This window comes from Lentzea sp. NPDC006480, assembly GCF_040611995.1.
Classification (GTDB): domain Bacteria; phylum Actinomycetota; class Actinomycetes; order Mycobacteriales; family Pseudonocardiaceae; genus Lentzea.
Window position 1 is genome coordinate 55977 of the sequence record NZ_JBEXPJ010000009.1, and the last position, 51672, is coordinate 107648.

The following is a 51672-nucleotide window of genomic DNA, read 5'->3' on the forward strand; positions in this document are numbered from 1 at the left end:
CACCCGTTCCCGCGACAACCGGTACGACGGCCCGGAAGCACTCATCGCCGCGACGACCTCGCCCCGATGCCCGCGCACCGGCACGGCCACCGCGTGCAGCCCCAGTTCCAGCTCCTCGAAGCACGCCGCGTACCCCTGCGCCACGACCACGTCCAGTTCGGACAGGAGCTGCGAAGGGTCCACCACGGTGTTCTCGGTGTACGAGTCGAGCGGCAACGAGACGAGCCGCTTGCGCTCGGCCGGGTCGAGGTGGGCGAGCAGGATCTTGCCGGACGACGTGGCGTGCAGGGGCGTGCGCTGGCCGATCCAGTTGACCGCCGACACGGCCGCGGAGCCGCGGGCCTGGGTGATGTTGATGGCGACTCCGGCGTCGTGCACGGCGATGTTCACCGTCTCGCCGAACGAGTCCGCGAGTGTCTGGCACACGGGCTGCCCGAGCTTCGTGAGGTCCATGCGGCCGGTCGCCGCACCGGCCAACCGGACCACCCCGAAACCGATGGCGTACTTGCCTCTTTCCCCGAGCTGCTCGACCAGGCCACGCGCCTCCAGCACGGAGACGAGTCTGGACACCGTGGACTTGTGCACGCCCAGCTCACCTGCGATTTCGGTGATACCGGCCTCGCCCTGAGCCAGTAGTTCCAGCACGCTGATGGCTCGATCGACGGACTGCACCTGAGCTGCCGAGTCGGAGTTGCTCATCGCGCAACAGTAACCGGCAGGCAAAACAACCTGCTGGCCTCTTGACGGCGCGTCGTTCGAGCCGCACATTGTGTTGCGTCATTCGGAACGCGTGCCGCGTAACGCAACGGAGGCCCGACGATGATCCGCGCCTGCGCTCTCATGGACCTGCCCCCAGGAGAGGCGGTGCGCATCGTCGGTCCTCATGCCCCGATCGCGGTGTTCAACGCCGACGGGGTGCTGTACGCAGTCGACGACACCTGCACCCACCAGGACGCCTCCCTCAGCGAGGGATGGCTGGAGGGCTGCTTCGTCGAATGCCCACTGCATGCGGCGTCCTTCGACCTTCGCACGGGCGAGCCCACGTGTCTGCCCGCCAAAAGACCGGTGAAGACCTATCCCGTCTTTGTGGAGGATGGAGTGGTCTATGTCGATGCCGAGGTGAACAAGGACGTGGCGTGAGGACGATCGCGATCATCGGCGCTTCGCTCGCCGGTTTGAGGTCGGCGCAGGCACTGCGCCAGCAGGGGTTCGACGGACGGCTCGTCATCGTGGGCGACGAGATCCATCTCCCCTACGACCGGCCTCCTCTCTCGAAGGACTTCCTCCTCGGCAAGGTCGAGGCGGTGCCGCTCGCCGATCAGGAGGACCTCGACGCCCTCGACGCCGACTGGCGGCTGGGCGTCCGCGCCACCCGACTGCTCTCCCCCCAGGAGGTCGCGCTCAGCGACGGCACCACGGTCGAGGCCGACGGGTTCGTCATCGCGACCGGCGGCATTCCGCGGGCGCTCCCCAACACACACGTCCTGCGCACGCTCGACGACGCCATCAAGCTCCGCGACGCCATCAACAACGCCCAGCACGTCGGCGTCATCGGCGCGGGCTTCATCGGCGCGGAGATCGCGTCGAGTGCGCGCGCTCTGGGCAAGAACGTCACGGTCGTCGAGGCGCTGCCAGCGCCCCTCATGCGTGTACTGGGCGCCGAGATGGGCAGTGCATGTGGACAGCTGCATGACGACCACGGATCAACGTTGATCACCGGAATCAATGTTGATTCAGTCAACATTGACGGCCAGATCAACCTCGCGGATGGACGCAAGGTTGACGCCGACGTCGTCATCGCGGGCATCGGCACGCGGCCGGCGACGGACTGGCTCGCCGGCGGACCCGTCAAGGTCGACAACGGCGTCGTGTGCGACGCGGGCGGCGTCACGAACCTGAAGAACGTCGTGGCCGTCGGCGACGTCGCGAACTGCGCGGGCCATCGCGCCGAGCACTGGACGTCCGCGACCGAACAGGCGCAAATCGCCACCCGCAACTTGCTCGCGGGCGAGACGGTCGCGACGCACACCAACGGCGGTTACGTCTGGTCCGATCAGTACGGCGTGCGGATCCAGTTCATCGGACGGGCGACGAACGACGTTCGCGTCGAAGATGGGTCCATCGAGGACCGGAAGTTCGTCGCGACCTATCGAGACGCTGAGAACCCAGAAGATGTTGTCGGCATCGTGGCAATGAGCAACGCTCGACTTTTCACCCGACTGCGCAGGAATTTGAAGTAGAGACGGTCGTCACGGTTTATCCGACACCGGCGACCGGCTATACCCCAGTGTCCTACGTGGACATACGAACAGGGAGGCGTGTCGCCGGTGCGGCAGATCATCAACCCCTTCGACCGGAGTGTTCTCACCGAGATCGAAGACCAAACCCGCGAACAGGCGATCTCGGCGATCGCGAAGGCCAGAACCGCCTTCGACCACGGCGACTGGCAGCACGCGAGCCCCGAACACCGCGCCGCCGTGCTGAACCGGGTCGCGGACCTGCTGGAGCGCGACAAGGAGGACATCGCCCGCACCGAGACGCTCGACACCGGCAAAACGCTGGTCGAGAGCCGCATCGACGTGGACGACGTCGTCTCCGTGTTCCGCTACTACGGCGGCCTCGCCGGTCTGTTGCACCCGAAGATCGTCCAGGGCGCCCCGGCGGACGTGATCAGCCGCGTCGACTACGAACCCGTCGGCGTCTGCGGCCTGATCGCCCCCTGGAACTACCCGCTGCTGCAGATGTCCTGGAAGATCGCCCCGGCGCTGCTCGCGGGCAACACGCTGGTGGCCAAGCCGAGCGAGATCACGCCGCTCACCACCATCAAGCTGTTCGAGCTGCTGCAGGAAGCCGGCCTGCCCGACGGTGTCGCGAACCTCGTCCTCGGCACCGGCCCCGAAGTCGGCGCACCGCTGAGCGAACACCCCGACGTCGACCTCGTCTCGTTCACCGGCAGCCTCGCCACCGGCCAGCGGATCATGGCCAGCGCCGCCAAGACGGTGAAGAAGGTCGCGCTCGAGCTCGGCGGCAAGAACCCGAACATCGTCTTCGCGGACGCGGACATCGACACCGCCGTCGACTACGCGCTCACCGCCGCGTTCTTCCACGCCGGCCAGGTCTGCTCGTCCGGCACGAGGCTCATCGTGCACAGCAGCATCTACGACGACTTCGTCACCGAGGTGGCGCGCAGGGCCGACAAAATCAAGCTGGGCAACGGTTTCGACGAGGACACCGAGTCCGGGCCGCTCGTCAGCGCCGAGCACCGCGCCAAGGTCGAGAGCTACGTCGAGATCGCCGAGCAGGAGGGCGCGACCCTCAAAGCAGGCGGCAAGCGCCCGGACGAACCCGAGCTGCGTAACGGTTTCTTCTTCCGCCCCACGGTCTACGCGGACTGCACGCGCGACATGAAGCTGGTGCGGGACGAGACGTTCGGCCCGATCATCACCGCCGAGCGCTTCGAGACCGAGCAGGAGGCCACGTTCCTCGGCAACGACACCGAGTACGGCCTCGCGGGCGGTGTCTGGACCCAGGACCTCGACAAGGCCCAGCGCGTGGCCAAGAAGCTCCGCCACGGCACGGTCTGGATCAACGAGTTCGGCCCGTACCTGCCGCAGGCCGAGTGGGGTGGCTTCAAGCGGTCCGGCGTCGGGCGTGAGCTCGGCACCGCGGGCCTGCACGAGTACACCGAGCCCAAGCACGTCTACCAGAACCTCAAGCCGCAAGCACAGAACTGGTTCGCGCGAAAGGACGACAAGTGACCGCATATGACTACGTGATCGTCGGCGGCGGAACGGCGGGCTGTGTGCTCGCCGCGAGACTCACCGAAGACGAGAACGTCACGGTCGCGGTCATCGAGGGCGGTCCGTCCGACGTCGGCGACGAGAAGATCCTCAACCTGCGCAACTGGATCAACCTGCTCGAGACCGAGTACGACTACGACTACCCCACGGTCGAGCAGCCGCGCGGCAACTCGCACATTCGCCACAGCCGCGCCAAGGTGCTGGGCGGATGTTCCAGCCACAACACGCTGATCTGCTTCAACCCGCTGCCCCAGGACTTCGACGACTGGGGCCACGGCTGGACGTGGGACGCGCTCGGCCCGTACTACGACAAGGTCGCGCTCAACATCATCCCGGTCGAGGAGAAGGACCGGAACCCGATCGCCAAGGACTTCGTCACCGCCGCGCAAGAGGCCGTGAACGTCCCGGAGGTCAACGACTTCAACGCCAAGCCGTTCGAGGACGGCGTCGGCTTCTTCTCCATCGCCTACCACCCGGAGAAGAACAACCAGCGCTCGTCGGCGTCCACGGCGTACCTGCACCCGATCCTCGACAGCCGCAAGAACCTGACCCTGCTGCTCAACACCTGGGCCGGCAAGATCGAGTTCGACGGCAACCGCGCGATCGGCGTGCACACCGACAAGGGCTTCATCGAGGCGAACAAAGAGGTTCTGCTCTGCGCGGGCGCGATCGACACGCCCCGCCTGCTCAACCTCTCCGGTGTCGGCGACGCGGAACACCTGAGCGACATCGGCATCGAGGTCAAGCACGACCTGCCCGGCGTCGGCGAGAACCTGCTCGACCACCCCGAGTCGGTGATCGTCTGGGAGACCACGAAACCGCTGCCGGAGAACTCGGTGATGGACTCCGACGCGGGCCTGTTCATCCGCCGCGACGAGTCCGACCCGCGCCCGGACCTGATGTTCCACTTCTACCAGATTCCGTTCACCACCAACACGGAACGCCTCGGCTACCCGAAGGTGGAGCACGGGGTCTGCATGACGCCGAACATCCCGAGGCCGCACAGCAAGGGCAGGCTGTGGCTGAAGTCGAACGACCCGGCCGAGAAGCCCGCGCTGGATTTCGGGTACTTCACCAACCCCGACGGCTACGACGAGCAGACCCTGGTCGACGGCTTCAAGATCGCCCGCAAGATCGCCGAGCAGGAACCGCTGAAGTCGTGGCTCAAGCGGGAGATCGCGCCCGGCCCGGACGTCACCAGCGACGAGGCTCTGTCCGAGTACGGCCGCAAAGCCGCCCACACCGTCTACCACCCGGCCGGCACGTGCGCGATCGGGTCCGTTGTGGACGGTGACCTCAAGGTCATCGGACTCGAAGGCCTGCGCGTCGTCGACGCATCCGTGTTCCCCACCATGCCGACCGTCAACCCGATGGTCACGGTTCTCATGATTGGAGAACGAGCCGCAGATCTGATCAAGGGGGCGGCCGGATGACAGCCACACTGCCAACAGCCGAAGACAGGCTCAAGGACCTCGGCTACACGTCCGAGTTCAAGCGGGACATGAGCCCCTGGGCGAACTTCTCGCTCGGCTTCACCTACCTCTCCCCCGTCGTCAGCACGTACACGTTGTTCGGCACGGCCCTGATGCTCGGCGGCCCGCCGATGATCTGGAGCTTCGTCGTCGCGGGCGTCGGTCAGTTCCTGGTCGCGCTCGTGTTCGGCGAGCTGGTCGCGCAGTTCCCGGTCGCGGGCGGTGTCTATCCCTGGGCACGCCGCCTGTGGGGCAAGCGCTGGGCGTGGATGACCGGCTGGGTCTACATGATCGCCCTGCTGGTCACCATCGCGTCGGTCAGCTACGGCGCGGGCCCTTATCTGGCAACACTTCTCGGCTACACCGCCACGACGGGCAACACCGTGCTGTGCGCGGTCGCGATCATCGCGGTCTCCACGCTGATCAACTACGCGGGCACGAAAGTGCTGTCCTGGGCAGCGATCTTCGGGTTCGCCGCGGAGATCATCGGTGCGCTCGCGGTCGGCATCTGGTTGCTCGTCAACCACCGGCTCCACGGTCTGGGCGTCATCTTCGACAGCTTCGGCGCCGGCGGTGGAGGCAGCTACCTGCCCGCGTTCTTCGCGGCGGGCATCATCGGCCTCTACCAGTACTACGGCTTCGAGGCCTGCGGTGACACCGCGGAGGAGGTCAAGGACCCCGGCCGCGTCATCCCGAAGGCCATGCGCCGCACCATCTACATCGGCGGCGCGGCGGCGACGTTCGCGTGCCTGTCGCTGCTGCTCGCGGTGCCGGACTTCGGCAAGGTCATCGACGGCACCGACGCCGACCCGGTCACGAACGTCCTGACCACCGCGTTCGGCCCGGTCGGCTACAAGATCGTGATCGGTGTCGTGCTGATCTCGTTCCTGTCCTGCACGATGTCCCTGCAGGCGGCGGCGTCCCGGCTGACCTACTCCTACGCCCGCGACAAGATGCTGTTCGGGCACAAGGCACTCGCGAAGTTCAACCAGAAGCGGCACATCCCGCCGTACGCGCTCGCGCTGGCCGGCATCATCCCGGCGGTCATCGTGTTCGCGTCGATGCTGTCCACGAACGCGCTGGACAAGATCGTGTCGTTCGCGACGCTCGGCATCTACCTGGGCTTCCAGATGGTCGTGTTCGCGGCACTCCGGGCCCGGCTCAAGGGCTGGACGCCGTCGGGCGAGTTCACGCTCGGCCGCTGGGGCCTGATCATCAACGTGCTGGCGCTCGCGTACGGCGTCGCGGCGATGGTCAACATGGTCTGGCCGCGCACCCCGGACGCGCCCTGGTACGACAACTACGTCGTGATCCTCAGCGGCGCGCTCGTGGTCGGCATCGGACTGGTCTACATGGCCATCGCCAAACCGTTCGGCAACTCGGACGCGCCGGCGGGCGACGCGCTAACCCTGCAGGCGAAGTAGCCGCAAGGCGAGCTGCACCTCCAGCACGCGGTCCGGCGACTGCCAGTCGCCGAGCAACGACGAGACCCGGTCGAGCCGTTGCGTGACCGTGTTGACGTGGAGGTGCAGCTCGGCCTTGGCACGACTCAGGTTCGCGCCGCACCGGAAGTAGACCTCCAGCGTGTGCACCAACTCGGTGCCGCGCTCGGCGTCGTAGTCGAGCACCGGCCCGAGCACCGACCGCACGTATCCCGAGACATCTGCCCGGTCGCCCAGCAGCACGCCGACGAACCCCAGGTCGTCCAACGTCGCGGCATCCTTGTCCCGCCCCAGCTGCCGCAACGCCTTCAGACACCGGCGGGCCTCCTCATAGGCCGCCGCGATCGCCACCGGCCCGGTGACCGGCCCGCACGCCCCGACCGTCGCGTCCAGCGCCTTCGCGACCTCACGAGCGACATCGGTGGAAGTAGAAGGCAACGCCAGCACGACCTCACGGCCACGAGCACCGGCCAGTCCTCTGCAGACCGACGCGTAGTGCGTCGCGCCGGAGAGATTCCCGTCCGCCACCAGCACCACGTGCGGCTCGGTCAGCTCAACCCCGACCCGCCGAGCACGGGCCAGCAGCCCGGCCGGATCCCGCCCGTCCAGGATGTCGGTGATCAGCTCGCCGCGGACCTTGTTCTCCGCCTCGGCAACGGTTCTCCGCAACAGCAACAACAACGCCGTCACGGCAGCCGACCGTTCGAACACCCGCCGGTCCGCATCCGACAGATCGGGTCGCCCCGACAACGCGATCCCGCCCAGCAGCTCCGACCCGGCCAGCACCGCGCACACCCACACGCCGTCGAGCAGCACAGCCCGTCCGTTGGCCCGCACGGCCAGCGTGGGCACGGAATCCAGCACCTCAACAGGCCCGCCGAGCAACTCCCCCACGGCCGCCGCCACCTCGGCCGACGACCCACCACGCAGAACCAGGTCCGTCAGCCGATCGTGTGCTTCCTCAGCACGTTTCATGGCCTCGTTGTGCGACTGGATCGTGGCGAACAACGACGCCGTGTCGATCGCGATGGCCGCGTGATCAGCCAGCGACTGCAACAAAGCCACTTCCTCCGCCGGGAACTCGCGCGAGGTCCGATCAGCCGCGTACAACACACCGATGACCTTCGAGTCGAGCTTCAGCGGCACGCCCAGGATCGCCACCAGACCCTCGTCGTGCACGGCCGAGTCGATCGGGTTGGTGTGGTTGAACCGCGCGTCTCGGAAGTAGTCGGAAGTCGCGTACGGCCGGGCGGTCTGCGCCACCAGTCCGCCCAGGCCTTCGCCGAGCCCCAGCCGCACCTTCTGGAAGAGCGGCGAGAACGACCCGTCCGTCACCCTCATGTAGGTGCCGGCCGGGTCGTTCATCGACAGGTAGGACACGTCGGTGCCGAGCAGCGTCCTGGCCCGCCTCACGATCGAGCGGAGAACCGCGTCCGGGTCGCGCATGCCCGCGAGCTCGGACGCGGTCTCGAACAACGCCGCCAGTTCGGCCTCACGCCGTCGTGTCACACCCCAACCCTGTCACGTTCCTCCAGATCCGCACCACGGGTCTCCCGCGCCAGGGCGATCGCCGCCACCGTGATCACGCACGTGATCACCACGTACAGCGCGATCGGGAACGACGACTTGTACTCCTTCAGCAACGCCGTCGCGATGAGCGGCGCCAAAGCACCGGCCGCGATCGACGCCAGCTGGTAGCCGACCGACGCACCGGAGTACCGCACCCGCGTCCCGAACAGCTCCGAGAAGAACGCCGCCTGCGGCCCGTACATGGCGCCGTGCAGCACCAGGCCGACCGTCGTCGCCACCGTGATCAGCACCGGGTCCTTGGTGTCGAGCAACGCGAAGAACGCGAAGATCCACGCTCCCATGCCGACCGCGCCGATCAGGTAGATCGACCGCCGCCCGAACTTGTCCGACAGGTGACCCCACACCGGAATCGTCACCAGGTGCACGGCCGACGCGATCAGCACCGCGTTGAGGCCCACCGACTTCGACAACCCGAGCCCGGTCACCACGTACACCAGGATGAACGCCGTGATCACGTAGTACGACACGTTCTCCGCGAACCGCGCGCCCATCGCGATGAGCACCTCGCGCCAGTTGTGCTTCAGCAGCTCCAGCGCCGGTGCCTTCTCCGGCTTCGACGCCTTCTGCTGTGCCAGTTTTTCTTGGGCGGCGAGGAAGACCGGCGACTCCGAGACCGTCAGCCGAATCCACAGCCCGATCACCACGAGCACACCCGACAGCAGGAACGGAATCCGCCAGCCCCACGCGAGGAAGTCCGCGTCCGACTGCACCGCCGCCAGCACCGCGAGCACGGCCGTCGCCAACAGGTTCCCGCACGGCACACCGGCTTGCGGCCACGACGCCCAGAACCCGCGCCGAGCCGGATCACCGTGCTCCGACACGATCAGCACGGCCCCGCCCCACTCGCCGCCCAACGCAAAGCCCTGCACCAGCCGCAGAAGCGTCAGCAGCACCGGTGCCAGCACACCCACCGACGCGTACGTCGGCAGCACGCCCATGAGCATCGTCGCGCCGCCCATCAGCAGCAGCGACAACACGAGCAACTTCTTGCGCCCCAACCGGTCGCCGAAGTGCCCGAACACCAGCCCGCCCAACGGCCGCGCGAGGAAGCCGATCGCGTACGTCGTGAAAGCCAACAACGTGCCGTTCAACGGATCCGCGGTCGGGAAGAACAGCTTGTTGAACACCAGCGCGGCGGCAGACCCGTACAGAAAGAAGTCGTACCACTCGACAGTTGTTCCGATGAGCGAAGCGCCTACTACCTTTTTGATCATCGACAACTCCTCATTGAGCGGTCCAGCCGCCGTCGACGGCCAACGACGTGCCTGTGACAAAGCTGTTCTCGCACAACCACAGCACGGCGTCCGCGACCTCGGAAGGTTCGATCAGCCGCTTCACCGCACTGCGCTGCAAGAAGATCTGGGACGAGACCTCGTCCTCGGGAATGCCGTGCACACGAGCCTGGTCCGCGATCTGCTTCTCCACCAGCGGAGTCCGCACATACCCCGGCGCCACGCAGTTCGACGTGACACCGTGCGGAGCGCCTTCGAGAGCAGCGACCTTGGAGAACCCCTCAAGACCGTGCTTCGCGGCGACGTAAGCGGATTTGAAGGCGGAGGCGCGCAGCCCGTGCACGCTGGAGATGTGCACCAACCGGCCCCAGCCGCGCGAGTACATGTGCGGCAACACGTGCCGGGTCAACCGGAACGCGGCTCCGAGCATCAGTTCGAGCATCGAGGAGAACCGCGTGACCGGGAACTCGTGAATCGGTGCGACGTGCTGGACACCTGCGTTGTTGACCAGCACGTCGACCTCGGCGGGCAACGCGTCCACCGGCGAGGTCAGGTCGAGAACGTGCCCGACCCCGCCGATCTCGGACGCGATGTCCCGCACGTTCGGGTCGAGGTCGACCAGATGAACCTTGGCGCCCGCGGCGGACAGGGCGTGGGCGCAGGCCAGGCCGATGCCGCTCGCGGCTCCGGTGACCAGCGCGGTGTGACCCGTGACACTCGACATGACCGGAAACGGTAGGCGTCACAGGGCGTGATCAACATGTGGCGGGCCCACATAGTGCCTGGTCACAACGTGGCTTTAGCCAACATTTAGCGTCTCAACTGCATATGTGGCATGAAGAACGGGTACAGGGGCGTAAGCTCCCGTCACCTGAACGGGGGAAGATCAGCAAGAGGGGGCACCACCATGTCAGCGACGCCGATTTACGACGACCTCCTGCGCGAGCTCGAAGAGATCGCACAGGAGGCCGGGTTGACCAGCTCGGAGCCCACTTCCGAGCCCGTCAAGTCCTAGTTACTTCGGTGGTGCGATCAGCTCGGCGGGCACCGGCTGGTCCTTGCTGATCAGGTCGAAGAGCTGCGAAGCCTTCTCCTTGTTCCACTGCACGACCGACTGGCCACCGATGTTCGGGGTGCCGCTGATCGGCACGGTGCCGGAGGTCGCGTCACTGATGTTCAGCGCGACACCGGCCAGGTTCCACACGTGGTCGTCCTCGTTGACCGACACCGAGCCGGACGCCGCGTTCATCAGCGGCACCATGCGGAACGGGTTCACGAGCGTGGCCGGGCTCTTGACCTTCTCGAACAACGCGGACAGGAACTTCCGCTGGTTCTGCACGCGCTGCAGGTCGGAGGTCGCGAACGTGTAGCGGGTCCGCACGAACCCGAGCGCCTTCGGACCGTCGAGCTCCTGGCAGCCCGCGGGCAGGTCGATGCCGGCCATCGGGTCCTTGATCGGCTCGTCGAGGCAGATGTCGACGCCACCCACCGCGTCGACGATGTTCGAGAACCCGCCGAAGCCGATCTCCATGTAGTGGTCGATCCGCACGCCGGTGGCACCCTCGACGGTCTTCACGAGCAGCTGCGGCCCGCCGATCGCGAAGGAAGCGTTGATCTTGTTGCGGCCGTTGCCCTCGATCGCCACGTAGGAGTCGCGCGGGAGCGAGAGCAGTACCGGCTTGGCGGCGCTGTTGTCCGGCAGGTGCAGCATCATGATGGAGTCGGTGCGGCTGCCTGCCGCGTCACCGGTGGCGAGCTTGTCCTTCTCCTCCTGCGTCAGCCCGTCGCGTGCGTCGGAACCGACGAGCAGCCACGTGGTGCCCGGCGTCTCCGCGGGACGACCCTCGTAGTCGGGCAGCGCGTCGATCCGCTTCAACGTCGAGTCGACGTAGAAACCGAATCCGACCACACCCACCACCAGGACGAGCAACAGCACCAGAATGACGCGTCCGGGACGCCTCTTCTTCTTCATCGGCCGCTGCGGCGGCATGGGACGCCGCGGCTGCTGGTAGCCGTGGTGATACCCAGCGCTCATGTGTCGCCAACCCCGATCGCTTTAGATTCGCTTTGCAACTACAGGACGCGGTGCGCCCGTTCAGGTTGCGACGAACCTACCGGGGTGGCAGCACCAGCGCTTCGAAAAGCCGCGTGACCTCGGCCGACGGGTCTTCGGTGAATCCGGTGTGCGCTGGTGAGGTCTGCACGATGGTGCTGCGCGGAGCGGTGAGCCAGCGGAAGCGTTGCCCAACCGTTGTCCTGCTCACCGGGCCGGCGTCGGGTGTGCCGTCGCAGGAGTTCGTGAGGTGCTTGAGACTGTTCTCCAGCGTTTCGACGTCCAGCCGCGGGTCGAGCGCCCGCAGCCGGTCACCGTCCACATAGGTCTTCGCGCACAGGAAGTCCAGTTCGCGGCAGTAGACGATCACGCCGACGTTCATGAACTCGCCACGCTCCTGCCGCGGCACCGCCCGCAGCAGCGCGTACTCAAACACGTGCGGCACGGGCGGCCTCCAGCTCGTCGGCCCAGCCGCGGTGCGCGAGGCGGTAGGTGAAGAAGTCCTTGTACCGCTGGCGAAGTTCCGCCGGATCGCCTTCGAGCCACTCGTCCGGAATCAGTGCGAGCACCTCGTCGAGCAGCTCGGGCGTGATCTTCGCGGCCATCTCGGCGTCCACATCGGACACGGAGCCCGCGTTCGGCAGCATCGCGTGGTCGGACGCGTCCCACTTGTACGCCTTGGTGGCGGGACGGTCCTCGCTCCAGGAGTAGTGGAAGTACAGCGCGGCGCCGTGGTCGATCAGCCACGGTTCGCGGTGCCACAGCAGCATGTTCGGGTTGCGCCAGCTGCGGTCGACGTTGAGCACGAGAGCATCGAACCAGAGCAGCTTCGTCGCGAGCTCCTCGCCCGGATCCCGCACGACCGGGTTGAAGTCGAACGAGCCCGGCAGGTAGTCGAGGCCGAGGTTGAGGCCGCCACTGGCCCGCAGCAGCTCCTGGACCTCCTGGTCCGGTTCCGCGCGCGCCAGCTCCGGGTCGAGGTGCACCAGCACGATCTCGGGTATGCGGAAGCCCAGCCGCCGCGCCAGCTCGCCGACGATGATCTCGGCGACCAGCACCTTCACGCCCTGCCCGGCGCCGCGGAACTTCACCACGTACATACCCAGGTCGTCGGCCTCGACCAGCCCCGGCATCGACCCGCCCTCGCGGAACGGCGTCACATACCGGGTGGCCGTGACCTCCCTCAACGAATTCACGCAGGCATGATCACACGAAGGCGTTGGCGAAGCCGAGCAGAATTCCGCCCCAGCCGCCCTCACCGCTGACGCCGGACTCGACCCGTTCCGGCTTGGTGAAGTGCCGCTCGAAGTTGCGATGCACCAGCTCAACGCGCGTGCCGTCGCCTTCAGCGGTGAAGGTGATCTCCACTTCGGACGCCCGCGCGGGGTCCGGGTCGTAATCCCAGTCACCGTCGAGGTGCCAGGCCAGCAGCAACCGCGCCGGCGGTTCCCACGCCAACACCTCACCCCACTCGCACTCGGCGCCGTCCGTGCCGACCTCGTACCAGCGGCCGCCCTGTTTCGGCTCGACGACGACGTCCTTCAGCTCCGCCTGGCCGATGTGGTGCGCGGCCGGCCACCAGGTCACGAACTTCTCCGTGAACACCTTGAACGCGTGGTCGGCGCCCGCGTTCACGAGCACCGATCTCCGGACCTCTGTCATGTCTCCTCCACCACCGCAGCGAAGTTCGCGAGTGCCTGACCCCAGACGTCGTCGAGGTAGTCGCGCATCGCGGCCACCCCGACGTGGTCGACTGAATACCGCCGACGAGTTCCCTCGGCTTCGACGCGGACCAGCCGTGCCTCCTTGAGCACCTTGAGGTGCTGGGACACGGCCGGCCGCGACACGGGCAGCTCGGCGGCGATCTCCCCCACCGCCCGCGGTCTCGCCACGAGCAGCGTGAAGATCTCGCGGCGGGTCGGGTCGCCGAGCGCCGCGAACGCCGTTTGGTAAGTCTCCACGAACGGTAAGCTACGACTTACGCAGTCAGCCTGTCAACGCCTCGAAGTACGCGGCTTGACCTGCCTTGTCCGGGTGGTAGGAGTCGTCGGTCGGATTGACCAGCGCGTTGATCCAGGGCTCGTCCGCGCAGACGCCGTGGTCCGCAAACGCTTCCCTGACGTCGACATAGCGCGCACCAGCTCGTTGCGCGGCCGCTGCGGTCACGTCGGACAGCTCGTCGGCGGCGTCGTTGAGCGCCTGCCGCTTCCGCGCGGACAGGGTGCGGCAGCCGTCGTTCGGCGTGAACAGCCGCGGATAGCCGAGCACGACCAGTTGCGCGCTCGGTGCGGCTTCCTTGATCGCGGCATAGGTGGTGTCGAGCCGCGCGGGCAACTGGTCACGGGCGAAAGCTCGGGCCTTCTCGACCCGTTTCTCGCACGAGCTGTTGCCGTTGAGCGTGCAGGTGGTCATCACGTCGACGAACCCGAGGTCGTTGCCGCCGATGGTGATCGTCACGAACGACGTGCCCGGAGACAGAGCCTTGAACTGCGACTTCAACGACTTCGTGGTCGCTCCACTGCACGCCACGAACTTGAACGACGGGAAGTCCTTGCCCTGCAACGCCGGATAAGCGTTCGAACTCCGGCGGCACGAACCGTCCACATAAGAACCAGCGCCCGCACCGGACGCGTAGGAGTCGCCGAGTGCGACGTACTCCGGTGCGAACGGCGCGGGCGCCATCAGAGCTACTGCCAGTACTCCAGCCATGAGACCCATAAGGCCCGGAGTACCACTGTGGATGATCGACCAGAAGAGCGTTAACCCAGACGTGTGGGCAGCACGCAGACCGGGATCGGGGTCTGCAGCGCCGTGCCGGACGGGGTCAGCTTGCCGCTCGCCCGGTCCACCGCGAACGACGTCACGTTGTTCGAGTTCTGGTTGGCCGCGAACAGGAACCCGCCCGACGGGTCGAGGGTGATGTGCCGCGGGTACTTGCCGCCGACCGGCGTGTGCCCGACCAGCGCCAGCTCCGCCCCGTTGACCGAGAAGTGCGCCACGCTGTCGTGCCCGCGGTTCGACAGGTACACGTGCTTGCCGTCGCCCGACACCAGCACCTCGGCCGGGTAGTTCCGCACACCCGAAGCAGGCGCGGTCTTCAGCGACTGGCCTGGCGTGAGCTTCCCGTCGGCGTACGAACAGACCACGATCGTCGAGTCCAGCTCGTTCGCCACGTAGGCCGTCTTGCCGTTGGGGTGGAACGCGATGTGCCGCGGTCCGGCGCCCGGCTTGAACTTCGCCGTCGACACGAGCTTGAGCTGGCCGTTGACGAACGAGTAGACGAACACCGAGTCCGCGCCCAGGTCGACCGCCGCCGCGTACTTGCCGGCCGGGTCGAACACGATGTGATGCGCGTGCGGGCCCTCCTGGCGTTCCGGGTCCGGCCCGGACCCCTTGTGCTGCACCTTCTGCGTGCGCGCACCGAGGCTGCCGTCGCCCTTCACCGGGAACACGCTGAGCGAACCCGACGAGTAGTCCGCGGTGATCACGAACTTCCCGGACGGGTCGAGCGTCAGGTGGCACGGGTCCGCGCCGCCGGTCGCCTGCTTGTTGAGCACCTTGAGCGACCGCGCGTCGATCGCGGTGACCTCGCCCTTGGTGTTCTCGTTGACCGCGTAGAGAAAGCGGCCGTCCCGCGACTCGATCACGAACGACGGGTTGACCACACCGCTGATCACGCCGGTGGTCTTCAGCTGGCCGGTCGCCGTGTCGTAGGTGCCGATGCCGATGCCCTTGGCGCCACCGCTCCACGTCGTGTAGGCGCCGAAGAACACTCTCCGGGCAGCGGCCGCCTCAGCGGTTCCTCCGGTCATCAGCAGCCCAACTCCCACACCCATGGCTCCGAGAAAACGTCGCCGGTCCACACCCACGTCCGCACCTCCGGATACTCTCGTCGGCGGCGCAGCCCACAGTGGCCTAGACCATCACGGCTAGGCAAGAGGTGCAACGAAGATTGCATCTAGCGCAACGGGTCGTTGTTCACCAGCCGGGCCTTCTCGGCCTCGATGTCGTAGGCGGGCGGCGGGAACTTCGGGTCCATCTCGCGCATGGTCTCCAGGAGCAACTGGGACACCGCCCAGTTGCGATACCACTTGCGGTCACTGGGAATCGCGTACCAGGGCGTCTCGTGGCAGTTCTTCAACGCCTGCGTGTACGCGTCCTGGTACTTGGACCACTTCGAGCGCACGTCGATGTCCGCGGGGTTGTACTTCCAGTGCTTGCGCGGGTCGTCCAAACGGGCAAGCAGCCGTTCCTTCTGGACCTCCGGCGAGATGTGCAGGAAGCACTTGACCACCGTGGTGCCACCGTCCGCGAGCCCCTGCTCGAACGCGTTGATCTCCCGGTAGCGGCTTTTGATCTCCGCGGCCGTGAGCAGACGCTCGACCTTGGGCACGAGCACGTCCTCGTAGTGGGAGCGGTCGAACGCCCCGATGCGCCCCTTCTCGGGCAGCACCTTCCTGATCCGGGTGAGGAAGTGCTGGCGGCGTTCGGCGGGAGTCGGTTTCTTGAACGACGCGATGCGCACGCCCTGCGGGTTCACCAGGCCGACGACGTGGCTGATCACACCGCCCTTGCCCGAGGTGTCCATCCCTTGCAGCACGAGCAGCACCGCGCGAGAGTTCTCCGCGTACAGAGCTTCCTGCAGGTCGTCCAGCTCGGCCCCGGTGGCGGCGAGGTCCTCGGCCGCTTCCTTCTTGTTCTTGGGACCGATCGGACGCCCGGCCGGGTCGAGGGTGGAGAGATCCACCTCATCGAGTCGCAGAGCTTCACGAACCGACTTCTTCGCCATCGACCGAGCGTAGCGATGAACCGTTGTTTCCGCCCGTCGCGCAAAGATCACCCACTGTTCGGTGAATCTATGCAACGTTTGACGGTTCTCCGCAACACTTCGCGGATGAAATCGCTTGTTCCGGCCCCTAGCCTTGGAGGATGACCGCCATCGCTGAGCACAACACCACCACCAGCGCTGACTACATCACCCTCGACGAGGAATGGAGCACGCACAACTACCACCCGCTGCCGGTGGTCCTGTCGCATGGCGAGGGAGCGTGGGTCACCGACGTCGAAGGCCGCCGCTACCTGGACTTCCTGTCCGGCTACTCGTCGCTGAACTTCGGTCACCGCCACCCCGCCCTGGTGGCCGCCACGATCGAGCAGCTCGGCCGCGTGACGCTGACCAGCCGCGCGTTCCACCACGACCAGTTCGGCCTGTTCTGCCGTGAGCTCGCCGAGCTGACCGGCACCGAGATGGTGCTCGCGATGAACTCCGGCGCCGAGGCCGTGGAGTCCGCGATCAAGGTCGCGCGCAAGTGGGCCTACCAGGTCAAGCGGGTGCCCGAGGGCACCGCCGAGATCATCGTGGCCGGCTCCAACTTCCACGGCCGCACCACGACCATCGTGTCGTTCTCGACCGACGAGACAGCGCGCAACGACTTCGGCCCCTTCACACCGGGCTTCAAGGTCGTCAAGTACGGCAACCTCGACGAGATCGAGTCCGCGATCACGCCCCGCACCGCCGCGGTTCTGATCGAGCCGATCCAGGGTGAGGCCGGCGTCGTCGTGCCGCCCGCCGGGTACCTGCCGGGCATCCGCCGCCTGTGCGACGAGCACAACGTGCTGATGATCGCCGACGAGATCCAGTCCGGTCTCGGCCGCACCGGCGACCTGTTCGCTCTCGATCACGAGGGTGTGCGGGCGGATTTGTACACGCTCGGCAAGGCTTTGGGCGGCGGCATCCTGCCGGTGTCCGCGGTGGTCGGTTCTCGCGCGGTGCTGGGCGTGCTGAAGCCCGGCGAGCACGGCTCCACGTTCGGCGGCAACCCGCTGGCCTGCGCCGTCGGCCGCGCCGTCGTCCGACTGCTCGAAACCGGCGAGTACCAGGAGCGCTCGCGTGAGCTGGGCGCCTACCTGCACTCCTCGCTGGGTGCGCTGGTGGGTTCCGGCATCGCCGAGGTGCGCGGGCGTGGCCTGTGGGCCGGTGTCGAGATCTCCCCCGGCGGCCCGGTCGGTCGCGCGGCCTCCGAGGCACTCGCGGCCCGCGGCGTCCTGTGCAAGGAGACCCAGGCCACCACCCTCCGCGTAGCCCCGCCTCTGGTCATCACCCGTGACGAGATCGACATGGGCGTAGCCGCCATCGCCGAGGTGGTTCGCCCCGCTTTGGGCTGATTTGGTGCTCCATGAACGGCTCTTTCCTGGACCTGAGGTCCAGGAAAGAGCCGTTCATGGTTTTCGCTGGGGCATGATTACTCGTATGGGTGAACGGGTTCGGGCTGAGGCTGCTGCGGCGTTGGGCACGTGGACTGAGCCGGAAGAGGTGTACGCGGCCGGGCGTGCGCTGAGGTCCTCTGTGGACTTCAAGGCGCATCGGGCGGTGTCGTTGGCTGCGTCGAGGCCTTCTGTGCTGGAGTTCATGAACGCCAGCAACGAAGGACGCCTGGAGCACCTGATCCCGTTGCGGATCGGCCGGATGCTCGCCAACCCGTTCGCGTTCTTCCGCGGTGCCGCCGGACTGCAGGCAGGCGATCTCGCCACTGGCTGCGCGACCGGTCTTCACGCTCAGTTGTGCGGTGATGCACACGCAGCGAACTTCGGCCTCTACGGCACGCCCGAGGGCCAGATCGTCATGGACATCAACGACTTCGACGAGACGCAGCCCGGCCCGTGGGAGTGGGACCTCAAGCGCCTCGTCGCGTCTCTGGTGCTGGCCGGGCGCACCGGTGGCGTGTCGGACAAGGGTTGCCGCGACGCCGCCGAGGACGCCGTGCGCGCGTACCGAGGTGCGATAAAGCACCTCGCGGAGCAGCCGTTCATGGACTCGTGGACCGCGCTGGGCGACGAGTCGGTGCTGTCGAAGGTGAAGGCCGACGACCTGATCAACGACTTCTCCAAGGCCGCCGAGAAGTCCCGCAAGAACACCAGCGCCCGGTTCGCCGCGAAGTGGACCGCCCACGACGGCGAGAAGTGGCGCTTCATCACGAACCCGCCGACCTTCACCGATGTGTCTGCCGAGACTGAGCGTGCCGTGATCGGCGCGCTTCCGTCCTACGTGGACACTCTGCGCGAGTCGCGCCGCAACCTGATCATGCGCTACGGCGTGTCGGACGTGGCGTTCCGCGTCGTCGGCACCGGCAGCGTCGGCCTGCGCAACTACCTCATCCTCTTGCACGGCAACGGAACCGAGGCCTTGGTGTTGCAGGCCAAGGAGGCTCGTGCATCAGCGCTGGAGCCGTTCCTGGACGTCGAACCCGCCAAGCACGAGGGCAAGCGGATCGTGCACGGCGCGCGGCTCGTGCAGGCCGAGACGGACATCCTGCTGGGCTGGACCACGATCGAGGGCCGCCCGTTCATCGTGCGGCAGTTCCGCAACCGCAAGGGCGAGATCGACGCGACCACGTTGAAGCGCGACGACCTCGACGACTACGGCCGTTTCGCGGGCGCTCTGCTGGCTCGCGCGCACACGCGCTCCCTCGACCCGCGGCTGCTCGCCGGGTACTTCCAGAACGGCGGCGGCGAGGACCTCGACGAGGCCTTCGCCAAGTACGCGTTCGACTACGCCGACCAGACCGAGGCCGACCACGCCGCTCTCGTCGACCTCGTCAAGAACGGCAAGCTGCCGGCCGTCGTCGAGGACCGCTGACGCGCCTTCGGGCTTCCGCCGGAAAGTTCACCTAGCCTGGCGGTATGAAGATCCGCCGCGCCGCCACCCCCGACGACGTGTTCGCCGCCGCGCACCTGTTCGACGCGCCGCCGCTGCCGGACGCGACGTCGCGGTTCCTGGCGCAGGATCACAGCCACCTGCTGATCGCCTACCTCGGCGACCAGCCGGCCGGGTTCGTGTCCGGAGTGGAGACCACCCACCCGGACAAGGGCACCGAGATGTTCCTCTACGAGCTGGGCGTGGACGACGCGTTCCTGCGCCGAGGCATCGGCACCGCGCTGGTGGAGGCGTTGAAAGCCCTTGCCGCGGAACGGGGTTGCTACGCGATGTGGACCGGCACCGCCGCGGACGACGCGGCGGCCCAGGCCACCTACAAGAAGGCGGGCGGGTCGATCGACGACGGCGCCTTCGTCAGCTGGGAGCTTTGACCTGCTCGACGAGTGCCTGCCAGGCGTCGATCAAGAAGGTCAAGGCGGCGCAGTCCAACCGCGCAAAGAGCTTCTCGGCCCTCTTGACCGCGGCGCCGTCCTGGGCGAAGACACGGGCCAGGTCGTTCTCGGTGTAGACCACTGGCAGCGCCTTCTCGAACTTGTACAGCGTGTTCTCGGGCTCCTCGATCGCTCGCGGCCAGCACTTCGTGGGCATAGCTCCTGGTCTGGAGCAGACCAGGAGGCGTCAGCTTGTCGTAGGTTGTGATCTTCGAAGCGGTCGTCTCGGTCATGGCGAGCGTGCGGAGGTTGTCCGGCACCTGGGCGACAGGTCCCGGCTGTACGCGGTGGAGGTGAACGCAGTCATAACCTTCGACGCTATTGCTGGGAATCCTCCAAGCCTGCGCTCGTTCGGGTGAAAACTACGTCCAGACCGGTTCGTCCACTTCGGACACTCTGCCGTCCGCGCGGAAGTGCAGGAACCGGTCGAACGACTTCGCGAACCACCTGTCGTGCGTGACCGCGACGACCGTGCCTTCGAAGTCGTTCAACGCGTTCTGCAACGCCTCCGCCGACGCCAGGTCGAGGTTGTCCGTCGGCTCGTCGAGCAACAGCAGCGTCGCCCCGGACAGCTCCAGCAACAGGATCTGGAACCGGGCCTGCTGCCCTCCCGAGAGGTTCTCGAACCGCTGGTCACCGGCCTTGTCGAGCCCGTAGCGGCTCAACACCGACATCGCGGCGCCACGGTCCTTGCCTGACCGTTGCCCCTCGCCGTGCCAGAGGATGTCCACGAGAGAGCGGCCGAGCCACTCGGGGTGCTCGTGCGTCTGTGCGAACAGTCCGGGCACCACGCGCGCGCCGAGCTTCCACGCACCCGACGTGCGGACTTGATCTCCGCCCAGCAGGCGCAGGAAGTGGCTCTTGCCCGAGCCGTTCGAGCCGAGCACGGCCACCCGGTCGCCGAAGAAGATCTCCTGCGAGAACGGCTTCATCAGCCCGGTCAGCTCCAGCTCTTCGCACGTGATCGCACGAACGCCCGTGCGGCCGCCCTTGAGCCGAGGGTTGACCGTCTCGTCCTGAGGGATCTCCGGCGGCGGCCCCGCCTCCTCGAACCGTTCGAGGCGCCCACACATGACGCGGTACTTGGGCGCCATCGACTCGTAGTACTTCGCCTGCTGCTGCAACGTCCGCACGAGCTCTTTCAGCCGCTCGTGCTCTTCGTTCCAACGGCGGTGGTCTTCGCGCAGCTTCTCGATGCGCTTGTGCCGCGCGGCGTGCCACGTGCCGAACGAGCCAGGATGGGTCCACGCCGAGTGCGCTTCGACCGTGACGACGTGCGTGGCGGCGTTGGCGAGCAGTTCGCGGTCGTGCGAAACCACGAACACGGCCTTGTCGGTGGCCCGGAGACGATCTTCCAGCCAGCGCTTGCCGGGGACGTCCAGGTAGTTGTCGGGCTCGTCGAGCAGCAGCACCTGCTCGTGGCCGCGCAACAACGTTTCCAGAACCAAGCGTTTCTGTTCGCCGCCTGACAGCGTGCGGACCTCGCGGAACCGTGCGCGGTCATAGGGCAGACCCAGCGCAGCAACGGTGACGGTGTCCCAGAGGACCTCGATGTCGTAACCGCCCGCCTCGCCGTAGGTGGTCAACGCGTTGGCATAGCGCATCTGGGCGGCTTCGTCGTCGGTGTCCATCAACGCGAGCTCGGCCTCGTCAAGCTCATGAGCGGCGTTCTGGAGCGCTTGAGGTGCGACGGAGAGCAGCAGGTCGCGGACGAGCGACTCGTCCCGCACCGAGCCGATGAACTGCGGCATCACCGCGAGGCCGCCCTGCACGTGCACGCTGCCCTGCCTGGGCGTGAGCTCGCCGGAGAGGATGCGCTGCAGCGTCGTCTTGCCCACGCCGTTGGCACCGACCAGCGCGACGACCGTGCCGCCGCTCACCTTGAACGAGACGTCGCGGAACAGCTCCCTGCCATCAGGCAAGGCGTACGCGAGCCCGTTCGCTTCCAGATAACCCACGCCGCAGATGGTCGGGCTTGCCCGGTTCCGGACGCCAGCGAGTTTCCGCTACCGGAGGCGCAGCGGGTACTTGCGCAGCACCAGTGCGACGGCCGTGACCAGCAGACACTGGAACGCGGGACCGAACGCGCCGATCACCGTCAGCAGCACCGTGAGGCCACCGAAGACGAGCAGCAGGGAGTAGAACAGCCACGGTCGCACCTTGCGGTTCATGGTGCGAGCGAGTCTCGGTTCTTCGGCCAGCAACCGCTGCTCGATCTCCTCGAGCGAGCGGCGTTCAGCTTCACTCAGCATCGGTGCCTCCGGAAGGCGTCGGGACGTCAAAGTTCCCGCTCGTCACCCAGTGGATACTCGAACGCCGCCTTAGTCAAACTCGGACTTGGTCATACCCGCCGCATTTCCGGCGGAGAGCAAGATCAGCGGCTCAGCGCGACCAGGCGGGAGACCGCGCGGAGGTACTTCTTGCGATAGCCGCCGCGCAGCATCTCGTCGGTGAACAGCTCCGACAGCGGCTGTCCCGACACCGCGACGGGGATGTCGCGGTCGTAGAGCCGGTCGCCGAACGCCACGAGGCGCAGCCCGACGTTCTGGTCGGGCGCCGGCTTGACGTCCTTGAGGTGCACGGCCGTGACGCCGTCCAGCAGCCTGCCGTACTTGGAGGGGTGGATGCGGGCGAGCGCCTTGCACAGGTCGTCGAAGTCGTCGATGGTCGAGCCCTCGGTGTTGGAGGCTCTGACAACCAGTTCATCGTCTTGCATCGGCGCGGGGGCGTCCGGCAGGCCGCGGTGGCGGTAGTCGGGGCCGTCGACGCGCACGACGTCGAACTTCGACGACATCGACTGGATCTCGCGCAGGAAGTCCGCGGCGGCGAACCGGCCCTCGCCGAGCTTGTCGGGCAGCGTGTTCGAGGTGGCGGCGATGAACACGCCGTGCGCGGTCAGCTCCTTGATCAGGCGCGTGACGAGCATGGTGTCGCCGGGGTCGTCGAGCTCGAACTCGTCGATCGCGAGGAGCTTGTGCGCGCTGAGTCGCTTGACCGCCTCCGGGAAGGTCAGCACGCCGACGAGGTTGGTCAGCTCGACGAACGTCCCGTACGCCTTGGGGCCCGGGACGGCGTGCCAGAGGCTTGCGAGCAGGTGGGTCTTGCCGACGCCGAAGCCGCCGTCGAGGTACAGCCCCAGCTTGCCTTCTTCCTCGGGCTTGCCGAACAGCGACCACTTCTTGCGCTTCGTCAGGCTCACGCGGGCGGCGAACAGGCGCCCGGCCTCGACCGCGGCGGCCTGGCTGGGCTCGTCCGGGTTGGGGACGTAGCTGTCGAAGCTGACCTTGCCGAACCTCGGCGGCGGCACCAGGTTCTCGATCAGTTCGTCGGCCCCGATCTGGGGATCCCGGTCGGACAAGCGCATGCCCGCACCTTATCGGCGTGATGGGATGGGAACGTGCAGATGTTGTGGCCCTCACCGGGCGTTGAGATGACCGACACAGCCCTCGAGTCCCTGTACGGCTATCCGGCGGACCGGACGTGGGTGATCGCGAACTTCGTGTCCAGCGTGGACGGTGCGGTGTCGGTCGACGGACGCTCCGCGGGCCTCGGTTCACCGGCCGACAAGCAGATCTTCACGCTCGGCCGCACGCTGGCCGACGTCGTGATGGTCGGCGCCGGCACCGTGCTGATCGAGGGTTACCGCGCTTCGGCGAAGCTGCCGATCGCCGTGGTGACCGCCCGCGGCACGCTGACCGCGGATCTGCCGTTGTTCAGCGACCCCGCCGTCCGCCCGATCGTGATCACCTGCGCGTCCGCGCAGCTGCCTGACCTGCCCGCCGACGTGATCGTGGCCGGGGAGACCGAGGTCGATCTTGCGCTGGCGGTGGCCGAACTGGCCTCGCGGGGCCTGCACAAGATCAACCTCGAAGGCGGCCCGCGGCTGTTCGGGTCGATGATCGCCGCCGGCCTGGTCGACGCCGTGAACCTGACCATGTCACCACTGCTCACGGTCGGCGACTCGTCTCGGATCGCCCACGGCCCCGTGATCCCGCCCGTGGACCTGGAGCTGGCGTCCGTGCTGCGGGCGGACGACGTGCTGTTGCTGCGGTATCAGCGGCGCAATTCCAGCTGAAGAGGCAGGATGTGCGCGTGGACCTACCGCTGACGCCGCCTCTGCAGCCCATGCTCGCCACCGCGGTCGACGGGATACCGGATAACGCCGACCTGGTGTTCGAGCCGAAGTGGGACGGCTTCCGCTGCGTGGTGTTCCGCTCCGGCGACGAGGTCCTCCTGCAGTCCCGCAGCGGCAAACCGCTCAACCGCTACTTCCCCGAGGTCGTCGCCTCGATGCTCGACGTGATGCCCTCGAAGGCGGTCGTCGACGGCGAGCTCGTGGTGGCGAAGAACGACGAGCTCGACTTCGACGCCTTGTCCGAGCGCATCCACCCGGCCGCCTCACGCGTGGCGATGCTGTCCGAGTCGACGCCGGCCACGTTCGTCGCGTTCGACCTGCTCGCGTTGGGCTCCGAAGTGCTGCTGGAACAGCCGACCACCGCGCGCAGGGCCGCTTTGCTGGAGCTGCCCGGCCTGAACATCACGCCCGCCACGACCTCGGTCGAGACCGCGCGCCAGTGGTTCACGCTCTTCGAAGGCGCGGGCCTGGACGGCGTGATGGGCAAGCCCGCCGACGGCCCGTACACGCCGGGCAAGCGCTCGATGATCAAGGTCAAGCACGCCCGCACCGCCGACGTGGTCCTGGCGGGCCTGCGCTGGCACAAGGACACCGAGCCCGGCACCGCCGTCGGCTCGCTGCTCCTCGGCGTCTACGACTCGAACGACCTGCTGCACCACATCGGCGTCTGCGGCTCCTTCAAGGCAGCCGAACGCCGCTCCCTGGCCACCGAGCTGGCCCCGTTGATCACGGAGTCCGACGACCACCCGTGGGCGAATCCTCAGCCAGGCCAACGGATCCCGGGCGAGATCAACCGGTGGCGCGGCAAGCAGGCGGAGTACGTGGCGCTGCGCCCCGAACGCGTCGTGGAGATCCACTACACCCAGACCGAGGGCGAACACCCCGTGCGCCTGCGGCACAACGGCCAGTTCGCCCGGTGGCGCCCGGACCGCGAGCCGCTGTCGTGCCGCTACGACCAGCTGGAGATCCCGGCCCGCTACGACGTCGCCTCAGTTCTGAAGGGCGAACTGCGCGCCCGCTAGCGTCCTGCGCCAGAAATCGGCCATCCCAGTTGTGTTCCGAGCGAAAGGCACGTTCGGACGGACTAGCGGGACCAGGTGCCGTAGAGCGGCTCCGGGCAGGTCACGGCGGGCAGACGGTGCCGTTCGACGGCACCTTCGCGTCGACCAGGTAGTCGCGCACCGCGGTCGTCGCACAGCCGGAGAGCGTCAACGCCCCGTGCCCACTCCCCTGCCACCCGATCAACGCCGATCCCGGCAACCGCTGCGCCGTGTGCTCGGTGCCCGGCGCGGGCGTGGAGACGTCGTTGGCCGTGCTGAGGACGACGATCGGCGGCGCGCTCTTCAGGGCGTCGACCTTCTCGGTCTTGGGCGGCGGGAACGGGTTGCAGTACAGCAGCTGGCGGGCGAACAGGGTGCCGAACAGCTTGTACTTGCCCTGCCAGTCGGCGCCCAGTGCCTTCACGCGGTCCGGCGGGATCCGGGTCGAGGTGTCGTTGCAGCCGATCACCAGGCCCGCGTCGAGGCGGGGCGGGTTCTCGTCGAGGTCGTTCACGACCGGGTCGAGCAGGGTGAACAGGCCGCTGCCGTCGCCCGCGCGCGCCTTCACGATCGCGTCGGCCAGCTGCGGCCAGCGCGGGCGTTCGGCCAGGCCGGCCAGGATCGCGTTCAGCGCCGAGCCGGGCGTGAGGTCGACGTACTCGCCGCGCACGCGTCCGGTGCGCAGCTGGGTGACGAGTGCCTGGACGTCCTCGCGCGGGTTCGCCAGCGCGCAGCCGCGGGTCTTGCAGTCGGTGGCGAACGCGTCGAGCGTCGCCTCGGCCGCGACGGCACGGGACTCCAGGACGCCGACCTGGTCGAGCGTCGGGTCCGGGGCGCCGTCGAGCACCATGCGGCCGATGCGGGCCGGGTAGCGCTGGGCGTAGGTGGTGAGGACGCGCGAGCCCTCGCCGAGGCCGACGGCGTTGAGGCGGTCGGTGCCGAGGTAGTCGCGGAGGCGTTCGAGGTCGGCGGCCGCGCGCCACGAGTCGAACGCGGTCAGCCTGCCTTCGAGGTCGAGCACGCATTCCTGGGCGGCCTCACCGGCGGCGACGACGAGGTTCGACTGCTCGGTCTCGGCGGGGTCGTACTCGACGAGCTGCGCGCGCGTTGCCGGCGGCACGCACGACATGCCGTCCGAACGGCCCGTGCCGCGCCGGTCCATGCCGATGATCGTGTACGTGCTGAGGATGTCCTTCGGCAACGACGCCGCGAGCCGCGCGGCCTTCAACGTGCCGGGTTCGCCGCCGGGGTCGTTGACCACGACCAGCGCGCTCTTGCCGGTGCCGACGCGCATCAACGCGATGCCGAGCGTGCCGCGGCCGGGACGTCCTGGCGGGTCGAGCACCACCGTCATGCGCGAGCACTCGTAGGTCTGGTCGCCCTGGGGTGCGTCGGCGCCGAGGCGGTCCTTCATCTGCTCGTTGCACGACGACCAGCCCAGCGAGTCCTTCTTGTACTCACCGAGCGGCGGCACGGGCTGCGGCCCCGCGAGCGTGCTCTGGTCGACCGGCTGGTTCTCCTCGCCCTTGACCGCGATCACCGGCCGGCTCGAGTAACCCGCGCTGCACGCCGTCAGCACGCTCACTGCCAGTAGGGCCAAGGCAGCGCGACGCACAGATGTCCTCCGTTATCTCAGCTAGACGACGTTGAGCCTCGCACGCTGCAGGTGAGAAAACGGTGAGTCAGATCGGTGTGTGGAATTTCGCGTGCTCCGGCTCAGGACCGTGGGTGAGGATGGGACTCATGGCTCACGCGGATCGGCTCCCCGTCGCCCGGCTGATGGGCGGCATCCCGCCGACCGCGCTGGTGCTGCTCGGCATCGTGAGCGTCCAGGTCGGTGCGGCCGTCGCGAAGCAGCTCTTCACGGTCGCGGGCGCGGCGGGGACGGTGACGCTGCGCCTGGTCGTCGCCGCACTCGTGCTGGTCGTGATCTGGCGGCCGTCCCTGCGCCTCGACCGCCGGACCCTGGCCGTGGTGGTCACTTATGGCGTCGTGCTCGCGGGGATGAACCTCTGCTTCTACGCCGCGCTCGCCCGCATCCCGCTCGGCGCCGCGGTGACGATCGAGTTCCTCGGTCCGCTGGCGGTGTCCGTGTTCGGGTCACGGCGGTGGCTCGACGGGCTGTGGGTGTTGCTCGCGGGCACCGGTGTGGTGCTGCTGACGCGCGTGCAGGGCGGGCTGGCGTTGTCGGGCGTGCTGTTCGCGCTGGCCGCGGGTGCTCTGTGGGCCGCGTACATCCTGGTGACGGCCAGGCTCGGCAGCCAGACCTCCGACGGCAAGGGCCTCGCTCTGGCGATGGTGGTGGGCGCGGTGATCGCGCTGCCGTTCGGCATCACTTCCGCCGGCACCGCGATGCTCGACCCCGTGGTGCTCGCCGCCGGGTTCGCGGTGGCGTTGATGTCGTCGGTGATTCCGTACTCGCTGGAGCTGGAAGCGTTGCGGCGCATGCCTCCGCGCGTGTTCGGGATCCTGATGTCGATGGAGCCGGCGGTCGCCGCGCTGGCCGGATTGGTGCTGCTCGGCGAGGAACTCAAGCCCGCGCAATGGGTTGCGGTGTGCTGCGTCGTGATCGCCTCGGTGGGCGCTACCCGGTCAGCGCGGCCGGACGGCTAGGGGCTCTCCGACCACCTGCCGCCGGGAAACCTGTCGTACCACCACGGATCCGGGCGCTCAGCGGGGACGTCGATGTTGTTCCAGAAGGGGTTCCAGGCGTGCGGATTGGGCAAGGTGCGCCGCTCGAACTCGATGTCGAGGCGCCGCACCACCCGTCCGAGCTCGGCCCTCGCGCGCACAGGTAGACGTTTCAGCACCTGCTCGAGTACGTCGCGTGCGTGCACCACGTCGACGAAGACGTAGTAGTCGCCGATTTCCTGCTCGACGCGGAGGATCGCGAGCGACGTGGCGGAGGAAAGCCCGCGGATGGGCTCCGGAAAGCATTGGGACCGCTCGGGTCTCGCGTTCGGGTGTGCGCCGCGCAGGGCGCCGGGCCGGTTACGCGGCATCGGCCTTTCGGGTCGTCATGATCGCAGTTCATGCGACGTGGGGAGCCTCCCGCGGCCAGAACGCGGAAAGCTCCCCAGGCGAATCTTCGTGTCAGCAGCTGGAACAGCAGCCGCAGCCGGGACCCGTGCACCCGGAACAGCACCCACACGTACCCATCAGGGCCTCCCCGTCCTCCAAGCCGGACCTGCGCGGGACCTCCGCGCATCCCACGGTCCGCCCCGGCACCAGCCCTGGGAAGCCCTCTCACCCGAACGCGTGCGGACAACCACCGAGGCGTCGCAGCGCGTGATTTCGCTACGCGCCCAGGTCGTCCAAGGCCTTCTGCGCTGCCTCCAGTTCGGCGCGCAACTGCTCCACGCGGGCGAGTTGCTGAGCACGCGCCGCGTTCAGCACGCCCTCGACGATCTCGGCCACCTCGGGCGTCAGCAGCTTCGCCGCCTGGGACACGGAAGCCGGTGAGACCGGGGTCGGGCGGATCGCCTTGCGGGAGCCCTGCATCACCTCCACGGTCCACTCGCCCTCGCCGGCGGACACGAGCGTCACCGTGACCTCGGGGGTGGAGCCCTTCGAGGCGGGCTTGCGCGCGGGCTTCGCGGGAGGGGGCGGAGCTTCCACCACGGGAGCGGGTTTCGGCTTGGGGGCCGCGGGTTTCACCGGCGCCTCCGGAACGTAGGGATGGAGGATCTCAGTCTCTCGCGGCGGCTCCGGCGGCGCAGGGGCCGGGGCCTTCTTGCGCGGCGGCGGTTTCTCCAGGGTCAGCTCGGCAGGGCCGAACGACATCTCGTCCTTCGACCCGGTCGGGCGAACCTGGATGAAATCGCCTTCCTCCGGTTCGGTGAAGGCGAGGAGCTTCGCCGACCTCCCCGGCTCCATGCCCACCGCGGCCGCCGTGAACCACACCAGCGGCTGGGTGCCTCCGTCCAGCTGCGAGCGCAGGCTGTCGACGTCCTCCGCCGACAGCCCGCTCTTCTTCGCCATCGCGCTGCCTCCCGCCCGTTCGAACACCTGTGCCCCAGCATGCCCTACACCCCTGACAATTCTGAGCACCGGGTCCGTTGGCAAGATCAGCTCTACGGGTTTCCGTCCGTCCCGCAGATGTAGCCGGCGTTGATGCAGTTGGCCACGCGCCGTTGGAGTTCCGCGGGATCCCACGCGTTCATGAAGTCCCCGTGGAACGTGTAACCGGGCGCGCTGGTCACGTTCACACCATTGAGCGTTCCTCCCAGCGACAACCCGGTCCCGTTGACCGGATAGGTGATCAGGAACTCCAGCCGCGGCACCACCACCGGGTGCGACGCCGGACAGACGAGCCCGACCGCGAACGCCATGTGGTCGCGGTGGTTCGCCGAGTCGAGGTCCCGCCCGTTCCAGCAGGTCGGGAAGTCCAGATATGTCTCGACTTTGGTGCCGGCCGGGCAGTTCAGGAAGTCCCGGCCCGACGGCGACTGCGTGGTGCACGACCACCGCGCCGCCGGGTTCTGGTCCGGTGACGTGGCCTTCGAGTTGCCCACCACGTACCGCAGGCCCTGCGGGTACGCGACGGCCTTCTGCCGGTCGTGAATGCCCTGGTAGTAGATCGTGACGCTGTCGGGCGCCACCGCCTGCCCGTTCTTGTACAGCGTCGGCACCCAGTACGCCGACTTGTCCGCGGTCGGGTTGCAGTTCGTCGTCCCGGCCCTGAGCGACGTCAGCGTCGACTGCGCGTTCGTCGTCCGGTTGCCGAAGAACTCGTGCATGTGTGAGACACCGGGCTGGTTCTGGAACACGATCGGGTCATCTTGCCTGCGATGACTGGACCCGCAGTTGGCCCGGAATTCCGACCCCGGAATCGCCTGCTGCTCGACCATCGCCCGCGCCTGCTCAGCGCTGTAGACGTAAGCGTGCCCGGCATGGGACACACCTGGCTGGGCCAGTACAAGCCCCGCCGCTACGAGCGACATCGCCACCGCCGCGACGCCGATCGCTCCTCGAATCCGCACGTGCATGAACTCTCCTCTCGCACCACAGTGTGTGAGAGCGCTCTCATGACAGGTACGGTAAACCTGATTGCCTGTGCGTGTCCACGTGAGGGTTGCTCAGGCTTCTTCGGCCTCTTCACCGCGCAGCCGGTACTCACATCCGTACTCGACCGCGTACTCCAGGTCGTAGATGTGCACGATCTTGGGGCCGCCGTGCAGGTGCACGTACGTCACGGTCTGCTTCGGGTCCTCCGGCGTGGAGGGCAACGAGTCGACCCGGCCGTCGAGAGGACCGCCGACGTACCGCACGACATAGGGCTGGGACATGGCGACCTCCTCTCGCGTTCCTCTCAGTCTACGAGGTCGGCAGCTGCATCCGTGCCCAATACAGCCGGTTGGCTCACTGCTCCGGCCACAGGCTCACAACGGTGAAGGATCGGCACCAACAAATGGCTGTCAGTCCTGCTTGCGGGCGCGCGAGGGCTGGACGCGCATCGGCTCGCCCGGCATCTTCGGATAGTCCGGCGGGTACGGCATCTCACCGCGCGGGTCTGCGGCGTACCACTCCAGCAGCGTCTCGATGCCGAACGCCTCGGAGTCGAGCCCCGCGTGCAGGTTGCCGCGCTCCTCCAGGAACTTCGGCACGGTCAGCACGTCGAAGTCATCAGGGTCCACAGAGGACAGTTCGTCCCACGTGCAGGGAGTCGAGACGGTGGCGCGCGGAGTCCCGCGCACCGACCAGGCCGAGGCGATCGTGCGGTCTCGGGCCGCCTGGTTGAAGTCGATGAAGACGCGCTCACCGCGTTCTTCCTTCCACCACGCCGAAGTCGCCAGCGACGGCGCCCGCTTCTCCACCTCGCGCGCCAGAGCGATCACGGCATGGCGGACGTCGATGAAATCCCACGCGGGACGGATCCGCACGGCCACGTGGATGCCGCGACCACCGGAGGTCTTCGGGTAGCCGGTCAACCCGGCGTCAGCCAGCACCTCGCGCAACACCGAAGCCACCCGAGCGGCATCGGAGAAGTCCGTGCCGGGCTGCGGGTCCAGGTCGATGCGCAGCTCGTCGGGGTGATCGACATCAGATCGACGCACCGGCCACGGGTGGAAGTCGAAGGTGCCCAGGTTCGCGGCCCACACGATCACGGCCTCGGAGGTCGGGCAGATCTCGTCGGCCGGCCGGCCGGACGGGAACTTGACCTGCACCGTCTCCACGTAGTCAGGTGCCCCTTTGGGCAGGCGCTTCTGGTAGAACGCCTCGCCCTCCACGCCGTCGACGTAGCGCTTCAGGACGACAGGGCGATCGCGCAGCACGGTCAGCAGATACGGCGCCACCGTGCGGTAGTACTCGACCACCTGGCCCTTGGTGATGCCGCGCGCGGGGAAGTACGGCTTGTCCGGGTTGGACACGCGCACCAGCTGGTCACCGACCTGAAGCTCGATCGCCTTGGAAGCCACGCCGAAACACTAAAGGCCCCGGACGAACGCCGCGAGCGCCAACTCGAAGCTGTCGCGGTCCAGTTCGCGCGCGACGCCCGGCAGCAGGTGGGCGCGGTCCAGGTGCGGGTAGCGGTCCGAGTAGTCGGCGGGGTCGGCCGAGAAACCGCTGGAGAACGAGCTCAAAGCGGAGCCGAACACGATGTACATCAGACCGGCGGCGATCATCGTGGCCTCGCGCCGCGACCAGCCGGCGGAGACCAGGGCGCCGTGCAGCAGGTCCAGGCGTTGCAACGACTCGTCGCGGCCGGCGGGACCGTAGGCCAGGAACGGGACGATGTTCGGGTGCGACGACAAAGCCGCACGGTACGAGCGCGCGCACTGCACCAAGCCGATGCGCCAGTCCACCGCGAAGCCCGAGACGTCGACCGACGACAGGATCGACGAGGCGATGTCGTTCAGCAGCTGGTCCTTCGTACGGACGTGCCCGTACAGCGAGGCCGCCTGAACGCCCAGCTCAGCGGCCAGCTTGCGCATCGAGAGGCCGTCCAGGCCGTCGCGGTCGATGATGGCCAGGGCTGTCGACCGGATGCGATCTGGGCTCAACAGAGGGGTGCTCGGCCGGGGCATGTGGGTTAACCTAACACTGTTCGGTTTCTCAGGAGGACCCGTGGACTTGACGCTTTCGGACGAACACCGGCAGCTGAAAGAGCTGGCGCGGCGCTTCACTGACGAGCGCATCGTCCCCAACGCCACGCGCTGGGACCGCGAGGAGGCCATCGACTCCGACCTGGTCGAGCAGCTCGGCGAGGTCGGGTTCCTCGGGCTCGGCATCGACGAGCAGTACGGCGGCTCAGGCGGCGACAACCTGGCTTACTGCCTGATGCTCGAAGAGGTCGCACGCGGAGACTCCGCGGTGAGAGGCATCATCTCGGTGTCACTCGGCCTGGTCACCAAGTCGATCGCCAAACACGGCACCGAGGAGCAGAAGCAACGCTGGCTGCCCGGTCTGACGCAAGGCACGCAGATCGGCTGCTTCGCCCTCACCGAGCCCGGCACCGGATCAGACGCCGGCAGCCTCGCCACCAAGGCCACGAAGACGGCCAACGGCTGGACCATCAACGGCCGCAAGGTCTTCATCACCAACGGCACATGGGCGGACGTCGCCCTGGTCTTCGCCCGAACCGGCGGACCAGGCCCGAAAGGCATCAGCGCGTTCCTCGTCCCCACTGACGCCAAAGGCTTCACCGCCACCGAGATCAAGGGCAAGCTCGGCATGCGCGGCCAGGCCACCGCCGAGATCACCCTCGAAGACGTCGAAGTCGACCACGACGCCCTGCTCAGTGAAGAAGGCTTCAAACTCGCGATGCAGGCACTCGACAAGGGCCGCATGTCGGTGGCCGCGGGCTGTGTCGGAGCAGCGAGAGGCGCCTTCGAGGCAGCGCTGAACTACTCCAGGGAACGTGAACAGTTCGGCAAGCCCATCGCGGGCTTCCAGCTGGTCCAGGAACTGATCGCCGACATGGCCGTGGAAACCGACGCCGCGAGGCTCCTGACCTGGCGCGTAGCCGACCTGGCCGACCGCGGCCAGCCGTTCAGCACCGAGGCCAGCATGGCGAAGCTCTACGCCAGCGAGGCCGCGGTGAAGGTCGCCAACAACGCCATTCAGGTCTTCGGCGGCTACGGCTACATCGACGAGTACCCCGTGGGCAAGTACCTGCGAGACGCCCGCGTCACCACCCTCTACGAGGGCACCAGCCAGATCCAGAAACTGCTCATCGGCCGCGCGCTGACCGGCATCAGTGCCTTTTTCTAGGGCGTTCCTTCAAGGAGAGAACAATGGACTTCACGCTCGACGACGAGCAGAAGGAGATCCGCGACTGGGTGCGGACCTTCGTGCGCAAGGAGATCATCCCGCTGGAGCCGGAGGTGCTGCGGCGCGAACGCGCCGGCCAGCCGGGCCTGCCGAAGGAAGAGCTGAAAGCCCTGCAGGACAAGGCGAAGCAGGCCGGGTTCTTCGGTGTGCTGACGCCGCAGGAGTACGGCGGCATGGGCCTCGGCGGCATGATGACCGCGCTCATCGAGGCCGAGCTCGGCAGGTCGTTCGTGCCGTTCCGGTTCGGCGGCTACGCGGACAACATCCTGTTCCACGGCAACGAGGAGCAGAAGCAGCGCTATCTGCTGCCGACGATCTCCGGCGAGCGCGTGTCGTGCTTCGCGATCACCGAGCCCGGCGCCGGCAGTGACGCCAAGGCCATCCGCACGACCGCCGTCAAAGACGGCAACGAGTGGGTGATCAACGGCGAGAAGACGTTCATCACGCAGGGCAACGAGGCCGACTTCGTGATGGTCTTCGCCATCACCGACAAGGAGAAGGGCGCGGACGGCGGCGTCACGTGCTTCCTCGTCGACCGCGACATGGGCTGGAAGTCCGAGCCCATTCCGACCATGGGCCAGTGGGGTCCGGCGGCGCTGGTGTTCGACAACGTGCGGGTGCCGGAGGAGAACATCCTCGGCGAGCTCGGCAAGGGCTTCAACCTCGCCATGCAGTGGATCGGCCAGGGCCGCTACCTGCTGCCCGCCCGCGCGCTCGGCTCCGTCGAACGCCTGGTGGAAATGGCCATCGAGCAGGCCAAGAACCGCGTCACGTTCGGCCAGCCCATCGCCGAGTACCAGGCGATCCAGTGGATGATCGCGGACTCGGCGGTGGAGATCGAAGCGTTGCGCTGGCTCGTGCTGCACGCCGCGTGGCTCGTCGACCAGAAGCAGGACTCGCGGCAGGCGCAGTCCATCGCGAAGCTCTACGGCGGCATCAAGGCCAACGAGATCGTCGACCGCGTCCTGCAGATCCACGGCGGCATGGGCTACACGCGTGAGCTGCCGATCGAGCGCTGGTACCGCGAGCTGCGGCTGCTGCGGATCTACGAGGGCACCGACGAGATCCAGCGTCGCACGATCGCCCGCAACCTCCTCAAGGGCCACGCGAACGTCCGGGGCACGCTCGGTTAGTTCTATCTTGGGCAAGTGCTCAACCACGCGATCCTCGGCGTCGTCGAACGACAGGTCCGCACCTGGTCGCGAGACGACGCCGAGGTGTACGCGGCGGCGACGGGCGGCTACTCCCCCGCGTTCGCCATCCCGTTGCTGCAGCACGGCGGCCCGCAGCTCGGGCTGACCGGCGCCGACATGACCCAGGTCCTGCACGCCGAGCAGTCGCTGTGGCTGCGCAGAACGCTGCCGGAAAGCGGTTCCGCGGTCGTCACCAAGACCGTCACCGACATCTACGACAAGGGCTCGGGAGCGCTGGTCGTCAGCACCTGGGAGTCGGAGTACGCGAGCACCCGCTCCTCGTGCTTCCTCAAGGGCGAAGGCGGTTTCGGCGGCGAACGCGGCGAGACCGGGAAGTTCACCGTCCCGGACACCGAGCCCGAGGTCAGCTTCTTCCACACGAAACCCGACCAGGCGCTCAGGTACTGCGAGACCGGCGACGTCAACCCGATGCACCACGACGCGGAGTTCGCCCAACGCGCGGGCTTCCCACGCCCCATCCTGCACGGCCTGTGCACGCTCGGAATCACCGTGCGCGGCAAGGACTTCACCGAACTGCACGCCCGCTTCACCGCCCCGGTGCTCCCGGGAGACGAGCTCAGGATCGAGCACTGGCCGACCGGCGAGTTCCGCACCTCGGCGGGCGGTGAACAAGTAGTCATCGGATGGGTTCGGTTTTCCGAAGTGGACAGCCGCCGAAATTCCGGACGATCGGGCCATGAGTAGTGCCCTGGCGACCGTGGACTCCGGAATCGAACCGGTGCGCGTTGCGGTGGAGTCCCGAGACCTGATCAGCGCGGCCGGTGTGACCCATCTGCTGAAGACATCACCGCGGGTGCGGGTGGTGCAGGAACGTTCGGACGCGCACGTCTTGCTCGCGGTCGTGAACGAGCTGTGCGCACAGCAGGCGGCCCGGCTGCGGGCCATCGGCTCGCCGCGGATCGTGGTGATCGCCGCACGGGTGCACGACCTCACACCCTCGATCGCCGCTCAGGCCGGGCTCGCGAACCCCTTGCGGCGCGCGGACGTCAACGCCGAACGCCTGATCAAGCTGCTCGTCGCCGGACAGGCCGTGCAGGAGCGGTCGACGGTGCTGAACGACCGCGATCTGCAGCTGCTGCGGCTGCTGGCCGACGGCGCGACGATCGCCGAGGTCGCGGCGCGGCTGTTCTGCTCGGAGCGGACCGTGAAGTACGCGCTGCACCAGCTCCTCGAACGGTTCGGGCTGCGCAACCGCGTGCACGCCGTCGCCTGGGCCATCCGCTCCAACCTGCTCTAAGCCGCGCGGGAAGCGTGGTACTGGTCCCACGTGATCGTGCCCAGCAGCACGTCGTGCACGTCGTGCTCGGGTGCGGCGGGCCCGATCGGCTCGTTGTTGGCAGACATGGTGTGGCTCCCGTCGTTTCGTTGCTGTTGTTGGCAAAGAACGACGGGATCACCGCACCCGGTTCATCTCCGTTTGGGTGACAACGAATCTCAAATGGGGTCTCAAATGGGACCGAAGACGGAAGACAACTGCACCCGCCTGCTGATTCCGGCCTTGCGGTAGACGCGGGTCAGATGCAGCTCGACCGCTCGCTGGGTGACGTTGAACCGGGTGGCGATCTCCCGGTTCGTCTCACCTTCCAGCGCCAGCTCGACGATGCGCGACTCGTGCGGTGTGAGCTTTCCCCACGCGCCACAACGCACCAGTGTCGGTCGTTCGACCAACGCCGCCCGTGCTTCTTCGGCCAGCTCAACGACTCCGGCCCGTTCGGCATCAGCCAGAGCGGCCCGCGGCGAGCCCAGCGCGAGGTGCAGCCGCGCGCGCTGGTGCAGCAACATCATGCACACCCACGCCGGCGACAACGTGCCGGTGTAACCGAGACGCACCAACATCTCCCGAGCCTCGCCAAGCCGTCCGCAGTCCACACAGGACGAAACGAACGCCGCCGCCGCCAGCGCCACGCACCCTCGTGCGGGCGAGGTGCGCCCGGCCAGCGAGTGCATGAGCCGGAACACCTCGGCGTGCCGGCCGCTCGCCCCGTGCGCCCACATCTCCAACGCGACCAGCCAGTCGTTCTCCGCGCCGACGAGCCGGTCCCGCAGCGGGAGATCCAGCAGCGCACGAGACGACCCGCCGCGCAGAAGTCCAAGCCCCGCAAGGACGAGCGACGGCATCGCGTGCTCAGGAAGATCGTCGAGCACCTGCTCGGCACCCTCGCCCGACCAGAACGCGCGCAACGCCGGTGAGTCGGCTGTCCGCGGCCCGCTCAACGGACTCATCGCCATCGCGACGGCCCGGTACGACTCCGGTGGCCCTTCATCTCCAGCAGGCACACCGAGAACGTCCTCGTCGCACTGCCAGTCGAGCACCACGGCGGCGAGCCAGTCCAAGGCGCCATCGGGGTTTCCCTCGGCCGACAGCCGCTGCCAGCACCGCGCCAGCTCGTCCGCGTGCGGGGCGATCCCGCACCGCAGGTGGAGATCCGCCAGCGCGATCGCCACCTGTGCGGCGACCTGCCCGCTCATCGGCTCGCGCAACGCCGCCCGCAGGCACCGCACCGCCTGCTCGGGCCGTCCCGCTGCCCGGTGCAGCCGCGCGGCCGTTCGCAACGCGGGCGCCACCCAATGCGCCCCAACGGGTTCCGCGCACGCCACGACGTGCTCAGCCATCGCGGTCACCGGGTCGCAGCGCCGGTGCATCGCCTCCGCGGCCGCGCGATGCAGGCGTTCGCGCAGGTCCGGTGCCATCTCCTGGCAGATCGCCTGACTCAACGCCGGCGAGACGATCCGCACCGGCTCACCAAGAGCGAGCCGGGCGTCGGCAAGACGTTCGAACGCGGCCAGTGTCGCGCAGGAGTCCATCCCGGCGACCTCGCGCAGCAGGTCCAGCGGCGCACTCCCCAGCACCGCCAGGGCACGGGCCACCGTCACGGCATCGGCGTCCAGCACCTGCCAGTACCGCCGCACGGCCTGCAACAGGCGCGGCGACCGCAAGCCGCGCAACGAACCCGCGGACACCTCGCCGGGCTCCAGGAGATCGAGAACATCGTTCAGCACGCCCGGCGCTCCACCGCAGTGGTCCAGGCACAACGAGATCAGCTCGGGCGAGGCCTCGGCGTCGAACCGGCGCCGGATCATCTCGGCCACCACGTCGGCGCCGACAGGTCGCAACGGCACCCGCACGGCACCCGCGACGAGATCAACCAGGCCCGGCGGCGGCGCCACGGGGTCGAAGTCGCCGGCGAGCACCACGACGCCCCGGAACCGCGCCAGCCGCTCGGTCTCCTCGGCCGACAGCCGCTCGGCGTCGTCCACCAGCAGCAACGTGTCGCCCCCGGACAACGCCCGCAACCCGCGCACCGGCCGCATCCCGGTGCGCACCGCGATCGAGGAGGCGACGCATAACAAGGCGCTCTTGCCCATTCCCGCCGCCCCGTGGACGACACACGACCGCCCACCACCCAGCGCGGCTGTCAAGGCGGCGATCTCCCGCTCCCGCCCCACCAGCACGCCACCGGCCCGGCGCACGACGGCCTCGACGAGTCCGGGGCGCAGCGGGGTGACCATGCCGTCCAGCAAAACGCGAGAGGGCTCGCAGAACCATGCAGAACGACCGGCAGAAAGTTCCGCATCTCTGCCCGTTCGCACAGCCGAAACGCCTGGCAGGCCACTGCCGGGGCGATCCGATTGGTAATGGCAACGGCCCACCTTGAACCAATTCGGCACCCATTACGTGACAACTGCTGAACACAGGCGAACACCTCAGGGAGTCCCGATGCGGGTCGCGTCACGCACCGTCTTCGACTTCGTCCGGCCGAACGGCACCACCGCTCCGGTCGAGACGGAACTGCTCTACCAGTCGGAGGACCCGTACGCGGTGACGATGAGGTTCCACGCCGGCGGCGCGGTCGCGACCTGGATCATGGGCAGGGACCTGCTGATCGAGGGCATGACCAAGCCGGCCGGTCTCGGTGACGTCCGGCTGCGGCCGCACGCCAGCCGCACGCTGGTGCTAGAGCTGATCTCCGACCGGCACGTCACGGTGTTCCGGCTGCCCACCGGCACGCTGCGGAAGTTCCTCGACGCCAGCTACCGGCTGGTGCCGCCCGGTGCCGAGAACTTCGACGCGGACGCGTTCCTCGACACGGTCCTACGCTGAGAGCTTGAGCGCCGCGGCCAGGTCCTGCTGCAACCTGGCCATGCCAGGCGACTCGTGACCGTCGGACTCCGCGAGCGCGCGCACCCGATGCCGGGTAGCCGAATCGTGGTCGTTCATCCGCTCGCAGACGTCCGCGAGCGCGATCAGGACGGACACCTTGGACTCCGGGTCGGCGATCCCCTCGGCGGCAGCGGTCAGCTGCTCACGAGCCTCGGCGAGGCGTCCGGCGTTGCGCAGCGCGAGACCGCGGGTGTGCAGGACAAGAGCACGCACGCCGGTCACCGAAGGCTCCACGAGCGCTTCGGCCTGGTCCGCCACCGCGAGCGCCTCTTCGTGCTCCCCCGCCGCGGTGAGGCTGTCCGCGAGGCGCAGCATCAGTTGGGCCGCGTTCTCGTCGGACACACCGCCCTTGGCCCGTTCCTCGGCCACGCACGCGCGGTGCGTGGCGACGGCGTCAGCGTGCCGGCCGAGCCGGGTCAGCAGCACTCCCGCGAACGACAGCGAGATCACCACCCCCAGCGGCGACCCGGCCTCGCGGAACAGCTCGGCGGCGCGGCGAGAATGGGTCACGCCCGTCTCGTGGTCACCCGTGCGGGTCTCGATCGCCGCGCGGTAGTAGTGCGCCCAGGCGGTTTCGAGCACCGAACCGCACTCCTGCGCGACGCGCAGGGCTCGCTCGTGCGTCGCGGTGGCCAGCGGAATGTTGTGTACACGAGCTGCATACACCCAGCACACGAAGTTGAGCTGTTGAGCTTCCTGCTCCTGTATACCGAGTGCATGCGCGGCGTCGACGCCCGCTGTGTACACCTCCAGCCACAGCTCGCCTGGGCCCCGATGGTCGGAGTACCAGTGCATCGAGCGAGCCAGCGCGAGCACCTTCTCGTGTGCCCCGTCGGCGATCGCCTCGCGAAAGGCGCCACGCCAGTTCGCCAGTTCCGCCGAGAGCCACCGGTCCGCGCTCGCCAGGTCGGACGCACCCTGCTCGTCGGGGTGGAACGACGACGCGGCGGCCGTTGCGGTCGTCAGCAGCCAATCGCGCGTGCGCAGGCGGTGTGTCTCGAGGTCTGCCTCCTCGCTGTGCAAGCGTTCGCGCGCGTAGTCGCGAATCAGGTCGTGGCACGAGTACCGGCCAGGAACCTCCGGCCGCAGCAGCGACGCGTCGACGAGCTCTTCCAGCAACGTCTCCGCTTCGTCGGCCGGGATGTCGGCGGCGACCGCGGCCAGTGCGACGGACGTGTCCGGGCCGTGCACCAGCGCGAGCCGGCGGAAGATCGTCCGCGTCTGCGGGGCGAGCTGGCGGTAGGACATCTCGAACGCGGTGCGCACCTGGACGTCGCCGGTCGCGAGCACGTCGAGGCGTTCCCGCTGGTCGGAGAGCTGGTCGGAGAGCTGCCGCAACGACCAGGTGGTGCGGCCGGTCAGCCGGTGTCCCGCGATGGCCAGCGCCAGCGGCACTCCCCCGCACAACGACGCGACGACGCCCGCAGCCTCCTGGTCGGCGTTGATCCGGTCCGCACCGGCCGCCGCGGCGAGCAGCTCGACGGCTCCCTCGTGACTCAGCGGCCCGAGGCCCAGGCGAGAGCGGCAGTCCAGGCCCGCCAGCACGTTCCGGCTGGTCACCAGCACGAGCGAACCAGGACTGGCCGCGAGCAACGGCCGCACCTGCGCCTCGTTCGCGGCGTTGTCGAGCACGAGCAGCACGGTCCGTTCGCGCAGCATCGACCGGTAGAGGCGGAAACGGTCGTCGGCGTCGGCCGGCATCCGCGAGTCCGGCACCCCGAACGCCCGCAGCACCCGCGCGGCCGCTCGTTCCGGGGTGAGCGGAGCGGCGTCCATGCCGCGCAGGTCGAGGTAGAGCAGGCCGTCGGCGAACATGCCGGCGAAGCGGTGGGCCGCGTCGACCGCGAGCGATGTCTTGCCCACGCCTGGCGGTCCGTGCAGGACGACGACGTCCAGCACCCACGACGAGGCCGCGCGGTCGATGCAGTCGGCGAGGTCCTGTTGCTCCTGAGCGCGGCCGATCAAAGGCTTCGCGGGCGGTGGCGCGCAATCCGTGCGTTCGGCGCGAGGCGTGGAGATCTCCGGCGACCTGGCGAGCGCGATGAACTCCTGGGTCTCCCCCTCGTCGAGCCCGAGTCCGGTCACCAGCAGCTCGACCGTCTGCGTCTGCGGGGTCTGCACGCGGCCGCGTTCGAGATCGCTCAGCGCGCGGACGCTCAAGCCCGTGCGCGCGGCGAGATCCTCCTGCGTGAGGCTCGCACGCCGCCGGTAGAACCTCAGGAACTCGCTGAAGGTGGTTGCCCGCATTCCCTCACCCTCTGGACCGTCACTCCCAGGACAGGCACTCCCGCACCTCGGCGGCGATCTTGCGCGTGGCGTCCGTGTCCCACCGCTCGCACGCCGTGAGCGAGTCTCGCAGATGATTTTGATACGCGCTGTCATCGCCCCGTGACTTGGCGTTGTCCGCCAGCGCGCGCATCGCCTGGATCTCTCTCACGCCGTCGCCGCACGCGCGGAACCCGTCCAAGGCCTTCCTGAAGTCCTCATCGGACTCGGCGAGGCGGCCAGCGAGCCGGTGCGCCTCGGCGCGGTGCCACTGTGCGCGCGCACGCCACGACTTCATCCGTGCGCGTGCATAGACCTCTTCGGCTTCCGTCAGCGCAGACACGGCTTCGTCCGCCTTGTGCGCGTCCATCAGGGCGAGGCCGAGCCACCAGAGAGTGCGACCGAGCGCGGAAAGTTCATAAGTGGTGCGAGCGAACGTGCTCAGTTCGTTCGCGACCTCTGTGTGCACGGCGACTGCGGCGTCCGCACGGCCCATGCGCTGCCACAACACACCGAGCACCGACCGCGCGTAGAGGATGTCCATCGGTTCGCGCATCCACTCGATCGCCTTGCGGCACACGCGTTCCGCCTCGTCGAGGTCGCCGAGCCCGCTGTGCGAGGCCGACGCGATCAACCACACCCAGCCGATGTGCCCGGTCTCCCCCGACTCCTCGGCTCGTCGCGCCGCGCGGGTCAGCACCTCCAGCGCGTCGCCCGAGCGGCCCATCACGTCGAACAGCACCCAGCCGAGCTGGCCGCGGATCACGATCTCCTGCCACGGTTCGCGCGCCGAATCCAGTGCCGTGCGGTAGATGCGTTCCCAGATCGGGCTCGGTTCGATGGCGGCGTAGTGCGAGAGTGCGATCACCGCGCGCACCACGTCGTCGTGCATTCCTTGGCCCTGCGCCTGTTCGACGATCTCGGGCATCAGGTCGCGGTGCTCGTCCAGCCACCGGCGCGCGGTCGCGAGGTCCATCTCGCCGCGTGGCTCCACGCGCCGTGCGTCACCGGTCTGTCCGAAAAGGACTCCGGCGGTGACGGTGGTTTCCAGGAGCGAGGCGAGCATCGTGCGCCGTGCGTCGTCGTCCGTGGCGTCGATCAGGCCGTTGGCGAACGTGCGGACGAGGCCGTGGATCGAGTACCCGCGCTCGTCGGGCTCCAGCAGGCTCACGTCGGCGAGGTCCTCCAACGCCTGTTCCGCCTCCGCGACGTCGATTCCGGCCAGCGCGGCGGCGAGTTCCGGCGTCACGTGCGTGCCGATCAGCAGCCCCAGCCTGCGGAACACGAGCTGAGCGGTGCCGGGCAGGTGCGCGAGCGACACCTCGAACGCGCCCCGGACCTCCAGGTCGCCGGCGGTCAGGGCCGCCAGCCTGCGTTCCTCGATCTGCTCGGCCAGGTGCGCGAGCGGCCAGCGCGGGCGGCTGGCGAGCCGGTTGCCCGCGATCCGCAACGCGAGCGGCGACATCCCGCACAGCCTGACGATCTCGCGCGCGGTCCTGAGATCCGCCTCGACACGCTGGGTTCCGATGATGGACGCGAGCAGCTCCAGCGCGGCCTCTTCGGTGAGGCCGCCGAGCCGGATCCACGTGGCACCGACGAGTCCGGTGAGCCGTCGACGGGACGTCACGACCGTGAGGCAGCCAGGCGAGTCGGCCGCGAGCGCGTGGACCTCCTCCTCACAGTCCGCCCCGTCGAGCACGAGCAGTAGGCGCCGTCCCGCGAGCAACGACCGGTAGAGCCTGATCTGCCCACGCTCGTCCTCTGGCAGATGCTCAGCGGGCACCCCGAGGTCCTTCAGCAACCGCTGCAGCGGCGGCGTGGACCCCTCCAGTTCGATGAGCAGCTGACCGTCCGGAAAACACTCCTCAAGCAGATGGGCGGCCCTCACGGCGAGGCTCGTCTTACCCGTACCCGCAGCACCGTGGACGACAACGAGCCCACTGCGCTTTTCGGCGATCGTGAACAGCTCCGGGTCCCGGCCGACGAGGTCCGCCACGTACATCGACAGCGACCGGACCGGCCCAGGCGGCGCGACCCGGCCCGCTCTGGCGAGCCTGCGCAGCTCCTCCCGGTCGTGTTCGTCCAGGTCAAGGGCGTCGAGCAACGCCTCGGTGGTGCACCGCTGAGGTGACCGGGCGCGGCCGCGTTCCATGTCGCTGATCGCGTGGACGCTGACGCCGGACCGCTCGCTGAGATCCTCCTGGCTGAGCCCGGCCGCCTTGCGGTGGTGAACGAGCCGCGCGCCGAACGTCATGAGACCAAATTAGCGCCATGGCCGTGACCCGTGCCGCATCTTCGCCGCTCAGCGGGGCGCCTCACGGCACCGGCCCCACGCCCACAGCCAACCAGGATGAGGACGTGGGGCCGGCACCGCGATGCACCCGTCTGACCACCGAATACGGGACACGGGTCACGGCCATGGCGCTAGCGGTTCAAGCTGGTCAGCATCTGCGCACACACGCGAGAGAGGTGTCGCCGCATCACCGTGGACGCCCGCGCGGCGTCGCCGTCCTCGATCGCCTTCACGAGTTCGTCGTGGTCGTCCATCGACGCGTGCGTGTGCCCAGGGTCGTCCGCCAGAGTGCTGCGGAGGAGCACGACACGTTGCTGGACGAGGCGTACCTGCTCGGCGATCCGTGGGCTGCGCGCGGCGTCGATGAGCGTCTGGTGGAACGCGAGGTCCAGCCGATACGGGAACTGCCGCCCCGCCTTGTAGTCGCGCCGGCTCTCCGCACACACCTCGTGGAGCCTCACCAAATCCACATCGGTGCGCCGCGAGGCCGCCAGCTCCGCCGCCGCGCACTCCAGCGCGGTCCGCAGTTCGAACAGCGCCTTGACCTCGTCGGAGTCGGTGTCGGGCACGAACGCGCCCCGGTGCGGCACCAGCTGCAGCAAGCCCTCGGAGGCCAGGTGCCGGATCGCCTCGCGCAACGGACCGCGGCTGATGCCGAGCTTCTGCGCCACCTCGACCTCGTTGACCCGGGATCCTGGAGGGATTTCCCCAGTGAGCACCTGCTCGCGCAAGACGTCCACGGCCTGCCCGGCAAGACTGAGGTGCAGCGGAGGTGTCACGTTCGTCTCCTGCTCTGGACGGCACAGGCCGTCTCCTGGTTACATTAGCCACGTTGTCAACTGTCGACAGTTGGCAGTTTTACGGACTGGCAGGAGGGGTGGCATGGCACACGAGGTTGTGGCTGAGGTCTGGCGCGGCGACTTCCTGGAGTCGGTGCACCACGGCACCGTCGTCGCCACCGACGCCGCCGGCACCCCCACCCTGGAAATCGGACGGCCGGGCGACGTCGCGTTCCCGCGTTCGTCGAACAAGCCCCTGCAAGCCCTCGCGATGCTCCGCAGCGGCCTGGACCTCGACGGTGAACTGCTCGCGCTGGCCTGCGCGTCGCACTCCGGCGAGGACTTCCACGTCGAGGGCGCGCTCCGGATCCTCGCGTCAGCGGGTCTGGACGAGACCGCCCTGCAGTGCACGGCCGACATGCCACTCGGCGAGAGCGCTCGCGCCCAGCACCTCGCCCGTGGCCTCGACGCCGCCCCGAAGTACATGAACTGCTCCGGCAAGCACGCCGCCATGCTCGCCACCTGCGTCGCCAACGGGTGGTCCACCGGGGAGTACCTGGACCCGACGCACCCGCTGCAGGTCGCCACCCGCGAGACGATCGAGGACGTGGCCGGCGAACCCGTCGCCCAGGTCGGCGTCGACGGCTGCGGTGCCCCGATCTTCGCAATCAGCCTCACGGGCCTGGCGCGCGCGTTCGGCCGCCTCGCCGCTGCCCCGGCCGGCACCCTCGAACACCGCGTCGCCGCCGCCATGAACGCCTTCCCGCAGTGGGTCGGCGGTACGGGCCGTGACGTCACCGTGCTGATGGACGCCTTGCCCGGCGTCATCGCGAAGGACGGCGCCGAGGGCGTCTACGCGGTCGGTCTGCCCACCGGCGAGGGGGTCGCGTTGAAGATCGCCGACGGCTCGTCGCGCGCCCGCGCGGTCGTCATCGTGGCGGTGCTCAAGCGGCTCGGCGTGGACGTGAGCAAGGTGGAGGACCTGGCGACCGTCCCGGTCCTCGGACACGGCCGAACCGTTGGTGCCGTTAAGCCCTCGCTTGCCTTGGCCAGTTGATCCCAGGCACTACTCTGGGGGTTATGGGCGATTCGAAGGACGAGAGCGAGAAGTTCCAGGAGGAGCTGATCGGCCTCGACCCGCACGACCCCGAGACCCAGGCGTTCGCCGACCACCTGGACAAGATGAAGCGCCAGCGCCCCGGTTACACGGTCGAGGGCTACCTCGAGGGCGTGCAGGACTTCGCCGACTCCGCCAACCGCACGACCGGCCACCAGCGACTGGTGGCCGTGCTGGTGGTCGGGCTGATCCTGCTCGGCGTGATCCTGACGATCTGGTTCGCGCTGAGCGACATCCTCACCATCATCTTCTGAGCCAACATCTTCTGGTCCAAACGAGGACGACTTCTTAACGAGGCCTTACGTCGCCGCGCACCTCGTCGCCGCCGGGAAGCCCAGCAACCGTGCCCGCGTTATAAAGGGACATGGAACCTGTTGTCGGCGCCACCCCGAAAGTCGTGCGTTCCGAAGAGGAATGGCGCGCCCAGCTGAAACCCGCCGAGTACGCGGTGCTGCGCCAGGCAGGCACCGAGCGTCCGTGGACCGGCGAGTACACCGAGACCAAGACCGAGGGCATCTACGAGTGCCGCGCGTGCGGAGCCGAGTTGTTCCGCAGCGACACCAAGTTCGACTCGCACTGCGGCTGGCCGTCGTTCTTCTCACCACTCGCCGGGGAGTCGGTGATCCTGCGTGAGGACCGCGAGCTCGGCATGGTCCGCGTCGAGGTGCTCTGCGCCACATGCCACAGCCACCTGGGGCATGTTTTCGAAGGTGAGGGGTATCCGACCCCGACGGACCAGCGGTACTGCATCAACTCCGTCTCCTTGAAACTCGTTCCGTCCGAATAGGAGACTGGGCCACAGTCCGGCCACCAGGACCGGACCGACCTGGGAGGCACCCATGTACTTCTTCGGTACTGATGGCGAAGGCTCCGGCGGAGTCGACGGCGGCTCGTCCAGCTGAAGACAGCTTCGAAGAGTGAGCCATAGCCACGAACAAGTGACAGAAGACGGACAACCCTAAGGCTTCGTCAACAAGCATTGCGGGCCTGTGGCCTGGACCACACCATGGACGCCACCGAAGCATTTCGGGGGCAGTCAGGGGGGTGGGTGGCATGCAGAAGCCTTGGGGATTGTCCGGCCCGGAGTTCCTTCAGCTGTACTGGATCGGGCTGGCACTGGCCGTGCTGGTCGCGATCGTCGTCCGGGTTCGCGTGCGGGCTGGGCACAGCTCCCAGCCCGTGCGCTCCTTGGACATGGACGAGCTCGCATATCTTGCGGGCGGTCCACGGCGGGTCGTCGAGACCGCCATCGCGCGTCTTCTCACCGCGGGTGAGCTGCGCACTTCCCGGCGTGGCACCGTTCAGGTCACGTCCACCACGAACTCGCTCAACAAGGTGGACCGCGCCGTCATCACCGACAGCCAGCGCTACACCAACCGCACCGTCAACCTGATGATCCCCGCCGTCTCCAAGGACGACGCCGTGACCGAGATCGGCCGCCGCCTGGAGGAGATGGGGCTCGTCGTGCACCCGGACGTCGCGAAAAGCGCGCTGCGCAAGGGATCCATCGCGTTGTGGGTGCTGTTCGCGGTCGGGGTCGTCCGCCTGGTCAACGGCCTCGCGATCGGTGCGCCCGTCGGCTACCTGGTGTTGCTGCTCCTGCTCACCGGCGCGGTCATCTTCGTCCTGACGCGCCGGGGCAAGAACCTGCGCACGAGCAAGGGGAACTCGGTGCTCAGCGCGGCTCGTACGTCCTCCAGCAGCAGGATGGCCACCTCCGACGACGCCTTGTACGCGGGCGCGGCGGGGCTGGTCCTCTTCGGCGGCTTGGCCGTGTACCCGGATCTGGCGGTGCGCAGCTCGTTGCTCGCCTCGTCCGGCGGTGCGTCGAGCTATGGCGGTTACAGCGGCGACGGCGGCAGCTACAGCTCGTGTTCGTCCAGTTCTTCCTCGTGTTCAAGCGGAAGCAGCTGTGGTGGGGGCGGCGGCTGTGGTGGCGGTTGCGGCGGAGGCGGCGGCTGACCCGTTTTCCGTTGATCGGTCCTGTTCAGGTAACGCCAGGAACCCAGGGGTAGATCTCACGTCGAAGATGCACTGGCACCAGTGAAGGGGAGTGCTGATGGCCAAGTCTTCGACACCGGGTACGGGCTGTAGACCGGAGGAGATCGGGTTCCTGGCAGGGGGACCGGGCAGAGCGGCGGAGACCGCGCTGGCCCGGCTGATGGACGGCGGTCACGTGCGGATCTCCCGAGAGGGACTCGTGACCGCCGTCCACCAGAACGGCCACGGCGCCAAGACGCGAATCGAGTCGTTCATCCTCAACAGCTTGAACGGCGCGGGCCGCCCGATCGGTCACGTGGTCGGACCGGCGTCGCACAGCCAGGAGATGGGCTCGTTGCGGCAGAGCCTGACCGACCGGGCGATGATCCGCCGGCGCTGGGGCAAGGCGAGCGGCGGCAAGGTTGCCCTCCGGGTGCTGCTGATCCTGGTCGGCGTCGGGTTCCTGGTGGCCACCTTCGCCGCCGACCGGGTGTTCCTGGCCGGCACGGTCGTGGCGTGGTTGCTGGCGTTCCTCCTGCGCGGCAAGAAGATGCTCACACCGACGGGCAAGCGCGCGCTGGGGTACGCACGGACGCATCAACGCAGCCGGGTCGACGCCGTGGCGGTGTACGGGCTGCGGGGCGTGATGGGACGCCAGCGGGTCGCGGACCTGTTCGGCCTGCCTCCCCAGGTGCTGTATTCGCCGGCACCGCTGCACCTGCAGCACAACAAGAGGAAGTCCCGTTCGGACAGTGGTGGCGGCTGTGGATCGAGCTGCAGCAGTTGCGGCAGTGCGTCCAGTTGCTCCAGCAGTAGTTGTTCGAGCAACAGCTGCAACAGCAGCAGCAGCTGCAGCAGTTCCAGTTGCAGCAGCAGCTCCAGCAGCTGTTCGAGCAGCAGCAGTAGTAGTTGCAGCAGCAGCAGTAGTTCGAGCTGCAGCAGCTCAAGCAGCAGCTGCAGCAGTTCCAGCAGTTGAGGGGGAAACTGATGGCAACACCGACGACCGCGCAGGTGGCGCGGCTGTCCGCGGAAGAGGCCGGCTATCTGACCGCGGGACCCGGCCGGGCCGCCGAGACCGTGCTGGCCCGGCTGATCGACGTCGGCGCGGTGCGGGTGTCGCGCGACGGCCACGTCACCGCCGTGCTCCAGCACGACTACCAGGCGACCACGAGCGTCGAGGCGCGGATCCTGAGCTACGCCCGGACGCCGGTCCAGTTCGACACGATCGTGCGGTCGACCGCGAACTGCACCGAGATGGCGGCGCTGCATCAGTACCTGCGCGACCGCGGACTCGTCCAACGCCCCCGCCGCGGCAACCCGGTGTGGGGTCTCTACCTGGCGGTCGCGTTCCTCCTGGTCCTGCTCAGCTTCTCGGCGCCGGTGGTGCTGCTCGGGGTGCCGGTCGCCGTGGCGATCGCCCTCTGGCAGCGGGGCCGGAAAGCCGTCACCGCGGCGGGCAAGGAGGCGTTGCGGCAGGTGACCGCGACGGACCGGGTCCACGCGGTGGCGCTCCACGGCTTCTGCGGCAAGATCAACGGCCGGCCGGTCGGCGAGCTGTTCGACCTGTCCCAGAGCATCGTCAGGATGCTGCCTCTCAAGCAGTCCCGCAAACGGCGGTCCTCTTCGGACAGTGCCGGCGGCTGCGGGTCCAGTTGCAGCAGCTGCGGCAGCGGGTGCGGTAGCAGTAGTTGTGCTTCGAGCAGCAGCTGTTCGTCGAGCGGCAGCAGCTGTTCGTCGGGTAGTAGTTGTGGCAGCGGCTGCGGTGGCGGCGGAGGAGGCGACTGATGGCGGGGATCACGGACCTGGGCGTCGGCATCGGCTGGCGTTCGGAGATCGACCTGACCGTGGAACGGCTGCCCGGCGTGGACTTCGTCGAGGTCGTCGCCGAGAACCTCCACATCGGACACTTGCCGGAGTCGGTGACGTTGCTGCTGGAACGCGGCGTCCCGGTGCTCCCCCACGCCGTCTCGTTGTCGCTCGGCGGCGCGGACCCGGTCGACCTGCACCGCGTCGAGCACCTCGGCAAGATCGCCGAAGCCGTCGGCGCGCCGATGGTGAGCGACCACGTGTGCTTCGTCCGCGCGGGCGGCCTCGACTCGGGCCACCTGATGCCGGTGCCGCGCACCAAGGACGCGCTCGATGTGCTCGTCGCGAACGTCAAGCTGGCGCAGGAGAACCTGCCGGTGCCGCTCGCGCTGGAGAACGTCGCCGCGCTGCTGGAGTGGCCGGACGGCGAGCTCACCGAGGGCCAGTTCCTCGCCGAGCTGGTCGAGCGCACGGACTGCTGGCTGCTCGTCGACGTCGCGAACCTGTACGCGAACGCCCGCAACATCGGCACGGACCCGGAGCGGTTCCTGGACGAGATCCCGTTGGAGCGCCTGGCTTACGTGCACGTGGCCGGCGGCGAGCAGCACGGCGACGTCTATCACGACACGCACGCCCACGCGGTGCTGCCGGAAGTGCTCGGCGTTCTCGACGAACTGTGTTCGCGGGTGCGGCCACCCGGCGTTCTGCTGGAACGCGATGACAACTACCCGTCGGACACCGAAATCGCGAGCGAACTCGCCGCGATCCGCGCTGTGGTGGACAAGTACCGTGACTGAAATGATCGGGAGCAATGACCTTTCGTCCGCACGCGAAAGGCTTGCCACGCAGCAGGCCGAGCTGTTGAATGCTCTGCTCGCGAAAGGACCCGTTCCGGCGGGATTCGACGAACAACGCTTCGACGTCGAGCGACGCGCATTGCTGTCGAAACGCCGCGGCATCGTGCGCATGCTGGGCCCCGCGGTCGCCGACGAGCTCGGCGACCGGTTCCGGCCGCTCTTCGACGCGTACGCCGTGGAAAACCCACGTCGCGCGGGCTCACGCGCGCGCGAGGATGCCGCGTCGTTCGCGGATTGGTGCCGTGCCGCGGGAGAACTGTCAGTGAAACGCAAGACTCGCTGGAAGTTCTGGCAGTCGAACTGACGGGCGAACAGACCGCTGCCCGAAATCGCCCGTTCAGCCCTGTGTGACCCAAGCCACCATCGATACGTTCGAAAGGGTCGGGGGACCTTTTTCACATTGCCGTAGGAGGTTTTCCGGCCTGCGCGGACCACAGCGCGCAGCAATTCGAACCATGAGGGGATTCGAATGCGCGGAAAATCCAAAGTGCTCGGCGCCGCCCTCGCGGCACTGGCACTGACCGCGGGAACGGCGACACAAGTCTCGGCCGCACCGCAACCCACCAGCCCGAAACAGACGATCGACGAGGTCACCCTCGTCACCGGTGACAAGGTCCTGCTGGGACAGGGTCAGCAGGTCGTCGCGATTCAGCCCGGCGACGGCCGCAAGGGCATGACGTTCAAGACCCACCGAGGTGCCGACGGGCACACGATGGTCGTGCCGAAGGACGCGTTCGGGCCCCTGGCGGCGGGCCGGCTCGACCGCAGACTCTTCGACGTCACCACGTTGCTGGAGTTCGGCTACCGCGACCGGATGCCGTTGATCGTGGACGGTCAGGCGAGACTCGGCGCACGGTCCTCGGACGACTGGACCGCTCTCAAGGCCGAAGTGGACTCGGGTGACGAGGTCTGGCTCGACGGCATCCGCAAGCCGACGCTGGACCGCAGCGTCAAGCAGATCGGCGCACCGGCCGCCCACGAGCGCGGCATCACGGGCAAGGGTGTGAAGGTCGCGATCGTCGACACCGGCGTGGACGAGAACCACCCGGACCTCAAGGGTCAGCAGATCGCGGAGAAGAACTTCACCACCGATCCCGACAACACCGACCACGTCGGCCACGGCACGCACGTCGGTTCGACGGTCGCGAGCCACGACTCGAAGTACGGCGGTGTCGCACCGGGTGCGCAACTGCTCGACGCCAAGGTCTGCGTCGAGTTCGGCTGCCAGGAGTCCTGGATCCTCGACGGCATGCGGTGGGCCGCCGAGCAGGGCGCCCAGGTCGTCAACATGAGCCTCGGCGGCGGCGACACCGAGGAGATCGACCCGCTGGAGCAGGCCGTCAACGAGCTGACGGCCAAGTACGGCACGTTGTTCGTCATCGCGGCGGGCAACTCGGGCGGCACCGGTACGGTCAGCTCGCCCAGCACCGCGGAGGCCGCGCTGTCCGTCGGCGCAGTGGACCGCGACGACTCGCTCGCCCCGTTCTCCAGCAAGGGCCCTCGCGTTGGAGACAGCGGTCTCAAGCCCGAGGTGACCGCACCGGGCGTCGGCATCGTCGCAGCAGCTGCGGGCACCAACGGCGAGCACGTCGCATTCAGCGGCACGTCGATGGCGACGCCGCACGTGGCGGGCGCGGCGGCGTTGCTGAAGTCGCAGCACCCGGAGTGGACGCCCGCGCAGCTCAAGTCGGTGCTGGCCACCACGGCCAAGCCGACGGCGGGCCTCAGCGCGTTCGACCAGGGAGCGGGCCGCATCGACGTCTCCAAGGCGATCAACCAGGTGCTGACCGCGGACGTCGTCGCGGTGAACCTCGGCCGCCACGAGTGGCCGCACGGTGACGACAAGCCCGAGACCAAGGCGATCACCTACACCAACCCGACCGACGCGCCGATCACGCTGGACGTGCAGCTGACCAGCGGTGCGCCGCAGGGCATGTTCGCGCTGGGCGCCACGAAGGTCACGTACTGCGCGGCGCCGGCGTAGTCCGCTTTGTCGATCTTGCCACCGGTCGAGGC

Annotated in this window: 52 protein-coding genes and 1 pseudogene (1 of these 53 cut by a window edge); 25 read left to right on the top strand and 28 right to left on the bottom strand. The window is 68.1% G+C overall.

The window, feature by feature from the left end; all coding sequences use genetic code 11:
- A protein-coding gene (locus ABZX92_RS06070; RefSeq protein WP_355554576.1) for an IclR family transcriptional regulator crosses the window boundary here: on the bottom strand, positions 1-699 show its 5' portion. It extends 72 nt beyond the left edge of the window; 699 of the gene's 771 nt are visible here — the first part of the coding sequence; its start codon is at positions 697-699; its stop codon lies beyond the left edge, outside the window.
- Positions 700-819: 120 nt separating this feature from the next.
- Between ABZX92_RS06070 and ABZX92_RS06075 the strand changes: the two genes are divergently transcribed.
- From ABZX92_RS06075 to ABZX92_RS06095, 5 genes are all read left to right on the top strand, one after another.
- A complete protein-coding gene (locus ABZX92_RS06075; RefSeq protein WP_045314893.1) occupies positions 820-1140 on the top strand; it encodes a bifunctional 3-phenylpropionate/cinnamic acid dioxygenase ferredoxin subunit in 321 nt (106 codons plus the stop codon).
- Positions 1137-2240, top strand: a complete 1104-nt coding sequence (locus ABZX92_RS06080; protein ID WP_355554578.1) for an FAD-dependent oxidoreductase — start codon at positions 1137-1139, stop codon at positions 2238-2240. The genes ABZX92_RS06075 and ABZX92_RS06080 overlap by 4 nt, the downstream gene beginning before the upstream one ends.
- Positions 2241-2327: 87 nt before the next feature.
- On the top strand, positions 2328-3758 hold the full coding sequence (locus ABZX92_RS06085) for an aldehyde dehydrogenase family protein (RefSeq protein WP_355554580.1): 1431 nt from the start codon (positions 2328-2330) through the stop codon (positions 3756-3758).
- Positions 3755-5233 carry a GMC oxidoreductase gene (locus tag ABZX92_RS06090; RefSeq protein WP_355554582.1) on the top strand — a complete coding sequence of 493 codons (1479 nt, stop codon included), beginning with the start codon at positions 3755-3757 and terminating at the stop codon, positions 5231-5233. The genes ABZX92_RS06085 and ABZX92_RS06090 overlap by 4 nt, the downstream gene beginning before the upstream one ends.
- Positions 5230-6696: an APC family permease gene (locus tag ABZX92_RS06095; RefSeq protein WP_355554584.1), complete on the top strand. Its 1467-nt coding sequence runs from the start codon at positions 5230-5232 to the stop codon at positions 6694-6696. The genes ABZX92_RS06090 and ABZX92_RS06095 overlap by 4 nt, the downstream gene beginning before the upstream one ends.
- Here the strand turns inward: ABZX92_RS06095 and ABZX92_RS06100 are convergent.
- The 11 genes from ABZX92_RS06100 to ABZX92_RS06150 form a co-directional block, all read right to left on the bottom strand.
- A complete protein-coding gene (locus tag ABZX92_RS06100; protein WP_355554586.1) occupies positions 6676-8223 on the bottom strand; it encodes a GAF domain-containing protein in 1548 nt (515 codons plus the stop codon). The genes ABZX92_RS06095 and ABZX92_RS06100 overlap by 21 nt on opposite strands.
- Complete coding sequence (locus ABZX92_RS06105) at positions 8220-9518, bottom strand: MFS transporter (RefSeq protein WP_355554588.1); 1299 nt, start codon at positions 9516-9518, stop codon at positions 8220-8222. The genes ABZX92_RS06100 and ABZX92_RS06105 overlap by 4 nt, the downstream gene beginning before the upstream one ends.
- Positions 9519-9528: 10 nt before the next feature.
- A complete protein-coding gene (locus ABZX92_RS06110) occupies positions 9529-10260 on the bottom strand; it encodes a 3-hydroxybutyrate dehydrogenase (RefSeq protein ID WP_355554590.1) in 732 nt (243 codons plus the stop codon).
- Between the two features lie 291 nt (positions 10261-10551).
- Complete coding sequence (locus ABZX92_RS06115) at positions 10552-11571, bottom strand: LCP family protein (protein ID WP_355554592.1); 1020 nt, start codon at positions 11569-11571, stop codon at positions 10552-10554.
- Between the two features lie 76 nt (positions 11572-11647).
- Positions 11648-12034 (bottom strand): DUF3037 domain-containing protein, encoded by a 387-nt coding sequence (locus ABZX92_RS06120; protein ID WP_355554593.1) that lies wholly within the window; start codon positions 12032-12034, stop codon positions 11648-11650.
- Positions 12018-12785 (bottom strand): HipA family kinase, encoded by a 768-nt coding sequence (locus ABZX92_RS06125; protein ID WP_355554595.1) that lies wholly within the window; start codon positions 12783-12785, stop codon positions 12018-12020. Before ABZX92_RS06125 ends, ABZX92_RS06120 begins: the two co-directional genes overlap by 17 nt.
- Before the next feature lie 10 nt (positions 12786-12795).
- The gene (locus tag ABZX92_RS06130; protein ID WP_355554597.1) at positions 12796-13251 is read right to left on the bottom strand and encodes an SRPBCC family protein; all 456 of its coding nucleotides are present in this window, start codon (positions 13249-13251) and stop codon (positions 12796-12798) included.
- Positions 13248-13550, bottom strand: a complete 303-nt coding sequence (locus ABZX92_RS06135; protein ID WP_045314905.1) for a metalloregulator ArsR/SmtB family transcription factor — start codon at positions 13548-13550, stop codon at positions 13248-13250. The genes ABZX92_RS06130 and ABZX92_RS06135 overlap by 4 nt, the downstream gene beginning before the upstream one ends.
- Before the next feature lie 25 nt (positions 13551-13575).
- Positions 13576-14298, bottom strand: a complete 723-nt coding sequence (locus ABZX92_RS06140) for an SGNH/GDSL hydrolase family protein (RefSeq protein WP_355554599.1) — start codon at positions 14296-14298, stop codon at positions 13576-13578.
- Positions 14299-14348: 50 nt separating this feature from the next.
- Positions 14349-15425, bottom strand: coding sequence for a lactonase family protein (locus tag ABZX92_RS06145; RefSeq protein WP_355554600.1), 1077 nt, complete (start codon positions 15423-15425; stop codon positions 14349-14351).
- Positions 15426-15547: 122 nt separating this feature from the next.
- Positions 15548-16378 carry a PPK2 family polyphosphate kinase gene (locus ABZX92_RS06150; RefSeq protein WP_355554601.1) on the bottom strand — a complete coding sequence of 277 codons (831 nt, stop codon included), beginning with the start codon at positions 16376-16378 and terminating at the stop codon, positions 15548-15550.
- 140 nt (positions 16379-16518) lie between these two features.
- Here ABZX92_RS06150 and rocD point away from each other — a divergent pair, with 140 nt between their 5' ends.
- From rocD to ABZX92_RS06165, 3 genes are all read left to right on the top strand, one after another.
- The gene (rocD, locus tag ABZX92_RS06155; protein ID WP_355554603.1) at positions 16519-17754 is read left to right on the top strand and encodes an ornithine--oxo-acid transaminase; all 1236 of its coding nucleotides are present in this window, start codon (positions 16519-16521) and stop codon (positions 17752-17754) included.
- Between the two features lie 85 nt (positions 17755-17839).
- Complete coding sequence (locus ABZX92_RS06160; RefSeq protein WP_355554604.1) at positions 17840-19225, top strand: DUF2252 domain-containing protein; 1386 nt, start codon at positions 17840-17842, stop codon at positions 19223-19225.
- Positions 19226-19269: 44 nt separating this feature from the next.
- A complete protein-coding gene (locus ABZX92_RS06165; protein ID WP_045314913.1) occupies positions 19270-19674 on the top strand; it encodes a GNAT family N-acetyltransferase in 405 nt (134 codons plus the stop codon).
- Here the strand turns inward: ABZX92_RS06165 and ABZX92_RS06170 are convergent.
- The 5 genes and pseudogenes from ABZX92_RS06170 to zapE all read right to left on the bottom strand — a co-directional run bounded on the left by ABZX92_RS06170 (position 19658) and on the right by zapE (position 23098).
- Complete coding sequence (locus tag ABZX92_RS06170) at positions 19658-19891, bottom strand: Scr1 family TA system antitoxin-like transcriptional regulator (RefSeq protein ID WP_355554606.1); 234 nt, start codon at positions 19889-19891, stop codon at positions 19658-19660. The genes ABZX92_RS06165 and ABZX92_RS06170 overlap by 17 nt on opposite strands.
- Positions 19857-19967 (bottom strand): annotated as a pseudogene (locus ABZX92_RS06175) (Scr1 family TA system antitoxin-like transcriptional regulator); the annotation flags it as partial. The pseudogene ABZX92_RS06175 and the gene ABZX92_RS06170, both read right to left, overlap by 35 nt.
- Positions 19968-20096: 129 nt before the next feature.
- A complete protein-coding gene (locus tag ABZX92_RS06180) occupies positions 20097-21692 on the bottom strand; it encodes an ATP-binding cassette domain-containing protein (protein ID WP_355554608.1) in 1596 nt (531 codons plus the stop codon).
- Between the two features lie 48 nt (positions 21693-21740).
- On the bottom strand, positions 21741-21986 hold the full coding sequence (locus ABZX92_RS06185) for a DUF3040 domain-containing protein (RefSeq protein WP_355554610.1): 246 nt from the start codon (positions 21984-21986) through the stop codon (positions 21741-21743).
- Positions 21987-22108: 122 nt separating this feature from the next.
- Positions 22109-23098 (bottom strand): cell division protein ZapE, encoded by a 990-nt coding sequence (gene zapE / locus ABZX92_RS06190; protein ID WP_355554612.1) that lies wholly within the window; start codon positions 23096-23098, stop codon positions 22109-22111.
- A 66-nt stretch (positions 23099-23164) separates the two neighbouring features.
- Here zapE and ABZX92_RS06195 point away from each other — a divergent pair, with 66 nt between their 5' ends.
- Complete coding sequence (locus tag ABZX92_RS06195; RefSeq protein ID WP_355554614.1) at positions 23165-23809, top strand: dihydrofolate reductase family protein; 645 nt, start codon at positions 23165-23167, stop codon at positions 23807-23809.
- A gap of 17 nt (positions 23810-23826) precedes the next feature.
- The gene (locus tag ABZX92_RS06200) at positions 23827-24891 is read left to right on the top strand and encodes an ATP-dependent DNA ligase (protein ID WP_355554616.1); all 1065 of its coding nucleotides are present in this window, start codon (positions 23827-23829) and stop codon (positions 24889-24891) included.
- A gap of 100 nt (positions 24892-24991) precedes the next feature.
- Here the strand turns inward: ABZX92_RS06200 and ABZX92_RS06205 are convergent, their stop codons facing one another.
- The gene (locus tag ABZX92_RS06205; protein WP_355554618.1) at positions 24992-26494 is read right to left on the bottom strand and encodes an alpha/beta fold hydrolase; all 1503 of its coding nucleotides are present in this window, start codon (positions 26492-26494) and stop codon (positions 24992-24994) included.
- A 158-nt stretch (positions 26495-26652) separates the two neighbouring features.
- Here ABZX92_RS06205 and ABZX92_RS06210 point away from each other — a divergent pair, with 158 nt between their 5' ends.
- Complete coding sequence (locus tag ABZX92_RS06210; RefSeq protein WP_355554620.1) at positions 26653-27522, top strand: EamA family transporter; 870 nt, start codon at positions 26653-26655, stop codon at positions 27520-27522.
- Here the strand turns inward: ABZX92_RS06210 and ABZX92_RS06215 are convergent.
- From ABZX92_RS06215 to ABZX92_RS06240, 6 genes are all read right to left on the bottom strand, one after another.
- Positions 27519-27911 carry a hypothetical protein gene (locus ABZX92_RS06215; RefSeq protein WP_355554622.1) on the bottom strand — a complete coding sequence of 131 codons (393 nt, stop codon included), beginning with the start codon at positions 27909-27911 and terminating at the stop codon, positions 27519-27521. The genes ABZX92_RS06210 and ABZX92_RS06215 overlap by 4 nt on opposite strands.
- Before the next feature lie 295 nt (positions 27912-28206).
- A complete protein-coding gene (locus ABZX92_RS06220; RefSeq protein WP_355554624.1) occupies positions 28207-28890 on the bottom strand; it encodes a DUF6319 family protein in 684 nt (227 codons plus the stop codon).
- A 92-nt stretch (positions 28891-28982) separates the two neighbouring features.
- Positions 28983-29897 (bottom strand): DUF1996 domain-containing protein, encoded by a 915-nt coding sequence (locus ABZX92_RS06225; protein WP_355554626.1) that lies wholly within the window; start codon positions 29895-29897, stop codon positions 28983-28985.
- Between the two features lie 90 nt (positions 29898-29987).
- Positions 29988-30197, bottom strand: coding sequence for a hypothetical protein (locus tag ABZX92_RS06230; RefSeq protein WP_045314923.1), 210 nt, complete (start codon positions 30195-30197; stop codon positions 29988-29990).
- 129 nt (positions 30198-30326) lie between these two features.
- Complete coding sequence (gene ligD / locus ABZX92_RS06235; RefSeq protein WP_355554628.1) at positions 30327-31328, bottom strand: non-homologous end-joining DNA ligase; 1002 nt, start codon at positions 31326-31328, stop codon at positions 30327-30329.
- Positions 31329-31337: 9 nt separating this feature from the next.
- Positions 31338-31913 (bottom strand): TetR family transcriptional regulator, encoded by a 576-nt coding sequence (locus tag ABZX92_RS06240; RefSeq protein WP_355554630.1) that lies wholly within the window; start codon positions 31911-31913, stop codon positions 31338-31340.
- A gap of 64 nt (positions 31914-31977) precedes the next feature.
- Between ABZX92_RS06240 and ABZX92_RS06245 the strand changes: the two genes are divergently transcribed.
- The 4 genes from ABZX92_RS06245 to ABZX92_RS06260 are packed head-to-tail and all read left to right on the top strand — an operon-like array spanning position 31978 to position 35634.
- The gene (locus ABZX92_RS06245; RefSeq protein WP_355554632.1) at positions 31978-33123 is read left to right on the top strand and encodes an acyl-CoA dehydrogenase family protein; all 1146 of its coding nucleotides are present in this window, start codon (positions 31978-31980) and stop codon (positions 33121-33123) included.
- 23 nt (positions 33124-33146) lie between these two features.
- Complete coding sequence (locus tag ABZX92_RS06250; protein ID WP_355554634.1) at positions 33147-34316, top strand: acyl-CoA dehydrogenase family protein; 1170 nt, start codon at positions 33147-33149, stop codon at positions 34314-34316.
- A 15-nt stretch (positions 34317-34331) separates the two neighbouring features.
- The gene (locus ABZX92_RS06255) at positions 34332-35081 is read left to right on the top strand and encodes a MaoC/PaaZ C-terminal domain-containing protein (RefSeq protein WP_355554636.1); all 750 of its coding nucleotides are present in this window, start codon (positions 34332-34334) and stop codon (positions 35079-35081) included.
- Positions 35074-35634 (top strand): helix-turn-helix transcriptional regulator, encoded by a 561-nt coding sequence (locus ABZX92_RS06260; protein WP_355554638.1) that lies wholly within the window; start codon positions 35074-35076, stop codon positions 35632-35634. Before ABZX92_RS06255 ends, ABZX92_RS06260 begins: the two co-directional genes overlap by 8 nt.
- Before the next feature lie 209 nt (positions 35635-35843).
- Here the strand turns inward: ABZX92_RS06260 and ABZX92_RS06265 are convergent, their stop codons facing one another.
- Positions 35844-37907 carry a LuxR C-terminal-related transcriptional regulator gene (locus ABZX92_RS06265; protein ID WP_355554640.1) on the bottom strand — a complete coding sequence of 688 codons (2064 nt, stop codon included), beginning with the start codon at positions 37905-37907 and terminating at the stop codon, positions 35844-35846.
- A gap of 208 nt (positions 37908-38115) precedes the next feature.
- Between ABZX92_RS06265 and ABZX92_RS06270 the strand changes: the two genes are divergently transcribed.
- Positions 38116-38499 (top strand): SsgA family sporulation/cell division regulator, encoded by a 384-nt coding sequence (locus ABZX92_RS06270; protein ID WP_355554642.1) that lies wholly within the window; start codon positions 38116-38118, stop codon positions 38497-38499.
- Here ABZX92_RS06270 and ABZX92_RS06275 read toward each other — a convergent pair.
- The 3 genes from ABZX92_RS06275 to ABZX92_RS06285 form a co-directional block, all read right to left on the bottom strand.
- Positions 38491-40806 carry a tetratricopeptide repeat protein gene (locus tag ABZX92_RS06275; protein WP_355554644.1) on the bottom strand — a complete coding sequence of 772 codons (2316 nt, stop codon included), beginning with the start codon at positions 40804-40806 and terminating at the stop codon, positions 38491-38493. The genes ABZX92_RS06270 and ABZX92_RS06275 overlap by 9 nt on opposite strands.
- Before the next feature lie 19 nt (positions 40807-40825).
- Positions 40826-43078 carry a helix-turn-helix domain-containing protein gene (locus ABZX92_RS06280; RefSeq protein ID WP_355554646.1) on the bottom strand — a complete coding sequence of 751 codons (2253 nt, stop codon included), beginning with the start codon at positions 43076-43078 and terminating at the stop codon, positions 40826-40828.
- 170 nt (positions 43079-43248) lie between these two features.
- Positions 43249-43896 carry a GntR family transcriptional regulator gene (locus ABZX92_RS06285; protein WP_355554648.1) on the bottom strand — a complete coding sequence of 216 codons (648 nt, stop codon included), beginning with the start codon at positions 43894-43896 and terminating at the stop codon, positions 43249-43251.
- A 103-nt stretch (positions 43897-43999) separates the two neighbouring features.
- On the opposite strand from ABZX92_RS06285, the gene ABZX92_RS06290 reads away from it, so the two are divergent.
- From ABZX92_RS06290 to ABZX92_RS06330, 9 genes are all read left to right on the top strand, one after another.
- Positions 44000-44953, top strand: a complete 954-nt coding sequence (locus tag ABZX92_RS06290) for an asparaginase (protein ID WP_355554650.1) — start codon at positions 44000-44002, stop codon at positions 44951-44953.
- A gap of 23 nt (positions 44954-44976) precedes the next feature.
- The gene (locus tag ABZX92_RS06295; protein WP_355554652.1) at positions 44977-45267 is read left to right on the top strand and encodes a hypothetical protein; all 291 of its coding nucleotides are present in this window, start codon (positions 44977-44979) and stop codon (positions 45265-45267) included.
- A 110-nt stretch (positions 45268-45377) separates the two neighbouring features.
- Positions 45378-45800: a peptide-methionine (R)-S-oxide reductase MsrB gene (msrB, locus tag ABZX92_RS06300; RefSeq protein WP_355554654.1), complete on the top strand. Its 423-nt coding sequence runs from the start codon at positions 45378-45380 to the stop codon at positions 45798-45800.
- Positions 45801-46066: 266 nt separating this feature from the next.
- Positions 46067-46975, top strand: coding sequence for a TIGR04222 domain-containing membrane protein (locus ABZX92_RS06305; protein WP_355554656.1), 909 nt, complete (start codon positions 46067-46069; stop codon positions 46973-46975).
- 97 nt (positions 46976-47072) lie between these two features.
- Positions 47073-47969, top strand: a complete 897-nt coding sequence (locus ABZX92_RS06310; RefSeq protein WP_355554658.1) for a TIGR04222 domain-containing membrane protein — start codon at positions 47073-47075, stop codon at positions 47967-47969.
- An 11-nt stretch (positions 47970-47980) separates the two neighbouring features.
- Positions 47981-48778: a TIGR04222 domain-containing membrane protein gene (locus tag ABZX92_RS06315; protein ID WP_355554660.1), complete on the top strand. Its 798-nt coding sequence runs from the start codon at positions 47981-47983 to the stop codon at positions 48776-48778.
- Positions 48778-49596, top strand: a complete 819-nt coding sequence (locus ABZX92_RS06320) for a DUF692 domain-containing protein (RefSeq protein ID WP_355554662.1) — start codon at positions 48778-48780, stop codon at positions 49594-49596. Before ABZX92_RS06315 ends, ABZX92_RS06320 begins: the two co-directional genes overlap by 1 nt.
- 1 nt (position 49597) lies before the next feature.
- Complete coding sequence (locus tag ABZX92_RS06325) at positions 49598-49960, top strand: hypothetical protein (protein WP_355554664.1); 363 nt, start codon at positions 49598-49600, stop codon at positions 49958-49960.
- Between the two features lie 165 nt (positions 49961-50125).
- Entirely contained in the window at positions 50126-51640 is a 1515-nt protein-coding gene (locus ABZX92_RS06330) for a S8 family serine peptidase (protein WP_355554666.1), read from the top strand.
- Positions 51641-51672: the final 32 nt, after the last annotated feature.

What these genes read in the sequence shown, in the direction of transcription:
- ABZX92_RS06075 (WP_045314893.1), top strand. Translation starts at nt 820, where the DNA reads ATGATCCGCGCCTGCGCTCTCATGGACCTGCCCCCAGGAGAGGCGGTG.
- ABZX92_RS06095 (WP_355554584.1), top strand. Translation starts at nt 5,230, where the DNA reads ATGACAGCCACACTGCCAACAGCCGAAGACAGGCTCAAGGACCTCGGC.
- ABZX92_RS06105 (WP_355554588.1), bottom strand. Translation starts at nt 9,518, where the DNA reads ATGATCAAAAAGGTAGTAGGCGCTTCGCTCATCGGAACAACTGTCGAG.
- ABZX92_RS06110 (WP_355554590.1), bottom strand. Translation starts at nt 10,260, where the DNA reads ATGTCGAGTGTCACGGGTCACACCGCGCTGGTCACCGGAGCCGCGAGC.
- ABZX92_RS06115 (WP_355554592.1), bottom strand. Translation starts at nt 11,571, where the DNA reads ATGAGCGCTGGGTATCACCACGGCTACCAGCAGCCGCGGCGTCCCATG.
- ABZX92_RS06130 (WP_355554597.1), bottom strand. Translation starts at nt 13,251, where the DNA reads ATGACAGAGGTCCGGAGATCGGTGCTCGTGAACGCGGGCGCCGACCAC.
- ABZX92_RS06140 (WP_355554599.1), bottom strand. Translation starts at nt 14,298, where the DNA reads ATGGCTGGAGTACTGGCAGTAGCTCTGATGGCGCCCGCGCCGTTCGCA.
- ABZX92_RS06145 (WP_355554600.1), bottom strand. Translation starts at nt 15,425, where the DNA reads ATGGGTGTGGGAGTTGGGCTGCTGATGACCGGAGGAACCGCTGAGGCG.
- ABZX92_RS06150 (WP_355554601.1), bottom strand. Translation starts at nt 16,378, where the DNA reads ATGGCGAAGAAGTCGGTTCGTGAAGCTCTGCGACTCGATGAGGTGGAT.
- rocD (WP_355554603.1), top strand. Translation starts at nt 16,519, where the DNA reads ATGACCGCCATCGCTGAGCACAACACCACCACCAGCGCTGACTACATC.
- ABZX92_RS06160 (WP_355554604.1), top strand. Translation starts at nt 17,840, where the DNA reads ATGGGTGAACGGGTTCGGGCTGAGGCTGCTGCGGCGTTGGGCACGTGG.
- ABZX92_RS06165 (WP_045314913.1), top strand. Translation starts at nt 19,270, where the DNA reads ATGAAGATCCGCCGCGCCGCCACCCCCGACGACGTGTTCGCCGCCGCG.
- ABZX92_RS06170 (WP_355554606.1), bottom strand. Translation starts at nt 19,891, where the DNA reads ATGCCCACGAAGTGCTGGCCGCGAGCGATCGAGGAGCCCGAGAACACG.
- ABZX92_RS06185 (WP_355554610.1), bottom strand. Translation starts at nt 21,986, where the DNA reads ATGCTGAGTGAAGCTGAACGCCGCTCGCTCGAGGAGATCGAGCAGCGG.
- zapE (WP_355554612.1), bottom strand. Translation starts at nt 23,098, where the DNA reads ATGCGCTTGTCCGACCGGGATCCCCAGATCGGGGCCGACGAACTGATC.
- ABZX92_RS06195 (WP_355554614.1), top strand. Translation starts at nt 23,165, where the DNA reads ATGACCGACACAGCCCTCGAGTCCCTGTACGGCTATCCGGCGGACCGG.
- ABZX92_RS06210 (WP_355554620.1), top strand. Translation starts at nt 26,653, where the DNA reads ATGGCTCACGCGGATCGGCTCCCCGTCGCCCGGCTGATGGGCGGCATC.
- ABZX92_RS06215 (WP_355554622.1), bottom strand. Translation starts at nt 27,911, where the DNA reads ATGCCGCGTAACCGGCCCGGCGCCCTGCGCGGCGCACACCCGAACGCG.
- ABZX92_RS06220 (WP_355554624.1), bottom strand. Translation starts at nt 28,890, where the DNA reads ATGGCGAAGAAGAGCGGGCTGTCGGCGGAGGACGTCGACAGCCTGCGC.
- ABZX92_RS06225 (WP_355554626.1), bottom strand. Translation starts at nt 29,897, where the DNA reads ATGCACGTGCGGATTCGAGGAGCGATCGGCGTCGCGGCGGTGGCGATG.
- ABZX92_RS06230 (WP_045314923.1), bottom strand. Translation starts at nt 30,197, where the DNA reads ATGTCCCAGCCCTATGTCGTGCGGTACGTCGGCGGTCCTCTCGACGGC.
- ABZX92_RS06250 (WP_355554634.1), top strand. Translation starts at nt 33,147, where the DNA reads ATGGACTTCACGCTCGACGACGAGCAGAAGGAGATCCGCGACTGGGTG.
- ABZX92_RS06260 (WP_355554638.1), top strand. Translation starts at nt 35,074, where the DNA reads ATGAGTAGTGCCCTGGCGACCGTGGACTCCGGAATCGAACCGGTGCGC.
- ABZX92_RS06265 (WP_355554640.1), bottom strand. Translation starts at nt 37,907, where the DNA reads ATGGTCACCCCGCTGCGCCCCGGACTCGTCGAGGCCGTCGTGCGCCGG.
- ABZX92_RS06270 (WP_355554642.1), top strand. Translation starts at nt 38,116, where the DNA reads ATGCGGGTCGCGTCACGCACCGTCTTCGACTTCGTCCGGCCGAACGGC.
- ABZX92_RS06275 (WP_355554644.1), bottom strand. Translation starts at nt 40,806, where the DNA reads ATGCGGGCAACCACCTTCAGCGAGTTCCTGAGGTTCTACCGGCGGCGT.
- ABZX92_RS06280 (WP_355554646.1), bottom strand. Translation starts at nt 43,078, where the DNA reads ATGACGTTCGGCGCGCGGCTCGTTCACCACCGCAAGGCGGCCGGGCTC.
- ABZX92_RS06290 (WP_355554650.1), top strand. Translation starts at nt 44,000, where the DNA reads ATGGCACACGAGGTTGTGGCTGAGGTCTGGCGCGGCGACTTCCTGGAG.
- ABZX92_RS06295 (WP_355554652.1), top strand. Translation starts at nt 44,977, where the DNA reads ATGGGCGATTCGAAGGACGAGAGCGAGAAGTTCCAGGAGGAGCTGATC.
- msrB (WP_355554654.1), top strand. Translation starts at nt 45,378, where the DNA reads ATGGAACCTGTTGTCGGCGCCACCCCGAAAGTCGTGCGTTCCGAAGAG.
- ABZX92_RS06305 (WP_355554656.1), top strand. Translation starts at nt 46,067, where the DNA reads ATGCAGAAGCCTTGGGGATTGTCCGGCCCGGAGTTCCTTCAGCTGTAC.
- ABZX92_RS06310 (WP_355554658.1), top strand. Translation starts at nt 47,073, where the DNA reads ATGGCCAAGTCTTCGACACCGGGTACGGGCTGTAGACCGGAGGAGATC.
- ABZX92_RS06315 (WP_355554660.1), top strand. Translation starts at nt 47,981, where the DNA reads ATGGCAACACCGACGACCGCGCAGGTGGCGCGGCTGTCCGCGGAAGAG.
- ABZX92_RS06320 (WP_355554662.1), top strand. Translation starts at nt 48,778, where the DNA reads ATGGCGGGGATCACGGACCTGGGCGTCGGCATCGGCTGGCGTTCGGAG.
- ABZX92_RS06325 (WP_355554664.1), top strand. Translation starts at nt 49,598, where the DNA reads ATGATCGGGAGCAATGACCTTTCGTCCGCACGCGAAAGGCTTGCCACG.
- ABZX92_RS06330 (WP_355554666.1), top strand. Translation starts at nt 50,126, where the DNA reads ATGCGCGGAAAATCCAAAGTGCTCGGCGCCGCCCTCGCGGCACTGGCA.